Source organism: Vogesella margarita, assembly GCF_028548475.1.
GTDB lineage: Bacteria > Pseudomonadota > Gammaproteobacteria > Burkholderiales > Chromobacteriaceae > Vogesella > Vogesella margarita.
The window spans coordinates 55,714-113,384 of sequence record NZ_JAQQLE010000009.1; the positions used below are offsets into that span (position 1 = coordinate 55,714).

Below are 57,671 nucleotides of genomic sequence, written 5' to 3' on the forward strand. Positions count from 1 at the left end.
CGCGTAAATTTTTCAGGAAAGTACCTTTTTATAACCCAGATTAGAATATCCCAAGCAAGAAGTGAAGAAGAAACCCCCAAGCCCCATTGTAGTGATTCAATCATCAAAGGCTCAGGCACCGAGAAGTGTAAGAGCATGTAAGTTGTTACTGCAAGTGCAAGTGTGACTAACATGCTCACAACCTTGATCAGCATTTCTTGGTGGTTATATCGCAGGTCAAGCTGCTTGTACGATTCTTGAAAGCGCTCAGCGACTGAATGGTATTTTCCTCTAATCTGCTCCCACTGCTGGTCAATTTCCTGCTTGACTGCATGCAGGGTATGGCGTTGGTTTCTTACCAATAAAGTCATTAAGATTGCAAAGACCAAAACCCCAAGCCAGATCAAGACATTTTTGCCAGTCCAGTCATGACTGTTTTCCATCTGACCGCCAGCTAGAATCAGGGCAGCTGGCACGGCAAGCAACTGGTTCTGGATGTCAGAAAAGACCTTATTCAGCTTGATGGTGGCATCCAACTTCTCTTTCTCGATCAGCTCTTTGACTTTCTGGAACGAAAATTCAGAAACATAGAGCTGGTAACTGGCATGCACTTTCTCCATGAAGTCACGGAATTGTACCAACAGTTCAGCGAAGGGAACTCGGCCCCTGCCGGCAAACATCTCGAGTAATACTGTCTTGACGATGGTTTTCTTTTGTTCTTTGTGCGTTGTCGACTCGATAAAGTCAGATTGAAAGCCAACTATACCTGGAAGCTCGCGCAAGTCGCTTATCGTGTACTCTGGGGCAAGTTCAATCTTTTCTTTGTGAAGAAAAATTAGAGATTTGGCACTACCAACGCCCCCCTGATGGTCGGCAGCTTGACCAAGAAGCGAATACAACTTTGCTGCTGCTAGATAGTGCTGTACAGATTGAGCGAGCGCAGGTGCATCACCTTCACATAGACAATCGTCATCAGCCAAATAGAAACGGGAAGGTGGCAGGATTCGCCTACTTGGAGCTTCGATCAGTTCCTCTAGCGATCTAAAAAAATCCGCTGGCAGACTGAACTCCACGCTGTTTTGACGCGTGTTCGGCGCTACCAACAATCCTGCGGTATCGAGTGCAGATTCTACTTCTTCAAAGGCTAGCTCTGCCGGTACCTTTCCTGCGACTTGACGCCCATGCATCGCAATATGCTGCAGCTTTTTATGCAGCAAGATTGCGAGTTCGAGCGGATCAGTCGGCAGGGGCATTGTTATCTCTGGGTTTATGTTTGTGAATTAGATCAACCAAGTCCTGCGGGATGTCTCTGATGATCAGGAAGTTATGATCCTCATCGTAATCGACCCGATCTGCCAACAGGTCGGCAACATCGAAACTGACCTTGATGCTACCGACCTTACCGTTGATTCGCTTGAATCGGCTATAGGTAGTTTTGTGTGGCTTGAAGGTCTCACTTACCTCATAGCCCTGCTCGCGGACGTACTCGGCAAAAACGGCTGGCTGTTGGTCAAAAATGTGAGCAGAAAGTGCAGTCAGGTTGACTGGCTCACCCACCCGATCCTTCTCTTCGCAATACTCATAAGTACGGTTTCGTGCCGCGTAGCGCTGTTCTGGCGTCCAGCCCTGAGCCTCGCAAAAGTCATCTACAGCGGCCATCAGCTGGGTCGTATTATGCTTAGAGTCCGTGTACTCGGTACACCCTAACGCTGCACGGAAGTAGCGGGAAACATCCTCGCCGCCTTGACGCTTCTTGACAAAGGATAGGTAAGGCTGTGTGTTCGCCTGCCACTTGGCGAGGTCGACCCGAGCGGCTTCATGCAGGTGATCAATATCAAAGCTCAAGGTATCGCTTAGTTCTAGCGTTTGCTCATCAATCCCAGTGCCTGGTTTGAGCTTAAGCATTGCCACCAGAAGCCAGTCCTTCTCTTGGCTCGTATAGCGCAGAAAGAGAGCATACCCACCAGTCGCAAAAGGCTCTTCTCCCATCTTGGCAGCAATAAGCCTAGTTGTATTTTGACTGAAGGGGATGTGGTCATGGCCATTGAGAACGTGATTACGCAGCAATACCGGGAAGGGGTAAACCACTTCATCTGCATCAAACGTACCATAGCCATTCGTTGCCTTGCCATAGATGCGTAATATGTCTGCAGCAGTACGCTCAAGCCGTTCGTCAATGGCGAGAAGATCGGTACGCACCTCTACCGTAGCCGCCCCAGCGCCACTACTTCCTTTGGCCTTCTTAATCCGATGCAAGACAGCTTCTTGGATTTGCATAAATGATGGCTTCTCGTTGGTTTAGAACAGCCACTCAACGACTTCGTCATGTTGAAGCTGATCTACTGTGGGATTACTGCGGTGCTTTGCCCCTGAACTATGTAACAGAGCCGACCTCGGTTTTCTTGGCACTCATTACAGACTTAACCTTGCCGGCAGTTAGTTGGAGCTTCTCTATATCCGTAACTGGACGATACTTGTCATGTTAGCACAAAGGCATTACCAGCCGCGTTGGCAGAGGTTTTGCCATCAACAACGTACACCAAGCAGATTATTGGCCAGAGCGGTCACTCATGCTGTTGTGCTAGCATGGGTCGCTGAATTCAGATTAGATTGCACTATCTGTAAGTACGGAAAGATCGGTTTCTCTGAAGGTAAGAGAGAAATAATTGATCGTATATCAAGGAGATAACAAGGGTGGTCGATTTCAACAAACTCAGGTCGCAATCTCAGCGGGCTGCACCTGTAGACCCGCTGGAGATATTTCGGCGTATGCCCAAGCCTCAGGGCATCAATGACCTGTACACAAGTCAGGCTGAGGTGCTGGAAGCATGGTTCAAACGGAGAAATGAGCGGGACACTGTAGTTAAGTTGCATACCGGTGGAGGCAAGACACTGGTTGGCCTGCTAATGGCACAGTCGACGCTGAATGATCTTAACGAACCAGTGCTCTATCTCGCACCAACAACACAGTTAGTCAATCAGACGCTGGAAAAAGCACGGTCACTGGGAATCACCGCAGTGCCCTATGTGCCAGGGCAACCCCTGGCGGATGATTTCGTGAATGGCAAAGCCATTATGGTGGCGTCTTACAAGGCACTATTCAACGGCTTCAGCAAGTTCGGTGTTCGAGGAAGTCGGATGCCTGTCAAGGTTGGTGCTGTAATCCTTGATGACGCTCACGTGGCCTTCTCGGTTGTTCGTGAGTCGTTCACAATGGAAGTCTCATCGAAGAGCGATGAAGATAAGTATGCCGCACTCTGCACGCTGTTCCGAGCCGCGTTCAATGACATAGACCGTTTGGGCACCTTCGACGACATTGTCTCTGGGAACAGCAATGTTGTAGTCGAGGTGCCATATTGGGCATGGCACGAGCAGATCGATGCAGCTCGAGAGCTGCTGCGTGGCGCCGGAGAAGGCAGCTCATACGCTTGGCCTTTGCTGCGCGACAACCTGCACCTGTGCCATGCGCTCATCAGCAGTAAAACATTCACAGTGACTTCGGTGCTTCCGTTGGTCAACAGTTTCCCGACCTTTTCGGATGCACCTCGCCGCATCTATATGTCGGCAACGATCGCAGACGACAGTGAGATCGTACGCACATTCGATGCCGACCCTAGGCACGTCAACGAAGCCCTGACATCGCGATCGCTGGCCGGCATCAGTGAGCGCATGATCCTGATCCCGAACCTGATGAAGTTCGACTTCAACGCGACCGATGTCACGAAGGCCTTGCTCAAGCAGATCGCGGGCAACAACCTTGGCGCGGTCGTACTCGTGCCCTCAAACTTCGCTGCCCAAGCATGGGAGGACGCCGCGGAGTTCGCAGAAGGCTCGGACAAAGTCGAGGCTAAAGTCCAAGAACTTCAAGCACGCTCGACCAGTGGCCCGGTCGTTTTTGCAAACCGTTATGACGGCATTGACCTACCCGGAGATTCCTGCAGGCTTCTCGTCATGGAAGGTCTTCCGGCTGGAGCGTCTGACTATGAGCTGCTGCGTGCAGCCACCCTGTACGGTGGTGCGACCATCAGCCGCATGCTGGCGCAGCGGATTGAGCAGGGCATTGGCCGCGGCGCACGCGGTGCGGGTGATCACTGCGTCGTGTTGCTTTCAGGTTCGGATTTGGCCAGCTGGGTCGCCAAGGACGCTAACTTCAGGCTGCTCACCAGTGCAACCCGCGCTCAGTTAGACATGGGCTCGACAGTCAGCAAGGAGGTGAAGGACGTCAACGATCTGGCCAGCACGATCACAATGAGCATTAGCCGAGATACCGGCTGGGTGGAGTACCATGCAGACACCCTTGCAGAGAACGTGAAGCAGGAGACAGTCGATCCAAAGCGCTTTGACGTGGCTGCGGCCGAGCGTAAGGCTTTTAACAACTGGACTGATGGCTATTACGACAAAGCGATCGCAAGATTAGATGAAGTGGCGCATGCCAAGGATGCACCTGACAATCAGACACGTGGTTGGTTGTTCCAATTGGCTGGTCGCATCGCACACAACTGGGGCCAGAACGAGCGCAGCGACGAATTACAGCGCTCTGCATTTAGCACGAATCGTAACCTCTTGCGCCCACGCGTCATGCCTCCCTATCGTGCACTGCAGATGCCTAATATGCAAAGTGCCGCTATCGCGCACCAGCTGCGAGGATACCGCATGAGACGCGGTCTGCTACAACGCTTCGAACAGGTAGCATCGAAGCTCAATGCCAATGCCTCTGCTAATCAGTTCGAACAAGCTTTGGCAGACCTTGGGGAACTGATTGGCCTGTCGACTGAGCGCCATGACGATGGCGGTGAAGGGCCGGATGTACTTTGGCTGCTACCAACCAAGGTTGCGCTGATATTGGAGGCCAAGAGCCGCAAGCTGGATAAGAACCCATTGACTAAGGAGGAGCACGGCCAACTACTCGTCGCACAGCAGTGGTTCGACAAGAACTACGACGGGTATACCAGTCTACGCGTGGTCATTCATCCGACGAACAAGGCGACTCCCGCAGCTGCGGCCCATGAAAGCTATGCATTGACTCTGGATCGCCTGACAGCGTTAGTTGCCGATGCGCGCGTACTGTTGACGGAGCTCTGCGAGTCTCAGCTCACTGACATCGAGCTAGAAGGACAATGCCAGCAGCTCCTCGAGCACTCATCGATCAGAGCAGACAAACTAATGGAGTACCTAACATTCTTCGTTGAATAATCGTCATATTGCGCGCTTTAAATTCGCTCTGTTACGGTCACGCGAACTTATCTGGCCATTTTTCCGGCGACTCTTCATACAAATTGCTGGTGAGTTGTTTGGGCAGTGGTCTTGAATACAGATCTTCGCTACGAAAGTACACTCTGGCCAAATAAGCTCGAATGACTGTAATGGGCAAACAGGAGTCGTTCCCATTCAATTGGCAAAATAATCGCTTCGGCCGAAAACCCGTTTCAGCAAGCAAAATTAGCGAACTCCGATGAGCTCACCCCAACGGGTCGTCTGCGGGCGCTGGTGGTCGTTGACCGCCGTGCCGGTCGTACCTGACCAGGGCGCTGGTGCCCGCTGGCCAACATAGAGCAGACATACTGAGACGAGAAAGTGGGCTTCAGCAATCGACCCGAAGCAGTCATCCGGAATGTGTCCACTGAATTACCGTAGTTCGGCCAGAGCAGTCATTCATGCCATGAATAAAAAATGACTGCTTTCACAACATGAAGCAGCCATTTAAGTATCTAGTAGACCCGAAGCGACTCAGGAAAGCCTATCAGACCAAGAACTGTCTAATTGTGACTCTCTTCACTCATAGGCTAACCGAACTAATTACTGACACCACAGCCTTGCCCACATCGACAGTGGTCGCATTGCCACCCATGTCCGGCGTGCGTGGCCCTTCTGCCAATACCGTTTCGATCGCGCTCATCACCACAGCAGCAGCCTCCGGATAGCCCAGATGCTCAAGCATCATCGAACCGGCCCAGATCTGGCCGACTGGATTGGCGATGCCCTTGCCGGCAATATCCGGTGCGGAGCCGTGGACCGGCTCGAACAGCGACGGGAAGCGCCGCTCCGGATTCAGGTTCGCGGATGGAGCGATACCGATCGTGCCAGTGCAAGCTGGACCAAGATCGGACAGAATGTCACCGAACAGGTTGGACGCCACCACCACATCAAACCAGTCGGGGTGCTGCACAAAGTGGGCTGTCAGGATGTCGATGTGGTATTTATCTGTGCGGATGTCCGGATAGTTGGCTGCCATTGCGGTAAACCGCTCGTCCCAGTACGGCATTGAAATCGAGATGCCGTTCGACTTGGTGGCGGAGGTCACATGCTTCTTCGGCCGTTGCTGCGCCAGCTCAAAAGCGAACTTCATGATGCGGTCGGTACCCTGCCGTGTAAACACGCTCTCCTGCACCACGAACTCACGCTCGGTGCCGGTGAACATCTTGCCACCCAGACTGGAATACTCGCCTTCGGTGTTTTCGCGCACCACGTAGAAGTCGATGTCGCCGACCTGGCGGTTGGCCAACGGTGACGGGATACCCGGCATCAGTCGCACCGGGCGCAGGCTCACATACTGGTCGAATTCACGCCGGAACTTTACCAACAACCCCCACAGCGAGATGTGATCATGCACCAGAGCCGGCCAGCCGACGGCACCGAAGTAGATGGCGTCATGCGTGCCTATCTGCACCTTCCAATCCTCGGGCATCATCACGCCGTGTTTGAGATAGTAGTCGCAGCTCCAGTCGAACTCGTCCCATTGGAACGCGATGCCGAATTTGCTGGCCACAGCATCGAGCACGCGCAGCCCTTCTGGTATCACTTCTTTCCCAATGCCATCGCCAGGGATGACGGCAATTCTGTGAGATTTCATCATTGTCTCCAGGTAAACGCTGCAGAGCAGCGATTGGGGCTGGTCTTATCGATTGGCGTAAGTCTCCGCGCTTCTGACAGCATTTCGAAGCGTTCCGATTCCTTCAACATACACCTCGACGGTGTCCCCGTCTTGCAAGAACAGCGGTGGGGTGCGCTTCTTACCGACACCACCGGGCGAGCCGGTCAGGATGACGTCACCGGCGGACAACGCACTGAAGGTGCTGATGTATTCAATCAGCGCTGGTATTTTATGGATCATGCCGCTGGTCCTGGCATCCTGAACCTTGCAGCCATTCAGGTACGTTTCGATTGCCAAATCATGAGGGTCAGGCAGTTCATCGCTCGTTACCAACCAGGGGCCAAACGCGCCAGTTTTGGGCCAGTTCTTGCCCGCAGTAAACCAGCTATGCTGCCAGTCTCGTACACTGCCATCCATATAGCAGCTGTACCCGGCCACATAGGACATCGCCTCTTTCTGATTAATGTTTCTACCGGCTTTGCCAATGACAATTGCCAGCTCACCTTCGTAATCCAGTTCATTTGATTCTTCTGGCTTAAGTACGAAATCGCCATGACCTGTTTGTGAATCAGGAAATCGGACAAACAAAGTTGGCGCGGGGCTTGAAGCATCAAACTCCTGGCGTTTTTCTTGGTAATTCATTCCCACACCAAAAATCTTGTTTGGATTATCAATGACAGGAAGGAAACAAACTTCGTTAGATTGGTAGTCTGCGGGATAATCACAGAACACCTGCAGGGATGACACCGCCTCAGCTGCAAGGACAGCCTTGAGATCAGCATACTGATAAGCGAGGCGACAGCCTATGTCGACAATGCCTTTCTCGGTAACAAGCCCATAGCTTTTCCTTCTTTCAGCAAGAGAAATAAAATTTATCAGCTTCACTTCAAAACCTCCAAGTATATAATTTTGTTTATAATTATTCTTACAAAACTAAAATGACAGTCTTCACAAAATATGTGACCAGTTTTGATAAAAAACACAACAAAACCAACGTTGATTAATTTTAAATTTTAAAAATTGCCACAGATTCATGAAGACCGCTAGATATAACCTTTACCTTTTCTACTAAATCATCACTTGATCTAATTGCAAGGTGGTTTTCGCTAGCCATCTTGGCTATTTTTTCAACATTTAATGCAATGTCTTTACTAGCCGCCGCCTGCCCCTGTACTGAATATGCCATTAGCATGGCCCCACTACTAGTTTTTTCAACGGAGGCACCAGATGCAGAAAGTACGAGGATCATTGATTCTAAATATTTTCGACTAGCATTGAGTGATTTCTGCCCACTATCCAGAAAGCTTTCTACTTTTATTGATTGACGATTGAGGGTGGCGGTTACTTCATCAATGTGACCTGCTGACTTAGCAGATTCCTCCGCTAGTTTTCTTACTTCATCGGCAACTACAGCAAAACCACGACCAGCCTCACCGGCCCGTGCTGCTTCAATAGCAGCATTTAGTGCCAACAAGTTTGTTTGTTCGGCTATTGATTTAACCTGCTCAGTCATATCTGTAATGGAGCGTACACTTGCTACAAATTCATGAACTGAAGTGGAAATATCCTCAACTGCCTGCTCGGTATTTCTAACTTCGTCAACTATCAAGTTCATAGCCTGATTACCTTCCTGAACCTGAACAAGTCCTACTTGTGTCAACTTCTGTAATTCGTTAGCGTTTTGGCTAATAGATATAATTCCAGTAGATATTTTCTCCACAGCAACAGCAGTTGATGCAGCAGCTGTACTTTGTGTTTGCGAACGTAGCGCAATTTGTTTTGATGCACTAGCAATCTGAGAGGTCATAATAGCGGCCTCTTCTGCGTGGCATCGCACCCTCTTTACTGCTTTGGCAAGACAATCAGACATGTCGGCTAATGCCCGCAGTAAGTTACCTGTTTCATCGGAAGCACTTGTATTAACCTTAACTCTCAGGTCTCCGGCAGCAACCAGATTAGCAACATCAATGGCCTTCTTCAGAGGGCGTGTGATGCTCCTGGCAATTACCCAAGCAATAATAACTCCTAGTAACACAGCGCCAAAACCAAGGGACAGCATCCAAGTTCGACTCTCACGATATGTCTCATCGACATAACGAGCATGGTGATCGAGTTCATCTCTCTGCATTTTGAGAAATACCTGTATCTTCTCGAGATAGATCCTTGAAGCAGGAAGAAACTGGTCTTGAAATAGTTGCTCTGCAAGATCGCTCTGCCCTTCCTTCTTCGCATTGGTCATACGATCTCTAGCCTGCAGAAAGCGTTGCCTTTTGTCCCCAATTTCTGCAAATAAAGCTTTCTCACTAGGAGAAGACAACAAATCTTCTATCTGCTTTTGCAGATAATTATTCTGTTGGGTAGATTTTTTTTGATCTTCAGCGAAAAACTGAGCAAGATTTTCATCCTTGCTAACAGCTATCGCAGTACTTCGACGAACGCCAGCGTTAACATTTGTATACCAGTCACTTACTAGACGTTCTTTGACTATCGGTCGACGCATCATCTCTTGGGTGGCAAGAGCTACATCATGCAAACACCATATTCCCATGGCTGTGATTGTTACGAAGAGGCTAAGCACTGTGGCAAATCCTGCGCTCAGACGCTGACCCACGGTCATATTTAAATTAAAGATCATCCAGTATCTCTCAATATTGTTATGGCAATAATTATCTGGTTTGCTCTTAAATAAACTATGTGCAACAGAGAAAGCAAAATCAGCTCAATTGCTTGCTGCCACATTCGAAGTAGCACCGCTTCATGATATTGGTGTTTATGCAGTTCAATCTTTACATTGGAATAATTTTAGCACCACAATAACACACCACTCATTTCGAATAACAATGAAAATGCGGCGCGTGGGCAAATCACCCTCCACGCCGCACATTCATTACAGTACTAAAAATATCAACTACTTAATAAAACTCAACTCTTTGCAAATCCGATCAAGAATTGGTTTTTTCTTTTCATTGAACGAAGTTTTATTCTGCTGGATCAGATTATTTCCTTTAGTGTCAATTGAAATAATAAGCGGTCCAAACTCCTTAACACGGTTTATCCAGAGAGTCTCTGGCATACCAAGATCTTGCCATTCAGCGCCTTCAATTTCCTCAACTTGAGTCGCGGCAAGTACAGCACACCCGCCCGGAAAAATGGCGTGAACTGCAATGTGCTCCTGGCACCCTGCTGCCGTTTCCGGCCCCATGCCCCCCTTACCAACAATTAGTTTGACGCCGGTTTGTTTGATAAATTCACGCTCAAACTTTTCCATACGCATACTGGTCGTTGGGCCAATAGAGACCATTTCGAAGTTACCATCATCCTTTTTACGAACGATCGGGCCGGCGTGAAAAATAGCACCGCCTTCGAGATTGACTGGCAATTCACGCCCCTGTTCGATCAGGCGGCGATGCGCCACGTCACGGCAGGTCACTAGACGCCCGGTCAAATAAACAACGTCACCGACATTAAGGCTTGCAAGATCTTCGTCCTTGATGGGTGTAGTCAGAATTTTTTTCACAGTACCACTCCTTCGTGGGAAAGAATTTCGTAAGACATATCGGCATTAATACGGATCTTGCCGCGACGGTGTGCCCAGCAACCGGTATTTACGGCTACACCGATAGTGGAAGGGTGACGAGCAGATGACTCGATATTCACACCCATCACGCTGTTATTACCAGTTAGGCCCTGTGGCCCGATGCCAACCTCATTGAGGCCCTGCTCCAATAGCTCTTCCATCAAGGCAGCACGAGGGTTGGAGCTCTTGGAATCGACCGGACGCATGATCGCTAACTTGGATAGGCGAGCTGCGGTCTCTACCGAGGTAGAGACCCCGACACCAACCAAAAGTGGTGGGCATGCATTGACACCACGTTCAGTGATGACGTCCATGACAAACTCTGCAACTCCCTCGTAGCCTTGACCCGGCATCAGCACTTTGGCTGCCCCTGGCAAAGTGCAACCGCCACCTGCCATGTACACATCGATGGTGCAACTATCCTTCTCCGGAACAATGCGCCAGTCCAACCATGGGATATTGGTTCCAGTATTAGTACCAGTGTTCTTTTCATCGAAGGTTTCGACTGCGTTATGACGCAATGGTCCGATACGGGTGGCTTCAGCAGTCGCTTCCTTTAGGATTTCCTCCAGCTCGCCGAGGAGCGGAAAGTTTGCGCCGGCTTCGACGAAGTATTGAATAACGCCGGTGTCCTGACAGCTTGGGCGGTTCAATTTGTCCGCTGCTTCCTGATTGCCAGCCATTGAGTCATAAATTGACTTGGCCAAAGGGTTGGTTTCCATCGTACGCAGGTCGGCTAGTTTGGCCTTAACGTCTTTGGGCAAGCGCTTACCGATGTAGGCGGTGAACTTAGCCATTACGTCCGTCAGGGACTGGACTGCAAATTCTTTGTCCATTGGGTACTCCTTCACTAATACATTTGGTGGTGGGTTGGGGGTAGCCTGATCAACGGGCCGCAGCCTTGGCCGTTTCCAACACAGGCTTAGTTGAACGTGCCAGTACTAGAGTGAGAACAGCAGAGAGCACAAGCAAACCGGCGACGAAGTACAGGCCACCGGCGTAGCTGCCAGTTTGGTCCTTGACCCAGCCGATCATTGCCGGACCGGCAAAACCGCCGAGATTGCCAATAGAGTTGATGGTGGCAATGCCTGTTGCTGCAGCGGCACCGGACAGGAACATTGTCGGCATACTCCACAACGGTGGCTTGGCGCAGCTAATACCAACATTCACGATGGTCAGGGCGGCAATCAAACCAACGACGCTATTTGCGCCAGCGGCGATCACAAGACCGATCGAAGCAGCCAAGCAAGCCAGAATGACGTGCCAAGTACGCTCGCCAGTGCGGTCGGAATGACGCGACCACAACACCATGGCAATCACCGAGACGACCGGAGGGATGGCATTCAGGAAGCCAACAGTCATCGACGACACGCCCAACTGCTTAATGATCTGAGGAGCCCAGATACCGAGGGTGTACAGACCGGCCGAAGTACCGAAGTAAATCAGGGCCAATGCCAGTACTCGGGGATTGGCCAAGCCACTCAGAATTCCGTGCTTGGCATTGCCAGCTTTGCTGGCATTTTCCTCGGCCATCGCCTTGACCAGCCAGGCGCGCTCGTCGTCCTTCAACCACTTGGCCTGTTCAGGCTTATCGGTCATGTAGAAGAATACGACCACACCAAGGATCAGCGCCGGAATCGCCTCGAGAACGAACATCCACTGCCAGCCGTGCATACCCATGACCCCGTTCATCTCCAGCAATGCAGCAGAAATCGGAGAGCCAAGAGCGGTCGAGATCGGCGCGGCCGCCATGAAGAGAGCAGTGACACTGGCACGATGCCGGGCCGGGAACCAGTAGCTGAGATAGAGGATAATGCCAGGGAAGAAGCCAGCCTCCGCCGCACCAAGCAGGAAGCGCATGATGTAGAAGCTGGTCGCCCCTTCGACGAAAGCCATACAGCCCGAGATGATGCCCCATGTCACCATCACTCGTGCGATCCAAACCCGGGCTCCGAATTTATGTAGGACGATATTGGAGGGGACTTCAAACATGAAGTAGCCCCAGAAAAAAATGCCAGCGCCGAAACCTAGGACCGAGGCGCTGAAGCCAAGATCCTCTTTCATGGTCAATGCGGCGAAGCCGATGTTGACCCGGTCGAGGTAAGCGACGAAGTACAAAAGCATGATAAATGGCACGATGCGCCAGGTGATACGGCGCAAGGTCCGCTTTTCGATATCCATTTCCATGGAATGTCTCCTCTTTCTTTGTTAACTCTTCGTTGCGAATGGCAACGAACTCTCTACCGTCTTGTGCGGCTTGATTTGCAGTCGTCAATCCGATGTCTCGAATCGAGCGGCACTCAATCAGGTGTGGCTTGAAATGGAGAATAGAGCTTTTCTAAAGAAGATGAATCGATGTAAAGTTAAAATATCATTGCAAAAAACTTACCAATCAACATGAACTCAGAACTCGCCTTCTTCTGCCTCCTGGTCAAGCAGGGCAGTCTTATTGCCACTGCACGGGAATTGAACCTGACCCCACCGGCAGTATCCCGCCGCCTGGCTCAAATGGAGGAGCGACTGGGCGTGCGCCTGATGAACAGGACGACCCGCAGGATTAGCCTAACCAGCGAAGGTGAGGTCTACTTCCAAAATGCGATACGCATTCTCAGTGAAATAGATGAGATGGAGCGATTAGTATCTAGTAGCCGAGCCGACCCGAAGGGGCTGTTACGGGTCAATGCGCCGCTGGGCTTCGGACGCTCTTACATTGGCCCAGCCATTTCTGCGTTTACGAAGCAGTATTCGGATGTCGAGGTACAGTTGCTTCTTTCGGATCGGCCAGTCAGTCTGCCGGATGAGGCAATTGACGTGTCAATTCGCTTTGGCGACATCCCGGACTCACGCTTGATTGCCAAAAAGGTTGCTGGTAACCGGCGCTTGCTGGTTGCTTCTCCAAACTATCTGCGTGCAAACGGCCTACCAAGCTACCCCCACGATCTAACAAAGCATCAATGCATCGTGTTGAGACAAAACGAATCCGCTTATGGCAACTGGCGTTTGAGCCGGGGAAAACAGACAGAGACCATCAAAGTGAATGGCAAGTTAAGCACGAACGATGGGGAGGTTGCCCTCAACTGGGCGCTGGAAGGGCACGGCATATTGATGCGAGCAGAATGGGATGTAGCCAAGTACTTGAGAAGTGGCCGACTGATGCAGGTTCTAGCAGATTACGACACACCACCAGCCGATATCTATGCTGTCTACCCGGAAAGGCTCAATCTATCGGCCAAAGTTGCCTATTTTGTCGAACATCTGCGCAACTACCTGAGTCAACATGCTGATAGCCCAAACCCAGGTAACTCAAACTGGTAACTAGTCTGTCCTCTCTTGGGGGCAATGAGATAAGGCAGCTTTCTCACGAGCAGCTGTCAATTCAATGAAACATGGCCTATGGCTGCTTTGGCCGAACAGGAGACGAGCACAAAGTCCACTGCGAACGAGCGTGTACTGAATTTTGTGTAAACAGACATTTGGCAGGAAACTGCCACCTAGTCTGGAGACACAATGAGCTCGAAAAATCACAACGTACCTGACGCACTACTGGACAGCTTGCTGGCCGATTACCAGAAGCCCGAAGACCTCATCGGAGAGAACGGCCTACTCAAGCAGCTCACCAAGCTGCTGGTCGAGAAAGCGCTGGATGCCGAGATGGCGGCGCATCTCGGCCACCGCAAACACGAGCCAGTGCGCAATCCCGCCGGCAATACCCGTAACGGCAAGAGCCGCAAGACCCTCAAGGGCGAGTTCGGTGAATTACCCATCGAAGTACCACGCGACCGCCAAGGCACCTTCGAGCCACAACTCATCCCCAAGCACCAAACCCGCTGGGCCGGATTCGACGACAAAGTCATCTCGCTTTACGCCCGGGGCATGACGGTCCGGGAAATTCAGGCCCATCTGGAAGAGATGTACGGCGCCGAGGTCTCGCCCAGCCTGATCTCCTCCATCACCGATGCCGTCAGCGAAGAGGTCAAAGCTTGGCAGGCTCGTCCTCTCGATGCGGTCTATCCGATCATCTACCTCGACTGCATTCACGTGAAGGTGCGTGAGGGAGCCGTCCGCGTGAAAGCCGTCTATCTCGCCATCGGCGTTACCCTGGCTGGAGAGAAGGAGGTACTGGGGATGTGGCTGGCCCAGACGGAGGGCGCCAAGTTCTGGCTTCAGGTCGTGACCGAGCTGCGTAACCGGGGCGTACAGGACATCTTTATCGCCTGTGTCGATGGCCTGAAGGGCTTCCCGGAAGCGATCGAGGCCGTCTTCCCGCAAGCGGCCGTGCAGTTGTGCATCGTGCACATGGTGCGGCACAGCCTGAACTACGTGTCGTGGAAGCGGCGCCCGGAGGTGGCAGCCGACCTGAAGCGGATCTACCAATCCGCAACCCTCGACGAAGCAGAGCAGCGGCTCGGCGAGTTTGAGGCCAAGTGGGATGACGAGTATCTGCCGATTGGTCAGTCCTGGCGACGCAACTGGGCTCGGTTGACGCCATTTTTTGACTATCCGCCGGAGATCAGGAAAGTGATCTACACCACCAATGCCATCGAGTCGGTGAATATGAGCCTGCGAAAGCTGACGAAGAATCGGGGCTCGTTCCCGAGTGATGAGGCGTTGCTGAAACTGTTCTATCTGGCGCTGAGGAACATCAGTCAGAAGTGGACCATGCCGATTCGGGATTGGAAGGCAGCACTGACTCGCTTTACCATTCAGTTCGAGGAACGCATTCCACAGGCGTAACCCAAACCCCGTTTACACAAAAATTCGGACAGGCCCCTGCGAACTCCCTCTCTTGGCCGAAGTGCGACACAGCAAGTCATCCACCTTGCTGGCAGCATATCAACCGGAAGCGGTCACCACCAGCGCAGCATCCACGAAACGGAAAGAGTGCGCTAGCACAAGTGGTCAGCTGCGCCGGAATCCGCACGTCCAGCATGGTGACCTTTTTTCTTGCCGTATCGCCCAGTCTTTCCTGACGCCCTCACTTCCTAGTCGCAATGTGCCGCGACAGTACTCCCGATTGATGCGATCAATGGTGGGCATGAGCGCTGCACGGAGCGGATCTGGCAAGAGGGTGAACAGGTCATGCGCCTCCCACCCTGCTTCGCTGATGTCTATTCAGCACGATGCCATCTTTTTGTAGAGATACCTGCCCACTCATGCAGTCACCACAGACACGCACCATGAAGGTGGCCACGGGATCCTGCACCAGCGAGTAGTTCAGATCGAGGCTGGTTTCCAGATAATCATTGGCAGGGAAAGGGAAGCCAGCCGGCACGGTTGAGCGTAGACCGGGATCGTCAGTCTGGATGCGCGTGGTCGGTGAACACAATCAGCGTGGTCTGTCCTGAGTCGATGACTTGATAGCTCAATAGCTCATCTGCTTTAACCACATAGTTCCACTAGCTTGCCAGGGTCATTAACCAGCGAGTTACCTTCACCCTGTAGCTTGATGATACGTTCGTCACGGCGCAGTTCCCAATCGTCGACTGGATAGCCCTTCGCCCACGCACACCACAGCTGCTTGTCCTGATTGCTCATTTTCAGGTTGTAGCGCTGGTGCATATAGAGACTGATCCGAGCCGCATGGCCACGCACTTCTTCACGTGGTTGGAATCGTTTGAGTTTGAAGTCAGGAAGGCTTTGGCACTGCCCGTAAACCGGGGTTGGGTTTCGCGTCCAGGCGCCGTATGAGAGATTGCCACGGTCGCCATTGACTTCGCCAACTGCCGGCACCAGGTTGTTCAGGTCCCCCTCCATTTGCGCAAACAGCTTGTCGGTCGCCGTGCAGTTCTTTCGGCCGCCATTCTGCCAACACTGTCGTTGTGAGCCGAGGTGCGATGCCGGGACCACATGCTCCCATTCGATACGACCGGCGCGTGTTGCATTCTTGCGCGGGACATAACCACAGCTGTCCAGGTCGACTGTTTTGCCGCTATAGGCACAGCCACAGTAAAAGTCGACTTCCATGCCGGCAAAGACCCGGGGTAACACTTTCTTGGCTGCATTGAAGTCCCGGTGGCCAACATCCCCTTTACCGCTGACCAGTTCGACAGGCTCACTTTGCTGGATCTCTTGTGGGGAGGCCTGGCCAAGATTGGTCGTGATTTGTCCGATCACCTTGGCTGTTTTGGCGGCTAGCTCGTTGTTGTCGATGCACCCACTCAATGACAGGGAGAGCATAGCGATAGCGAGGATAGCGCGCATGGTAAATACCGTTTGAAACAAACTGCGCACCCTAGCTGTATTACACCGGACAGACAAGGTCTTTGCCGTATGGCTACCAAGAGGAAGCCTCGCCAAGTCGTGATGCCCGGTCTGCTCAGAGGGTAGTGGCGGACTTGCTTCTTAGCTCGCTCTGCAGAGAGTGGTACAGATCAGGATGATCTTGCTTGATGAATTGTGCGATCTCGAAGTCCATCTTGGTCAGTTGGGAGACATCAATTCCCTCGATGTAGACAAGGCGGAGCAGTTCTCCGGTCGGTCTGGGCATCACGTAACCGGACTCGTAGCGTGAGCCACTGGACTGGGTAACGCCAATGCCGGTCCAGAATTCCACTTGATTCATGCCAAGTGCCCAGCGAATGGCACGGGGCTCTAGTACGTCGAAATGGTCGGTTGTCACTCGTGGTACGCCTCCTCAATCAGAATATGGCACGGTCGCCCGGTTGTCGGCGTGGCAGTGCCTTTCGGCTTTGCATTGATGGGCGTCAGGCTCCTGCCAAGAGCCAATATCGCCAGCATTTTACGAAGGAACCCCATAAAGCAAGGGGCCTTCTAAAGGCCACTTCATCAATATCCCGTTTGATCAGCAGGCGCTTCGGCAGCGATCTCAAGGCAGTGACGTTGCACTAACGCAATCATCCGATCCGCAATTTCCCTAGCACCCTTCTCGCCTTGAGCATGACGAGCATCGTCACGGATGATGTTTGGAACATCACCCGTTACCGGCCAAGAGGTCTTTTTTTTGACCGTCTCGATCAAGATCAAATCAAAGATCTCATCTTCAATCGGTGCATAGTTGGTAGTACGCATTAACGCGATCGGGAGTAAGTCTTTATAGGGTGACTGCGCCTCCGAAATGGCATCGCGGATACGGCGCTGGGCTTCGAGCAGATACACAAAATGACCAGGGCAAACCTCGATTTCTGCACAAATCAGCAGTCGACGAACCTTTTGTTCTGCGTCCATGAATGAGCACTGCCGATTTTGCAGGACTCGCTTTTCGCAGGGGACGATAGGAAACTGGGAGAAATCCTTCTCGCGCTCAGGGTCCCAGAGTGGCTCAAGCCCAGCGTGCACCACATTGACGCACCACTCGGGCTTGTTCTCAGCCAAGATCTGTAGCGCTTCAAGGAAGGTATCTAGTTGCTCCGCTACCGCCGAAGGTCGTTTTGCCAGATCCTGAACAGACAACGGTGATGCCGAAGAAGACTTCCCGCTCGGAGCCCCTGTGCTCAGGTCAGGTAGACTGGGGACCTTTCCACCGAATCCACTTCCTGACCGGTGAGTATTCTCCTTTCGTTTCTCACGACAAATCGACATCCCCTGCAATACCGCAAAATTCCGCCCACCTCCACGGAATACGAATTTCTTACCAAACGGATGCGGGGGACTCGTACTGACACATTTTCGAGTACCTCCGCCATCAGGCTCTGAAGGCGGACGCTTTCTGCCAGGGTAAGCCCCCGGAGCACCTGGTTTGGCAGGCTTGCCTCCTGGCCCGACTTCTTCACAAAAGCTAATACTCTTGAAAGGAAATGGTCCGGAACAACCGACTATACGACTGACAAGAAATACCGGTCCTCCCTCAGTCTCCCAAGTTCTCCCCTGTAGAGAAAGATCCGTCCTCCCAAGGAAGGGAAAGAACGTACGGGGATGAACCAGAGCATCCTTCCCAAGACGATTGATCCGGGCGGCTCGAATGGCCTTGCCCACACGAGTGGCACCACATAAGGCAGGTCGCTTCCCACCCGTGAAAAGGATTCGTGCCAGAACGGGGACATCAGCGTAAGCAAAACCTTGCCGATAGACGAAGCGCGCCTGCTCCAACCCAAGATCGAAAGTGGGTCCTTCATGAATCATGTTGCAGATGATCTCCGACCAACCATGCTGGCCAAATGCTCCACCGAATATGATTCGTGCCATGAAGGAAGTGGTAAGGTAGTAATACCTCAACAACTCAATTTCAGAGACCAGAATAAGTGTCGGCTGCTTCCCCTTAACGACCTTGCCACTCAACGCTTTCAAACCCGCATCTAGGGGTGACAACCCAGCTAAAGACGCACTGTCTCTGCTCAGGAACCGTTCACTAACGGGGGAAAACTGATAGTCACGATCAAGGCTCAACAACGATACCTCGTCGATCGCCCCTTCGTCTCTTGTATCAAGCCGAACCGTTATTTTCTCAGTCTGACCAAGCAGGGTATTTTCCCATGTTGGCCCGGTAAACATTTGGCCCAAGCAGAGTGCAGGCAGATAGCCGACTGCAATTCCCGCCTTTATCTGATCTGCGAGGAAACGCTCCTTGCTCACAGGATCAAAAGGCGTAAAGAAACATTCAATCAGGGGGTTAGAAGTATCGCCAAAGTTTGGGTAGATGCCCCCAAGCCAATCTAGACAGTAGCTCTTTCCATGCTGTGCAATTTCTACAAACAACGGGAGGACATCGAGGTCTGCCATAGATCACCGAGTAGACAGGGAGTCGCAGAAAGCGCCCCAATTCGCAAAATGCGTTCTTAATTCGCAAATATCGTTCGAATTTACACCGCCACCGACCAGCGCCACGGCGGAAGCGGTATGGTGCGGCGAGCGATAGGGACGAACCCGCCAGCGGGACAGGGCAAAGCCCTGGCTGCCCAACGACTGCACCGCGGCGCTTTCCAGTGCTTCGTCCAGCGTCATCGGTGGCAGGATACCGGGCAGGCGTGCGGCCAACATCGATTTGCCGGTTCCCGGCGGCCCCTGCATCAGCAGACTGTGGCCGCCGGCAGCGGCCAGCTCCAGCGCCAGTTTGGCCGCCCCCTGGCCACGCACTTCGGACAGATCGGGATAGCCCTGTTCCACGGGCGCCGTCAGCATTGCCGACACCTCTGGCAAACACGCAATGCCGGCCAGATGGGCACACACCTCCGCCAGCGTATCGGCGGCAAAGATCCTGACACCGTGCACCAGTGCCGCCTCGGTGGCGCTGGCACGGGGCAGGATAAAGGCGCGGCCGCTGTCGCGCGCGGCATTGACCATCGCCAGCGCCCCCCGCACCGGGCGCAACTCGCCGCCCAGGCCCAGCTCGCCCGCCAGTTCATAGCCGGCCAGGGACTCTGCCGGCAATTGTCCGGCGGCCGCCAGCAAGGCGATCGCCAGTGGCAAATCGAATCGTCCGGACTCCTTCGGCAGATCGGCCGGTGCGAGATTGACGGTGATCCGTCGTGCCGGGAAATCGAAGCCGGACTGCAGCAGCGCGGCGCGCACCCGCTCACGGCTTTCCTTGACCTCGGTATCCGGCAGGCCGACCAGGGTGAAAGACGGCAAGCCGTTTGACAGGTGCACCTCGACACTGACTTGTGGCGCGCACAAGCCGGACAGCGCACGACTGAAGCAAACGGCCAGCGTCATGGGTTTAATGGGCTTCGCTGTCTGCCGCGGGAGCGTCGGCAGCAGGCGTGGCGGCGGCCTCCAGTGCCTGCAGACGCGCCTCCAGCTGCGTCAGCTGCTCGCGAGTGCGGGCCAGCACCTCCTGCTGCACGTCGAACTCCTCGCGCGTCACCAGATCCATGCGCGCAAAGGTGGCGCCCATCATCGCCTTGATGTTCTTCTCGATGTCCTTGGCCGGGCTGGCGGCAATGGTCTCGCTGATCTTGTTGCTGATTTCATCGAACAGTTTCTGGCTAAGCATGGCGACTCCTTGACTTTGTCATGACAGATTGAATCTGAGTTTAGCAAAAAGCGTACACCCCTGCTGAAACACGCGCGCACCATCCTGAGGCAGATACTGGCCGTATTGCCGTGCATGACCCGGGAATTGATGCACCAAAATCGAAAGAACCCGCCAGATAGTTGATAAACAAAGGGAAATATCTGGCTGGCACAGTTCATGCATTGGCCGAACTGTCTTTCTACACGCAACCTCGCATCAAGGAGTCAAACATGAAACTGGTCAGCGCAATTATCAAGCCGTTCAAGCTTGACGAAGTCCGGGAGGCGCTTTCTGCCATCGGTGTTCAGGGCATTACCGTGACCGAAGTCAAAGGCTTCGGTCGCCAGAAGGGTCATACCGAGCTGTATCGTGGCGCCGAGTATGTGGTCGACTTCCTGCCCAAGGTGAAACTGGAAATCGCCATCGCCAATGAGTTGCTGGACCAAGTGGTCGAGTCTATCGAGAGCGCTGCCCGCACCGGCAAGATCGGTGACGGCAAGATTTTCGTGATGGATCTGGAACAGGTCGTTCGTATCCGCACCGGCGAAACCGGCGCCGATGCCGTCTGAAGCTTGATGCAAGGGGAAACACAATGAAAAAACTGTCCATCGGCGCCTCGGCGCTCCTGTCGGCACTGTTCGCGGCCCCAAGCTTCGCCAACCTGCCGCAGCTGGTTGCCACCAGCACCATCAGCGGCGGCGACACCGCCTGGATGCTGACCTCCACCGCCCTGGTGCTGTTCATGACCATCCCCGGCCTGGCCCTGTTCTACGCCGGCATGGTGCGCAAGAAAAACGTGCTGTCCACCCTGATGCAGAGCTTCGCCATCTGCGCCATGATCACCGTGCTGTGGGCCGTGATCGGCTACAGCCTGGCCTTCATGCCCGGCAACCCGTACATCGGCGGTCTTGATCGCCTCTTCCTCGACGGCATGCTGTACCTGAAGGACGAAGCCAAGCTGACGGTACATCCGCTGGCAGCCTCCATCCCGGAAGGCGTGTTCATGATGTTCCAGATGACCTTTGCCATCATCACCCCGGCACTGATCGCCGGTGCCTTCGCCGAACGCATGAAGTTCTCGTCGATGATGGTGTTCATGGCACTGTGGTCGCTGCTCGTGTACGTACCGGTTGCACACTGGGTATGGGCGCCGGGCGGCTGGATGGCTGACCACGGCGTGCTCGACTTCGCCGGTGGCACCGTGGTGCACATCAACGCCGGTATTGCCGGCCTGGTGGCGGCACTGGTGCTGGGCAAGCGTATCGGTTACGGCCGCGAAGCGATGGCACCGCACAATCTGGTGCTGACCATGGTGGGCGCCTCGATGCTGTGGGTTGGCTGGTTCGGCTTCAACGCCGGCTCGGCCGTGGCAGCTGACGGCCGTGCCGCGATGGCCATGGTCGCCACCCAGGTTGCAACCGGCATGGCGGCGCTGGCATGGATGGCCGCCGAATGGATCGCCAAGGGCAAGCCGTCGGTGCTGGGCATCGTTTCCGGCGCCGTTGCCGGCCTGGTGGCCATCACCCCGGCCGCCGGCTTCGTCGATGCCAAGGGCGCACTGGCCATCGGCCTGATCTCCGGCCTGCTGTGCTACTGGACCGCCACCTCGCTGAAACACATGCTGAAGTATGACGATTCGCTGGACGCTTTCGGCGTACACGGTGTCGGCGGCCTGGTCGGCGCCATCCTCACCGGCGTGTTTGCGGTGAAGGAAATCGGCGGCGTGGAAGGCAGCGTGATGACCCAGACCGTGGGTGCCCTGGCAACCGCCGTCTACTGCGCCATCGTCACCTTCGCCCTGCTGAAGATCATCGAGGCGGTAATGGGCCTGCGTGTCAGCGAGGAAGAGGAACGCGAAGGCCTGGACGTGGCACTGCACGGCGAACGTATCGAGTAAGCTGGTCAAATGCCTGCGGCCAACGTTGGCCGCAATCCCACCGCCCGCTTGCCGGGCGGTTTTTTCTTGCCATCACCAATGTGGCGGGGATACGACTGAAAGAGTCGCGTCGGCAACCACCCTGCCCTGTGCCCACACACCAGGGCGGCTTGCTGCTAACCTTGCCGCTTGTGCGGCAAAGAAAAACCGCCCGATATCGGGCGGTTTTATTGCGAGCGCTGGCGGCGTGACTTACTTGACGATGCGCAGGTGCGAGCGCGACGGCTTGTCCTTGCCACCGGCCGGCGTGTCGGTCGCGACCGGCTCCGGCCCGGCATCCGGCTGCGGCCGCTCGCCGGTGACCGGCTCCAGCTCGAAGCCCATGCCTTCGCCGGTTTCGCGCGAGAAGATGGACAGCACATTGCCGATCGGCACCCAGATGTCACGGCTGACCCCGCCAAAACGCGCCGAGAACGACAGCCAGTCATTGTCGATCTGCAGGTTCTTGGTGGCGTTGTAGCCGATATTGAGCACGATCTCGTTGTCCTTCACGAACTCCAGCGGCACCGTGACACTGCCATCGACGTGCACCACCAGGTACGGCGTCTGCTCGTTATCGGTGCACCACTGGTGCAGTGCGCGGATCAGGTAGGGCTTGGTACTGGTCGACACGGCCATTCCTTACTTGCGCATGGCTTTTTCAGCCGGCGTCAGCGAATCGATGAAGGACTGGCGCTGGAACAGGCGTTCGGCGTACTTCAGGATCGGTGCCGCGCTCTTGCCCAGGTCGATACCGTAGTGCTCCAGGCGCCACATCAGCGGCGCGATCGCCACGTCGATCATCGAGAACTCTTCGCCGAGCATGAACTTCTGCTTGGCGAAAATCGGGGCGATGGTCACCAGGCCGTCGCGAATGCCGTCGCGGGCCTTGGTGGCTTCCTTGCCGCTGGCACCGTTTTCCAGCGCCTTGACGTGCACGAACAGTTCCTGCTCGAAGCGGAACAGGAACAGGCGAGCGCGGGCACGCATCACCGGATCAGCCGGCATCAGCTGCGGGTGCGGGAAGCGCTCGTCGATGTACTCGTTGATGATGTTGGACTCATGCAGGATCAGGTCGCGTTCGACCAGCACCGGCACTTCGTTGTACGGGTTCATCACGGCCAGGTCTTCCGGCTTGTTGTGGATATCCACGTCGATGATCTCGAAGTCCATGCCTTTCTCGAACAACACGATGCGGCAGCGCTGGCTGAAAGGGCAGGTAGTACCGGAGTAGAGGGTCATCATGGCGGATCGGATTCCTTTTAAAGCGGGCAAATTGATGAAATAACAGGCAATTTTAGCACTTTTGGCTTGACAATTACCAGAAAAGTTTAACAAGCCATTGAATACAAACAAAAAAGGCGATGCCGCAGCATCGCCTTTTTTCTGTCAAAACCCGCTTAGTGCACGTCTTTCCAGTATTCCTTCTTCAGGAAGTAGGCCAGTGGCAACAGCAACAGGGACAGGAACAGCAGCACCATGTAACCGATTTGCTGACGCTTGACCTGCATCGGCTCGGCCATGTACACCATGAAGTTGGTCAGGTCGGCCATGCGCTTGTCGAACTCGGCGGTATTGGCCTTGCCGTTTTCCAGCTTGGTCAGCGTACCGGCCTTGATCAGCTTCAGCTTGTGCTCTTCGTGGCCTTCCGCATTCTTCACGGTTTCCAGCACCTGCTCACCCTGCCAGTTCCACAGGATGTGCGGCATGCCCACCTTGTCGAATACCAGGTTGTTCCAGCCGGTCGGACGGGTCTCGTCGCGGTAGAAACCGCGCAGGTAGCCGTACAGGTAGTCGGCGCCACGCGAACGCGCGATCACCGACAGATCCGGCGGTACCGCACCGAACCATACCTTGGCATCCTTCTTGTCCATCGCCACGTTCATCTGCTCGCCGATCTTGTCCGTCGCCAGCATCAGGTTGCCCTTGATCTGGTCTTCGGTCAGGCCGATTTCGGTCAGACGGTTGTAGCGCATGGCGCTGGCCGAGTGGCAGGACAGGCAGTTGTTGACGAAAATCTGCGCACCGCGCTGCAGGCTTTCGGTGTCCTGGACGTTGATCGGCGCCTTTTCCAGCGCCGGACCTTCCGCGGACGCGAATGCGCCGGCAGCAGGAACAACGAGGGCGACAGCGGCGATCAGTTGACGAATAGTCTTGTTCATAGTGCCCCCTCTATCAGATGAATTTCGCAAACAGGGTTGCGGCCACCAGCGTCACAACGACCAGTACTGCGAAGCGTACCTGACGGGCAGGTGTGCTCATGGTGACGCGTGTCGGAACCGGAGTCGTACCCACATCATTCTTGGTGTAGAACGGCATACCAAGGAAGAAGGCGAAATACACCACAGAGAAAATCTGCGCCACAAGGGTACGGGTGTTGGTTGATGGCAGCGCACCCAACATCCCCAGACCGATAAAGCTGATGATGAACAATACCAGCATGGTCTTGAACTTGGAGCCACGATAGCGGATCGACTTCACCGGCGACTTGTCCAGCCACGGCAGGAAGGCAATCAGCACCACGGCAGCGCCCATCGCCAGCACGCCCCATACCTGGGTACCGGCAAACGACGGCACCGCACGCAGAATCGCGTAGAACGGGGTGAAGTACCATACCGGCGCGATGTGCGGCGGGGTCTTCAGCGGGTCGGCTTGGTCGAAGTTAGGATGTTCGAGGAAGAAACCACCCATTTCCGGCGCGAAGAACACGATCGCGGAGAACACGATCAGGAACACCGCCACACCCAGAACGTCTTTCACGGTGTAGTAAGGATGGAAAGGAATGCCGTCCAGCGGAATGCCCTTGTCGTCCTTCTGCTTCTTGATCTCGACGCCGTCCGGGTTGTTGGAACCGACTTCGTGCAGTGCGATCAAATGCGCTACCACCAGTGCCAGCAGGATCAGCGGTACGGCGATCACGTGCAGGGCGAAGAAGCGGTTCAGCGTTGCATCGCCGACCACGAAGTCACCACGGATGAACACCGACAAGTCCGGACCGATCACCGGGATCGAGGCAAACAGGTTGACGATCACCTGCGCGCCCCAGAACGACATCTGGCCCCATGGCAGTAGGTAGCCCATGAACGCCTCCGCCATCAGGCACAGGAAGATCAGGGTACCGAATACCCATACCAGCTCGCGCGGCTGCTTGTAGGAACCGTAGATCAGGCCACGGAACATATGCAGATAGACCACCACGAAGAACATGGAGGCACCGGTAGAGTGCATGTAACGGATGACCCAGCCACCGGCCACGTCGCGCATGATGTACTCGACCGAGGCGAACGCCACCGGGATGCCGGAGCCGTTCAGCGTACCGTCCGGCTTGTAGTTCATGGTCAGGAAAATGCCGGTAACGATCTGGATCACCAGCACCAGCATCGCCAGGCTGCCGAAGAAGTACCAGAAGTTGAAGTTTTTCGGCGCGTAGTATTCGGTAACGTGCTCTTTCAGCATCGACGACAGCGGGAAGCGGTCATCGATCCAGTTAAGCAGTTGTTGTCCTTTGCTCATCTTGTCTCCCCTCGCTTATTTGTCGTCGCCAATCAGCAGACGGGTATCGGACATGTACTTGTGCGGCGGAATTTCCAGGTTTTTTGGCGCCGGCACACCGTTGTAGACACGGGCGGCCAAGTCGAACTTGGAGCCGTGGCAAGGACAGTAGAAACCGCCGACCCATTTCGGACCCAGGTCGGCCGGAGCGATATCCGGACGGTGGGTTGGCGAACAGCCCAGGTGCGTACAGATACCGACGGCAACCAGAACCTCCGGCTTGATGGAGCGGGTCGCGTTCTGGCAGTAGGCCGGCTGCTGCGGGGCTTCCGATTTCGGATCCAGCAGATCGCCTTCGATGGTCGCCAGATTCTTCAGCTGCTCCGGTGTACGGGACAGTACCCACACCGGCTTGCCGCGCCATTCGACGTTGATCTTCTGACCCGGCTCCAGCTTGCTGATATCGACCTCGACCGGCGCACCAGCAGCCTTGGCACGCTCAGAAGGTGCAAAGCTCATCAAAAACGGCACAGCCACACCGGCTGCCGCCACACCACCAACCGCGCTGGTGGCCACCGTCAGAAAGCGACGGCGCCCCGTGTCAACGTGTTGTTCACTCATTACAGTCATCCTCAAACGTGGAAACCGAGCTCTAAACTTAAAACCTCGTAATTCTACCTGATTACCGGAAGGAACTTGAAGCGCAGAGACGACAAATCACCTGATTGACGTCATGGACATCGCATTAAACCGGGTTGTACAGGTCAATAAACTGCACATTTAGCGCATATTCCGCAGTCAGCCATTCGCCCAGAGCTTTTACACCATAACGCTCGGTCGCATGATGACCTGCCGCAAGAAATACGACACCGGTCTCTTCGGCAAGGTGCAGATTCTGCTCGGAAACCTCCCCGGTGATGAACACGTCCACCCCCATCGCGATCGCCTGCTCGAAATAGCTCTGTGCACCGCCGGTACACCACGCGATATGGCGGGCACGTCGCTGGCCATTACCCAGCAACAGCGGCGTGCGCCCGAGGCGGGTGGCCAGCTGAGCAGCGAAGTCCGCCGCGGTGCCCTGCCCCCAGTCGCCCTGCCACAGCAGGGGCTCGGCCGCTGTCGGCTGCGGATTGGCGATGCCGAGCTGTAGTGCCAGCTGCGCGTTATTGCCCAGCTCGGGATGGGCATCCAGCGGCAGGTGATAGGCCAGCAGGCTGATGCCGTGCTGCAGCAGGCTGGCGATGCGCTGGCGCTTGATACCGACAATCGGCGCCGCTTCGTTCTTCCAGAAGTAGCCATGGTGCACCACGATGGCATCGGCCTGTGCCGCGATCGCAGCATCGATCAGCGCCTGCGAGGCGGTGACGCCGGTCACGATCTTCCTGACCTCGCTGCGGCCCTCCACCTGCAAGCCGTTGGGGGCGTAATCCTTGAACCGGGCCGGCTCCAGCTTGGCGTCGAGTACCGCCAGCAATTCCGTCAATTGCATGATCATCTCCTTGAATTGCCGCCATTGTGCCAGAGCAGCGCCGGAAAACAATGCGGCCAACCTTGGCGCAAGGTTGGCCGCAATAAAAAACCCCGCACCGTAGTGCGGGGTTTTCAAGGCTTTCGCGTGAGCGAGGCTGCTTACATCATGCCGCCCATACCGCCCATACCACCCATGCCGCTCATGTCCGGCATCGCTGGCTTGTCTTCCGGCAGCTCGGCCACCATGCAGTCGGTCGTCAGCATCAGGCCGGCAACGGAAGCGGCATTCTGCAGTGCGGTACGGGTTACTTTGGCCGGATCCAGCACGCCCATTTCCAGCATGTCGCCGTATTCACCGGTCGCCGCGTTGTAACCGAAGTTGCCCTTGCCTTCCATGACCTTGTTCACGACCACGGATGGCTCGTCACCGGCGTTCTGCACGATCTGACGCAGCGGCGCTTCGATCGCTTTCAGTACGATCTTCACGCCAGCAGCCTGGTCGGCGTTGGCGGTTGCCAGATCGGCCAGAGTGGAGCGGGCACGCAGCAGGGCCACGCCACCGCCAGGCACCACGCCTTCTTCAACGGCAGCACGGGTAGCGTGCAGCGCATCTTCGACACGGGCCTTCTTCTCTTTCATTTCGACTTCGGTGGCAGCGCCAACCTTGATCACGGCAACACCGCCGGCCAGCTTGGCCACGCGCTCTTGCAGTTTTTCGCGGTCGTAGTCGGAAGTCGCGGCTTCGATCTGCTGGCGAACTTCGGCCACGCGCGCCTGGATGGCGGCAACGTCACCGGCACCGTCGATAATGGTGGAGTTTTCCTTGCCCACTTCAACGCGCTTGGCTTGGCCCAGCATCTCCAGGGTCACTTTTTCCAGGGTCAAGCCCACTTCTTCAGCGATCACGGTACCGCCGGTCAGGGTGGCGATGTCCTGCAGCATAGCCTTGCGACGGTCACCGAAGCCTGGCGCCTTCACGGCAACCACTTTCAGGATGCCGCGGATGGTGTTCACCACCAGGGTCGCCAGCGCTTCGCCTTCCACGTCCTCGGCGATGATCAGCAGCGGACGGCCGGACTTGGCCACCTGCTCCAGTACCGGCAGCAGGTCGCGGATGTTGGAGATTTTCTTGTCGAACAGCAGGATGAACGGATTGTCCAGTGCGGCAATCTGTTTTTCCTGGTTGTTGATGAAGTACGGGGACAGGTAGCCGCGATCGAACTGCATACCTTCCACCACGTCCAGCTCATTGTTCAGCGACTTGCCGTCTTCAACGGTGATCACGCCTTCCTTGCCGACTTTTTCCATGGCGGTAGCGATGATTTCACCGATATCGCTGTCGGAGTTGGCGGAGATGGAGCCAACCTGGGCGATTTCCTTGGTGGTTGCGCATGGTTTGGCGATCTTGGCGATCTCGCCGACCAGAGCCACAACGGCCTTGTCGATACCGCGCTTCAGGTCCATCGGGTTCATGCCGGCGGTCACGAACTTCATGCCTTCGTGCACGATGGCCTGGGCCAGTACGGTAGCGGTGGTGGTACCATCACCGGCCACGTCGGAAGTCTTGGAAGCGACTTCTTTCACCATCTGTGCGCCCATGTTCTCGAACTTGTCCTTCAGTTCGATTTCCTTGGCAACCGATACACCGTCCTTGGTGATGGTCGGTGCGCCGAAGGAGCGATCCAGTACCACGTTGCGGCCTTTCGGGCCCAGGGTCACTTTAACGGCATCAGCCAGCACATTGACACCCACTACCATCTTGGCGCGGGCGGAATCACCAAAGCGTACGTCTTTTGCAGCCATGTTCTTCAATCTCCAGAATTCTGTTCAATAAAACGGTAACGGGTCGGATTACTCGACGATACCCATTACGTCTTCTTCGCGCATTACCAGCAGCTCGTCGCCGTCAACTTTGACGGTCTGGCCGGAGTACTTGCCGAAAATAACCTTGTCGCCGACTTTCAGCTCCAGCGCGCGACGCTCGCCGTTTTCCAGAATCTTGCCGTTACCGACCGCAACAACCTGACCCATGTCCGGCTTTTCAGCAGCGGCGCCAGGCAGAACGATACCGGAAGCTGTCTTCTCTTCAGCCTCGAGGCGCTTGATAACAACACGATCGTGTAAAGGACGAATTGCCATTGATCTCTCCTAATAGCAGTGGCTGTTGAAAGATGGATACCTATCAAATCAGCAGATTGACCGAGCGATTAGCACTCGGCGCTTGCGAGTGCTAATGATAGGGACGTGACAAGGGGTTTTCAAGGGCAGCAACCATCACAAAAAATACTATCAATCAGCATCTTTCGATAGCAATCTCGCCCTTTCATTGCGCGGTAGCGGATGGTGCAACACCATCCAGCGGGGAGAACGAAAACGGACAATCATGCGGTACAGGCATAGATATATCAGGACAAACAGTGCAGCACAGCCAATCAGCACCAGTGAGTTGTTCCAGAACAGCATGGCCGGCACCACCGAAAGTGAAGACAAGGCCCACAGATAAGGAGAAGTCATACTGTTGCGTCTCGTCATGTGACGAGCCTCTTTCGAGCCGACCATCCAGCGTACCAAGCGCTTGTAGACCATCTGGTGCAGATGCAAAGCATCGGGAGCACCGACCGGACGTCCCTGTAAAAACTTCCGGCGATAGATCGAGAATAGCGTCTCAAAGACAGGATAAATGACCAGCAACAATGGAAACCACGGCGAAACCTGCGAGTGTCGAGCCACCAGCAACACCGACAGCTCTGCAATCAGGAAACCAATAAGGTAAGCACCACCATCACCGGCAAAAATGGCTCCCCGTGGGAAGTTCCACAGAAAAAAGCCCAACACTGCACCCGTCGCCGCAAAACACAGACCCATGAGCTGTGGATCATGGACTTTGAATGCCACATAGGCCAAAGCCATGAGGACGAATACCGACACCATGCCAGCCAAACCATTGTAACCATCGATTATGTTAATCGAATGAGCCACACCACCAACAGCAAACACTGTAAATAGCAAGGACAAGAGCCAGTGGCTAGCCAACAGCTGATCCACACCAGGCAAATCCAGTCGTGACAAGCAGGCATCCAGCAGCCAGAATCCGAGAGCGGCAGCCAGGAACGTGGCCAGCAAGCGTGCCAACGGGCCAACCCGCTTGGTCAGGTCTTCGGCTAACCCTGCGATAAAAGCCGGCTGGGCAACCGCTAGGAGCAGCAACCCCAGAGATGACTCTGTTAACAACACAAGAATCATCACCCCCACTATCAGGCCAAGCATTACAGGAATGCCCCCAATACGAGGAACAGGAATCGCATGAAATTTCTGCACACCATCAAGATCATCATCACAGGAAAAACGATCATGTAGATGGCGGAAGCGAACCAGCAGCACACCAATGACAAAAGAGCAGAAGAACGCCCCAACAAGAATAAAAAGCATGCCAAGCTCGATTAGCTAGAGGATTGGGAATTGAGTCTACTGCACTGGGCAACAACCGGCGAGAACAAGCAAACATCCACCAGTACAATCAAGAATGCAGAACTTTATGCAAAGATTATTCTGGGTATAGATTGAATGTTCTGTGCTATCCATTCACGTCTAGCTCTGATAAGCATATCTGTGCACTCAATGCTGCACAGCTTTATTGATCGAACGGACAACTTTCATGAAAGCAGTCATCTTGGCAGGCGGACTGGGAACGCGCATCAGCGAAGAAACTTCCGTCCGTCCCAAACCCATGGTTGAAATCGGCGGCAAACCCATCCTGTGGCACATCATGAAGATCTACTCCTACCACGGGATAAACGATTTTGTAATTTGTTGCGGCTACAAGGGTTATGTGATCAAGGAGTACTTTGCCAACTATTTCCTGCACATGTCAGATGTCACCTTCGACATGTCCAGCAACAGCATGGCAGTGCACCAACGCCATGCCGAACCATGGCGCGTCACCTTGGTCGATACAGGCGAAGACACCATGACCGGTGGACGCCTGAAGCGGGTACGCAAATATCTGGAAAACGAAGAAGCTTTCTGCTTCACCTATGGTGACGGCGTCGGCGATGTTGACATCACCGCCTTGGTACGTTTCCACCAACAGCAAAATACGCTAGCCACCCTTACCGCCACCTATCCTCCAGGCCGTTTCGGCGCCCTGGACATCCAGGCCGACAAAGTAACCACTTTCAAGGAAAAACCCAAGGGTGATGGCGGCATGATCAATGGCGGCTATTTTGTCCTGTCGCCCAAGGTGATCGACACCATCGACAACGACGCCACCATCTGGGAGCGCGAACCGCTGGAACAGCTGGCAAGCCAGCAACAATTGGCGGCCTTCCGTCACGAAGGCTTCTGGCAGCCCATGGATACCCTGCGCGACAAGAACTATCTGGAAGAGCTGTGGCAGAGCGGTCGGGCCCCCTGGAAGGTATGGGAATGAGGCCTGAATTCTGGCAGGGCAAGCGGGTCTTCCTGACCGGGCATACCGGCTTCAAGGGCAGCTGGCTGTCGCTGTGGCTGCAACAATTGGGCGCTCAGCTCACCGGCTACGCGCTGGAACCGGCCACCACACCAAGCCTGTTTGAAAGCGCCTACGTTGGTGCAGGCATGACCTCCATCATCGGCGACATCCGGGATCCGGCAAAACTCATGCAGGCAATGCAGCTGGCCCAACCAGACATCGTTATCCACATGGCCGCTCAGCCGCTGGTGCGCTACTCCTATGCCAACCCGGTCGTGACTTACTCCACCAATGTCATGGGCCTGGTCTACCTGCTGGAAGCCGTGCGGCAAACACCAAGCGTGCGCGCCGTTGTCAATGTCACCAGCGACAAATGCTATGAAAACCGTGAATGGCTATGGGGCTATCGCGAAAACGAAGCGATGGGTGGCTACGACCCATACAGCAACAGCAAGGGCTGTGCCGAACTGGTTACCAGTGCCTATCGCAATTCGTATTTCAATCCGGCCGACTACCAACGCCATGGTGTGGCACTGGCCAGTGCCCGTGCCGGCAATGTCATCGGTGGCGGCGACTGGGCAGAAGACAGGCTGATTCCCGATATCATGCGCTCCATCGAACAGGCTCAGCCTGTGCAGATTCGCAGCCCGCACGCCATCCGTCCGTGGCAACACGTGCTGGAACCATTGTTTGGCTATCTGCTACTAGCCGAGCGGCTGTTCAACGCCGGCTGTGAATTTGCCGAAGGCTGGAATTTTGGCCCCCGCCCTCAAGATGCACAGCCTGTCGCATGGATTGTGGATACCCTTACTCGCGTCTGGGGCGATGGTGCCAGCTATCAGATCGATCCTGCCGGTGCAGACCTGCACGAAGCCCATTATCTGCGACTGGATTGCAGCAAGGCGCAAACCCGCCTCAACTGGCAGCCACGCTGGTCGCTGCCCACCGCCCTTGAGCACATCTGCAGCTGGCATCGTGCCCACCTGGCAGGTGCCAATATGCAAGACATCACCATTCAACAAATCAAGGCCTTTGAGGCCCAACCCGCCAAGGGACAGAATTGATGGGCACACAAGACAAAGCTCAAAAACTTCGCCAGCAGATTGCCCTGCTGGTTGACGAATACGCCGCCATTGCCATGGCCCCCCGCCCGTTTGAAGCAGGCAAGACCGTCATTCCGCCGTCCGGCAAGGTGATTGACGGTGCCGAGCTAAAAAACATGGTGGAAGCCTCGCTGGACGGCTGGCTGACCACCGGTCGCTTCAACGACATGTTCGAAAAGCGCCTGGCCGCCTTCCTGGGCGTACGCCACCTGCTGACCACCAACTCGGGCTCCTCCGCCAACCTGCTGGCCTTCTCCGCCCTGACCTCTCCCAAACTGGGCGAGCGCGCTATCCGCAAGGGTGATGAAGTCATCGGTGTTGCCGCTGGTTTCCCAACCACGGTCAATCCCATCCTGCAATTCGGTGCCGTGCCGGTGTTCGTCGATGTCGACATCCCCACCTACAACATCAAGCCCGAGCTGATTGAAGCCGCCATCACCAGCAAGACCAAGGCCATCATGCTGGCCCACACGCTGGGCAATTCTTACAACCTCAAAGTCATCTGTGAGCTGTGCGACAAGTATGGTCTGTGGCTGATCGAAGACTGCTGCGACGCACTGGGCAGTACCTATGACGGCAAACTGGTCGGCACTTTTGGCGATATCGGCACCCTCAGCTTCTACCCTGCCCACCACATCACCATGGGTGAAGGCGGCGCGGTATTCACCAACAATACCGAACTGAAAAAAATCATCGAATCCTTCCGCGACTGGGGCCGTGACTGCTACTGCGCACCGGGCTGCGACAACACCTGCGGCAAGCGCTTTGGCTGGCAGTTGGGCAGCCTGCCAGCTGGCTATGACCACAAGTACACCTACAGTCATCTGGGCTACAACCTGAAAATCACCGACATGCAAGCCGCCTGTGCGCTGGCCCAGCTGGACAAGGTGGACAGCTTCATCGAGGCACGCAAGGACAACTTCCGTTACCTGAGCAATGCCCTGCAAAGCTGCAGTGAATTCCTGATCCTGCCGGAAGCCACCGAAAACAGTGATCCGTCCTGGTTTGGCTTCCCGATTACCATCCGCCCGGAAAGCGGCATCAGCCGTGTCGATGTCCTGCAATACCTCGACCAGCACCGTGTGGGCACTCGTCTGCTGTTTGCCGGCAACCTGACCCGTCAGCCCTATATGGATGGCCAGCAATATCGCGTAAGCGGAGAGCTGACCAATACCGATCTGGTGATGAACAACACCTTCTGGATCGGCGTGCACCCGGCACTGACGCAAGACATGCTGGATTATAGCGTTGAAAAGCTTGAAACCATCATTGGCGTGAATTTCTGAGAATCACATGAAAATCATTGAAGAACTACTTCCAGGCTGTTTGTTACTGGAACCACAGGTGTTTACGGACCATCGTGGAGAATTCGTGAAAACATTTCATGATGACTCCATGCACAGCCTGGGAGTGGACTTCAATCTGCATGAAGAGTTTTACTCCGTATCACACAAGAATGTATTACGCGGCATGCATTTTCAAAGGGCTCCTCATGCCCATGCAAAAATTGTCTACTGCCTCACAGGTTCTGTGCTAGATGTACTAGTGGATTTGCGGGAAGGTGCACATTTCGGGCGTGTGAAAAGTACTGTTCTTTCCGGAGAGAATAAAAGAGTTTTGTTTATTCCCGCTGGCATTGCACATGGGTTTCTGGCGCTGGAAGATCAATCCATGATGATGTACAAAACCGATCTACATCATGTTCCCAGTGCTGACAGCGGCATTCGCTGGGATAGCTTTGGCTTTGATTGGGGAATACAACAACCCATTCTTTCCGAACGAGACATGCAACACCCAACTCTTTCCGAATACAGGCAAAATCACGAATGAGAAAGATCATCCTGACTGGGGCCACAGGATACATAGGCCGCAAACTGCTATACCGGCTGTTAGAACGCGGCCACTCTGTTAGCGTGGTTGTTAGAGAAAAGAGCCCCCGACTTTCCAGCCTGCCTGCTGACACTGAGAAAATTTTTTATGATGGGACGTTTAATAGTCTGCTAGATGGTATGAAAGACAAGGAATCGGGCCTAGTCATTCATGTAGCTTCACTATTCCTGACACAGCACAAACCTGAAGACATCGGCAACCTCATTGATTCCAATATCAAGTTTCCATGCTACTTATTGGAAGCAATGCATACATGCGGGTTAACTGAAATTATCAATACGGGAACATCATGGCAACATTATGAAAACAGCGATTACAATCCCGTCAATTTATATGCCGCAAGTAAACAAGCCTTTGTAGATATGCTGAAGTTTTACCAAGAAGCACATCACTTCAAGGCACTCACCCTTGAACTATTTGATACATTTGGTCCCGACGACGAAAGAAAAAAACTGTTTCATTTTTTACAAGATGCTGCAGAAACAGGAAAAACATTGAAAATATCTCCGGGGCAGCAACTTCTTGATATTGTCTACATAGATGACGTTCTCAACGCCTATGAAATAGCCATCAAACAATCTGGAAAACTTACCGGGACATTTACAGTCGCAAGTGGACAACTGCATAACCTGCAAGAAATTGTCGCCATTTACAGCAAAATCAGTCAGAAGAAATTGAATATTGAATTTTCCGCACTCCCCTACCGTCTACGCGAAGTAATGAAACCTTGGGAGTGCCATAGAAATCTACCAAACTGGACATGTGAATTCAGCCTCGAAGAAGGAATAAAGAAAATATTATGCCAGGGAATGAAAAGTCATTAAATAAAACCAACAACTTCAATGACATTGTATGGGGTTATTGCGCCCAATTCCTTAATATCGGGAGCGGCTTGATTCTACTTCCACTCATGCTTCATTTCCTTGGGAGTAATGATTTAGGACTGTGGTATTCATTTCTGGCAATCACATCGCTAGTTCAACTACTGGAGTTTGGCCTCCAACCCACTATCACCCGTTACATTAGCTATATCTTTGCAGGGGCACAAAACATCAACGCTGGAGAAATGCCCACCGCAAGCGGGGAAATACTCAACACACCTCTGCTACACGATATGATTAGTGCTTGCAGAAGAACATATTTATTAATTTCCCTCCTTGCCTTTTTAATGTTGCTCAGTGTTGGCTCATATTATGTCCACCTCACAACCAAAGCTCAAAACAATACGGATCAAGCACTCCTCTCATGGATACTATACAGTATCGGTATTGTGATAAATTTTTACTTTACTTACCTAAACGGAATATTCCAGGGCGCAGGACATCAATCAATTGTCAACAAAACAATATCAATCAACAAAATAGCATTTTTGCTGACAAGCAGCATTTTGATAGTTTTTAATCTTTCACTAAATGCAATTATTATTGGAAATTTTATCTCCATAATTATCAGCCGTTCATATATAAGAGCAAAATTCAACTCGCACTTCAAATCAGAAAACACTACACAACAGTCGAACAAAGAACAGATTAATCATTTAATAAAACTTTTATGGCATAGCACATGGCGTTTAGGAGTAGTACAGCTTGGATCATTCATGATATTGCGTGCAAATCAGTTAATTGCATCCAGCACATTGGGATTGAGCGCCGCAGCCAGTTACGGAATTTCCTTACAAATACTATCTGTGCTCAGTACATTTTCCAGCTTGCCATTCACCTTAAAAATCCCACAAATTACAGCAATGCATGTAAAAAAAGACAAAGCAAGCACAATTAGAATATATAAGAATTCTCTATATTTTTGCTGGATCATCTTTTCAACTAGCGCCATTTTTCTCATTTTACTTGGAGGGCCTGCATTAGCCATCATAAAAAGCAGGACACATCTACTTGACACGTTATGGCTTACTATCCTTGCCATTACTTTACTGCTAGAACTCAATCACACAATTAGTGCAACATTTTTAACCACCCTAAATAAAGTACCTTTTGTAAACGCATCCCTTACTTCAGGTGGGTCCGTGGTTGTTTTGAGTGTACTGAGTACACATTATACAACACTTGGAATTGGCGGCTTAATTCTCTCCCAAGCAATCGTTCAGGCTCTGTATAACAATTGGAAATGGCCACTTACTGTAACTCGTTACTTGAGAACACTGTAAAATATTGCGATTCATAAATGAAAAACACAGATAGCCTGCAATCAAACAATGCACAAAAATTGCTAACTATTGCCATCCCTACTTACAAAAGAAAGCATCTTCTCGCAGAGACGCTTTCAAGCCTAAAAAAATGCAATTTGAATATCAATATTGAAATTATTATTGTAGACAACGATCACGATGGCAATAACGACATCTCTGAAATGATCATGGAAAATTTCAGTACTTTGAATCCTGTATATTACCGTAATAGTTGTAATCTTGGGATGGTAGGAAACTGGAATCAATGCATGCAATTAGCCAAGGGAAAATTCATTACAATTTTGCATGACGATGATCTTGTCAAAGAAAATTTCATTGACGAAGTGATACTGCAAATTAAAAAAAACATATCAAAGGGATATTTATTTGCATTTCGCACATCTGTGCTTGATCAAAGGATTGAACAATCCAATATTAAGTCATCTCCCGATAACTCAGAATATATTTCTCAAATATTCATACTGGACTTGTTTTTCAAAAACTTCTTTCATGGAACTCTGGGCATTATATTTGATCGTGAAAAAGCATTAGCAATTGGTGGTTTCAAAGACAATTGGTATCCCATATCAGATTATGAATTCTGGTGTCGTTGGGCATGTAAAATTGGTCCACTCACATTAATAAACAAGGACATAGCACTTTACAGAATTGCTGAAAATGAAAGCATGAAGGAAGTTACGAGGCAACTTTTTACTAGTCAATCTCTTGAACTCAGGAGAAAACTTGTTCTCGAGAAAAATGTACCAAACGTATTTGCAAAATTGATCAATCTAACAACCTGTGTCCAAACAATTCAGGTTGAAAACTATTGGTCAGACAAGTCATACATAGAAAAATTTCCTGGTAAAATTTTAGTAAAAGCATGCTTAACTCTATTTAACATCATCATCAAGATAATAAAGGCAATTCTGCACAAGGATTTGAACCATGAAAGTAAATAATACTCTTATCTTGGGCGGAACTGGTTTTATTGGCAGCGCGTTAACTAAAATACTTAAAAATGAAAATCACTATCTTCACCTAACGGTTCGAGATGGCAAATATTCTGACGAGCCAAATATAAAGCATCACAACATTAGCATTAAAGCAGTTGACGCGCTAGCAGATCTGATTGAAAACGAAGATATTTCAACTATTATCCATTGCGCATCAAATTTGATTCCATCAAGTCAATTTGTCGATTTTTACGCAGAAAACGAGAATTTGATTCTTCCAACAATTTCCTTGCTGGACAAAATAAAAAACAAGGAAATACTCTATGTATACTTTTCCTCTGGCGGTGTTATTTATGGAAACCATGCAAACATTCCCACCAATGAAACAGCACCTCTGAATCCTCTTTCCTATTACGGTTTATCCAAAAAAATCATTGAAGGCTACTTACATTTCTACAGCAGTAACTTTAAAATAAATCATTTGATTATACGTCCTTCCAACCCATATGGCAGCGATCAACACAAAGATGGCGTCCAGGGATTCATTGCCACAGTTTTACATAAAATAATAAATGGGATGCCAATTGAGATATGGGGAGATGGTTCAATCATTCGTGACTACATTACCATTGATGATCTTGCATGGGCAACCAAGGAATTAATCAACAAGCGAGTGCAAAATGAAACATTTAATATTGGTTCAGGCGATGGTCATTCCTTGCTTGATGTTATCAATGTCATCAGCAATATTACCAGCTTAACACCGAATCTGACATTTTCCAGCGCTAGAAATATTGATGTAAAAACAGTAATTCTTGACATCAAAAAATTGCAAGGTGAAATTAACTTCATCGCAACACCACTCGTGGATGGGATCCGTAATTTCTACCAGAAAATATCATGAACTTTAAATATAAACTTGCAATTGCGATTCCAACATACAATCGCGCCGATATCCTTTCTGAAAACATTGAAACAATGCTTCCGGAATTAATTGCCCATCAAATTCCCATTTACATATCCGACGATAGCAGTGACACAAAGACAGCCCAAGTACTAAAAAAAATTTCTTATCAAAATATTTTTTACACTTCAAACAAACCCAGCCATGGACATGATAAAAACTGTATTTCTACATTAAATCTACCAGATGCGGAATATATATGGTACCTTGGGGACTCCATATACATTACGCCTGGATTCATAGAGAAAATTCTAAGACAGATTGATGACCAAAAACCCGACATAATTTGTGTGAATGCACCACACAGGATATCCAATACCATGTCGCGCACTGTCTACGACAAAAAAAATTTTTTGATTGAAACAGCCTGGCACCTTACATTGACAGGTTCCAGTATTTACAGAAAATCGGCAATATCCTTTCATAATCTAGACATTAGAAAATGGAAGAACTTCCCACAAACTGGTATCACGTTGTCTATTGTCTTGAAACCAGACTCAAAAGTCATTTGGATTGGGGAAGAGTCCATTACTACAAACCCCAAGAAAAATAGCTATTGGTCAAAAAATGTCATCGATGTATTCGCACGGGACTGGTGCAATTTTGTTCAAAGCTTTGCAGAATACTTTACTAAAAACGAATTAGAGAAACTGGAACTTTCCCACTCGTTAAATACAAAAATATTGTCAACAAAAGCACTTATAATGTATCGTAGTCAAAACAATTACAACCATGAGCTCTACTCCATACATTACGCTTTCCTGAGACGTAGTTCCCAATGCAAAAAAATATTACTTTTCCTTATCTCGATCACACCACAGACAGTTTGCAAATTTATTTTTCAAATATATAAAACCATCAAAACCAATTTAAATCTATTGCAAATTAATCTGAAAAATTCAGACTCCAAGAGAAATAATGCTGAAATGTAAAACATGCTCTATTATCGTCAGTTATAATCCTGAAATTGATAATCTTGTTTCTTTGACCAATGCATTGGCTCGGCAAAGTGATTTCGTTATCATTATTGATAACAACTCCCATAATAAAGAGAGCATCGTAAGCATCACAGAAACCCAAGATCGCTGTCGCAGTATTTTACTAGACAAGAATACTGGCATAGCACATGCCCAGAATGTCGGTATCCAGTTTGCACTGGATCATGACTATGCCTATGTGGTGTTCTTCGACCAGGACAGCACCATTGACTCGGATTTCATCCGACAGCAAGTGACGGCCTTTGAACACATCCAGTCAGGGCAGCCCCAACTTGCTGCACTGGGCCCGGCCTTTGTGGATAAGAAACACGGTTTTCATTACAAGATTGTCAATATTGACCGTTATGGCCGGCGGACAAAGATTGATACGCAGCATATGAAGCAGCCTTTCGCGGCATCACTGATCATTTCTTCCGGCAGCCTTGTTTCGGCAGATGCCTTACGTGCCATCGGCCCGATGGATGAGCGCTTTTTCATTGATTATGTCGATACCGAATGGTGTCTGCGTGCGCATGCCAAAGGTTACGTCATTTATGTGAATCCGCAGGTGCAGATGCTGCACGCCATCGGTGATAACTCGCTGCAACTGCTGAAGTGGCGTGTACCGGTGCATAGTGCCTTCCGCCGCTATTACCGTATCCGCAATGCCTTTTTCCTGTTGAAGATGCGGCATGTTCCAACCTTGTTGGCAGTGCGGGAGATTACCTTCAATCTGGTGCATCAACTGGTATTGATTCTGTTTGGCCAAAACAAACTGGCTTATGTGCGTTCGCTGTGGCGTGGACTGAGGGATGGGCTGAATGGGAAATACTGATATGCCGCAGCTGATTGCTTCCATTGTTCTGTACAAGCATCAGTACGAGGACGTTAAGCCCACCATGGATGCCTTGCTTGGCTGTCAGAGCCTGAGCCGGCTGGTGCTGGTGGACAATGGTGGCTGTGCATGGGCCGAGCAGCTGCAAGAGCCCAAAGTGCATTACATCCGCTCGGACCGTAATGGTGGTTATGGTCATGGTCACAATCAGGCCATACGGGCCTTTGCCGGACAGGCGGATTATTTCCTGATTTGCAATCCGGACATCCAGTTTCATAGCTCGGATCTGGACCATTACCTGGCAGGGCTCAGTGGGCATGCAGCAGGCTTGTTCATGCCGCGCATTGTTTACCCGGATGGCACGCAGCAGGAGCTGTGCAAGCTGCTGCCTACTCCGGCCAATCTGTTTGCCCGCCGCTTTTTGCCACCGCTGGCAGAGAAGCTGGACCAACGCTATATGCTGCGCCATGCAGACTTTGACAAGGCCTTCTTTGCCCCGTCGCTATCCGGCTGCTTCATGCTGTTCCGCGCTGCGGCACTACTGGAGTTGAACGGTTTTGACAACAATTTCTTCATGTATATGGAGGATGTCGATCTGTCACGTCGCTGTGCCGTGCGCTTTGGCAATCTGTATCTGCCGGACATGAGCGTGACCCATCACTTTGCAAAAGCCTCGTACTCTGACAAGAAGCTGCTAAAGGCACATATCCGCTCAGCCGTGCTGTATTTCAACAAGTGGGGATGGGTGTTTGACAAGACTCGCCGCAAGCTGAACAAAGCTTGTCTGGCACAATTGCCTAGAAAAAAGGCCTGATCGGACAGGCAAGTCTGGATGCAGATAGTATTTCAGGTAGGCCGGCAGACTAAATTTCACTTACAACCACTCTCTATAAAGAGGTTAGGCAAGTATTGAATGCAATTTTTGCATCATAAAAAACCCCGCCTTGTTTGGCGGGGCTTTTTATGCGTTGGTTAGGACTACCACACCTGCAAATAACTCAGCATCCCCTCCGCCGCCTGACGGCCTTCAAACACCGCCCGCACAACCAGATCGGCGCCGCGCACCTGGTCGCCGCCGGCGAAGATCTTCGGGTTGCTGGTCTGGTGTTTGAACTGCTGCTTTTCCGGTGCCACGGTGCGGCCGCGCTTGTCGGTCTTGATGCCGGTGTGGCCGAACCAGTCTGCCGCTTCGGTCTGGAAACCGAAGGCGATCACGACGTGGTCGCACTCGATGATCTGTTCCGAGCCTTCCACCACCTCGGCGGCACGACGGCCTTTCTCGTCCGGTGCACCCAGTCGGGTTTCCGCCAGATGCAGACGTAGGCTGCCGTCGGCGCCTTCGCCGATGCCCAGCGGCTGACGGTTCCACAGGAACTCGACACCCTCTTCCTTGGCATTACCGACTTCGCGCTTGGAGCCCGGCATGTTGGCCTCGTCGCGGCGGTAGGCACAGATCACGCTCTTGGCGCCCTGGCGGATGGCGGTACGGTTGCAGTCCATCGCGGTGTCGCCACCACCCAGTACCACCACGCGCTTGCCCTGCATCGACTGGTGCGCCTCGCCTTCCGGCAGGGTGCCCATGCTGTGACGTACGTTGTTGATCAGGAACGGCAGCGCTTCCAGCACGCCAGGCAGGTATTCGCCGTCGAAACCGCCCTTCATGAACTTGTAGGCGCCCATGCCCATGAACACCGCGTCGTACTCTTCCAGCAGCTCGTCGATGGTGACCTGCACGCCGATCTCGGTGTTGAGACGGAAGGTAACCCCCATCTCTTCCATGATCAGGCGACGGGTCTTGATCACGCTCTTTTCCAGCTTGAACTCCGGGATGCCGAAGGTGATCAGGCCACCGATTTCCTCGTAGCGGTCGAACACCACCGGCTTGACGCCGTTACGCACCAGCACGTCGGCGCAGGCGAGGCCGGCCGGGCCGGCGCCGATGATGGCCACCTTCTTGTCGGTCCACACCACCTTGGACATGTCCGGACGCCAGCCGGCCTTGAACGCCTCGTCGGTGATGTACTTCTCCACGCTGCCGATGGTGACGGCGCCGAAGCCGCCCTGCTCCAGGGTGCAGGCGCCTTCGCACAGGCGGTCCTGCGGGCAAACTCGGCCGCAGATCTCCGGCAGGGAGTTGGTCTTGTGCGACATCTCTGCCGCCTCGAACAGCTTGCCCTCCTTCACCAACTTCAGCCAGTTGGGGATGTAGTTGTGCACCGGGCACTCCCACTCGCAGTACGGGTTGCCACAGGACAGGCAACGCCCGGCCTGGTCACCCGCGTCCACCGCGTGCAGCGGGGTGTAAATCTCTTTGAATTCGATCTTGCGCACCGCGGCCTCGACCTTGTCGCCGGGGTTGCGCGAGAGCTTCATGAACTGGAAAACGTCACCCATGATCATTCCTCCGTCCTTGCGGCCAACGTTGGCCGCAAGGCGTTTCTTTCTTGTTCGGGGGCGGACAGTCCGCCCGTCCCTTAGTCTTTCAGCAGGCTTTCGAGCTTGGCCGCCTTCGGTTTCACCAGCCAGAAGTAGTCGACGTAGTCGTCGAAGTTCTCCAGCATCGCGCGGCCGGTTTCGGAGCCGGTCAGCTCGACGTGCTTGGCGATCTTCTCCAGCAGGTAGGCGCGGTACATGCCCATCGCCTCGCCGTTGATCAGGTTGATATCGATCAGCTCGTTGTTGTAGCGGTAGGCAAACTTCTCGGCACGGTCGAATACGAAGGCGAAGCCACCGGTCATGCCGGCACCGAAGTTGTAGCCGGTCTCGCCCAGCACGATCACACTGCCGCCGGTCATGTACTCGCAGCAGTGGTCGCCTGCGCCCTCGATCACCGCCAGTGCACCGGAGTTGCGCACCCCGAAACGCTCGCCGGCGACGCCGGCCGCGAACAGCTGACCACCGGTGGCGCCGTACAGGCAGGTGTTACCGATGATGATGGACTCGTCCGGCTTGTAGGCGGCGTCCTTCGGCGGGTAGATCACCACGCGGCCGCCGGCCATGCCCTTGCCCACGTAGTCGTTGGCGTCGCCTTCCAGCTCCAGGTGCAGGCCCGGCGCGTTCCACACGCCGAAACTCTGGCCGGCCGAACCGCTGAACTTCACCTTCAGGCAGCCAAACGGCAGGCCGGCAGCACCGTGCACGCGGGCGATCTCGCCGGACAGGCGCGCCCCGATGGAGCGGTGGATGTTCTCGATGTCGTAACGCAGTTCCAGCATCTGCTTGTTGTGGATCGCCGGCAGCGCATCCTTCAGGATCTGTTCGGCCAGCTCGCCCTTGTCGAAGGACGGGTTGGAGTCGGTGACGCAGAAGCGCGGCACGTCATCCGGCACGGTGCCTTGCGACAGCAGCGGCGCCAGGTTCAGCTTGTGCTGGCGGTCGGTGACGCCGGCTTCCAGGTTGAGCAGCTCCATGCGGCCGATCAGCTCTTCCATGTTGCGCACGCCCAGCTTGGCCATCCACTCGCGGGTTTCCTGCGCGATGAACAGGAAGTAGTTCATCACCATTTCCGGCAGGCCGATGAAGTACTTCGAACGCAGCTTGATTTCCTGGGTGGCCACGCCGGTGGCGCAGTTGTTCAGGTGGCAGATGCGCAGGAACTTGCAGCCCAGCGCCACCATCGGACCGGTACCGAAGCCGAAGCTCTCGGCGCCCATGATGGCGGCCTTGATCACGTCGAGGCCGGTTTTCAGGCCGCCGTCGGTCTGCACGCGCACACGACCGCGCAGGCCATTGGCGCGCAGCACCTGCTGCGCCTCGGTCAGGCCCAGCTCCCACGGGCTGCCGGCGTACTTCACCGACGCCAGCGGGCTGGCACCGGTACCGCCGTCGTAACCGGAGATGGTAATCAGGTCGGCGTAGGCCTTGGCCACGCCGGCGGCGATAGTGCCGACACCCGGCTCGGCCACCAGCTTCACCGACACCAGCGCGGTCGGGTTCACCTGTTTCAGGTCGAAGATCAGCTGTGCCAGGTCTTCGATGGAGTAGATGTCGTGGTGCGGCGGCGGCGAGATCAGCGAGATGCCCGGCTTGGAGCAGCGCAGCTTGGCGATCAGCGGCGATACCTTGTCGCCCGGCAGCTGGCCACCCTCACCCGGCTTGGCGCCCTGTGCCACCTTGATCTGCAGCACTTCGGCGTTGACCAGATAGTGCGGGGTGACGCCGAAACGGCCGGACGCCACCTGCTTGATCTTGGACATCTTCTCGGTGCCGTAACGCGACGGGTCTTCGCCGCCTTCACCGGAGTTGGAGCGGCCGCCCAGACGGTTCATCGCGGTGGCCATCGCCTCGTGCGCTTCCGGCGACAGCGCGCCCAGCGACATGCCGGCGGAGTCGAAACGCTTGAGGATGCTTTCCACCGGTTCCACCTCGTCGATGGAGATCGGGGTGATGCCGTCGAAATTCAGCGTCATCAGGTCGCGGAACATTGCCACCGGACGGTTGTTGACCAGCTCGGCATACTGCTTGTAGGCGTCGTAGTCGGTATTCTGCACTGCCTTCTGCAGCGTCATTACCACGTCCGGGTTGTACGCGTGGTACTCCTCGCCGTGCACGTACTTCAGCAGGCCGCCCTGGGTCACCGGACGCATCGGGTTGAACGCGAGTTTCGACAGTTTCTTCTGGTCGTCCTCGAAGTCGTCGAAGCTGGCACCGGAGATACGCGACACGGTGCCCTTCAGGCACAGTGCCACCACGTCTTCGTGCAGGCCGATACCTTCAAACAGCTGCGCGCCGCGGTAGCTGGCGATGGTGGAGATGCCCATCTTGGACAGCACCTTCATCAGGCCCTTGTTGATGCCCTTGCGGTAGTGCTGCAGCGCCTCGTTCACGCGCAGGTTCACGTCACCGGTAGCCACCAGGTCGACAATGCTCTGATAGGCGAGGTACGGGTACACCGCGGTGGCGCCGTAGCCGATCAGCGCCGCCATCTGGTGCGGGTCGCGCACGGTGCCGGTTTCCAGCAGGATGTTGGACTTGCAGCGCAGGCCGGCGTCGATCAGAGCGTGGTGCACGGCGCCGGTGGCAAACAACGCGTGGATCGGCAGACGGTTGGCCGCAATGGTGCGGTCGGACAGCACCACGATCACGGTGCCTTCCTGTACCGCCTCGACCACGTGGGCGCACAGCTTGCGGATGGCGTCTTCCAGCGTGCTCTCGCTCGGGTCGTAGCACAGATCGAAGGTGGTGGCCTTCAGGTAGGATTCCGGACGGGTGGTGATGCGCAGGAATTTCTCGCGCGACAGCACCGGGCTGCGCACTTCCAGACGCTTCGCGTGCTCGGCGGTCTCCTCGAACATATTGCGCTCGGGGCCGAACACGGTGTTCAGCGACATCACGATCGCTTCGCGGATCGGGTCGATCGGCGGGTTGGTCACCTGCGCGAACTGCTGGCGCAGGTAGTCGAACGGCGAGCGTACGCGCTGCGACAGCACCGCCATCGGCGTGTCGTCACCCATGGAGCCGACGGCTTCCTGGCCGTCTTCGGCCAGCACGCGCAGGATCTGGTCACGCTCTTCGAAGCTGATGTTGAACAGCTTCTGGTAGGTCAGCAGCTGGTCTTTCGGCCACGCTTCCAGGCCGGCGTCGTCTTCGATCGACAGCTCCAGGCGCGAGCCGGCATCCTTGATCCACTGGCGGTACGGCTTGGCGGATTTCAGCTGCGCGTCGATGTCTTCCGGATACAGGATCTCGCCGGTCTGCAGGTCGGCGGCGAACAGCTGGCCCGGCTTCACGCGGCCCTTCTTCACCACGTCTTCCGGCTTGTAGTCCCACACGCCCACTTCCGAGGCGATGGTGAGGATATTGTCCTTGGTCAGTACCCAGCGTGCCGGGCGCAGGCCGTTGCGATCCAGCATGCAGCCGGCGTAGCGACCGTCGGTCAGCACGATGCCGGCCGGGCCGTCCCACGGCTCCATGTGCATGGAGTTGAATTCGTAGAACGCGCGCAGGTCCTTGTCGGTGGAGTCCACGTTCTGCCATGCCGGCGGCACCAGGAGGCGCAGCGCGCGGAACAGCGGAATGCCGCCCATCAGCAGGCCTTCCAGCATGTTGTCCAGCGACATGGAGTCGGAACCGTCGGTCTGCACGATGGGGCGGATGGCGTCCATGTCGATGTGCGGCGAGGACATGATGCGTTCGCGCGCACGCGCCCAGTGGCGGTTGCCCTGCACGGTGTTGATCTCGCCGTTGTGGGCGAGGAAGCGGAACGGCTGCGCCAGTTTCCACTGCGGCCAGGTGTTGGTGGAGAAGCGCTGGTGGAACACCGCCAGGCTGGATTCGAAACGCGGATCGGAGAGGTCCAGGTAGAACTTGTGCAGGTTGTCCGGCGTCACCAGGCCCTTGTACGACAGCGTGTGCGGCGACAGCGTCGGCAGGTAGAAGTACGGGTCGTCGGCCTTGTTGGCCTTCTCCGCCTGGCGGCGGCCCATGTACAGGCGGCGCTGGAACGACAGCTCGTCCATGCCGAACGGGCAGTTGACAAACACCTGGTAGAAGCTCGGCAGCGATGCCAGCGCCTGCTCGCCACAGGCGGCGAGGTCGATCGGCACCGCGCGGAAGCCGGCGACTTCCAGCCCCTGCTGCTCCAGATACTCCTTCAGCCGGTTGCGGCTGCGCTCGCCCTCTTGCGGGTGCGCAAACACGAGGCCGGCGGCGTACACTGCCTTGAGGGTGATGCCGGCTTCGGCGGCCACTTCGCGCAGGAAGCCGTCCGGCTTGCGGAACAGCAGGCCACAGCCGTCACCGGATTTGCCGTCGGCGGCGACCGCACCGCGGTGCGTCAGCTTGGCCAGCGAGGAAATGGCGGTATTCACCAGCCAGTGCGAGGGCTTGTCGTCCAGTTGTGCGATCAAGCCGAAGCCACAGCTGTCTTGTTCGAAGTCGGGGCTGTATAAGGTGCCCTCCAACCAACGCTGTCTGTCCATTCTAGGTCCCTGATTATAATGTGTAGCGAATGGATTGATTCTAAGGTCAAGATAGCTGACCTGCAACCGCTTTTTGTGCGACGCATTATCAACATAAAATCAACAAGTTAGCTTGATTTTATCCAAATAAAATACAACACGAACGCTGCAAAAGTTTATGTTTAAGAGACATCAACATTCAAAAACACGACCAGAATCAGGTGCGTCCGACACCCTACAAACTACTGTGTAATGTATACAAAACAGGATAGACAATAAGCATGCTCGATGGCCGTCCCGCCCCCAGTCGCAGCCTGTTCCGCCTGCTGGCCGAACAGGCGCTGGCACGCTCGGCCGGCGCACCGCTGGTGACCGGCAACCGCGTCGAACTGCTGTTCGACGCCGCGGCCAACTTTGCCGCCTGGCTGGACGCCATCGCCCAGGCCGAACACAGCATCCTGATCGAAATGTACCTGTTCGCCGACGACGACTTCGGTCGCCGGCTGCGCAGCGCGCTCCAGGACAAGGCGCTCCAAGGTGTCAGGGTGTACCTGCTCTACGACTGGCTGGGCTGCTGGCGCGAACACTACCGCGGCTTTTTCAAGCCGCTGCTGCAGGCCGGCGCCGAGGTGCGGGTGTGGCAGCCGCCGTCGTTTGCCAGGGGGCTGCGTCTGCTGGGCCGCGACCACCGCAAGCTGATCGTGGTCGACGGTCACACCGCCTTCATCGGCGGCCTGTGCGCCAGCTCGCGCTGGAACGACTGGCGCGATACCGGGCTGCGACTGCAGGGGCCGTTACTGGACGATGCGGTGGCAGCCTTTGCCGACAGCTGGCTGCACGCCGGCGACGGCGCGCTGCCGCACGTCGCCACCGACCACGGCAGCCACGGCGAAGTCGCCGCACGCCTGATCGCCACCACTCCGGCCACCGCCAACCTGATGCGTCTGGACCTGCTGATCGCCGGCTTTGCGCGGCGGCGGCTGTGGCTGACCGACGCCTACTTCATGGGCACCACCACCTACCTCACCGCCCTGCAGCAGGCGGCGCGCGACGGCGTCGACGTGCGCCTCTTGGTGCCGCGCGCCAGCGACATCGGCTGGATCGCCACCGTGTCGCGCACGCTGTATCGGCCGCTGCTCAGCGCCGGGGTGCGGGTGTTCGAGTGGGACGGCACCATGATTCACGCCAAGACCGCGGTCGCCGACAGCCGCTGGGCGCGTATCGGCTCCACCAATCTCAACCTCTCCAGCTGGCTGGCAAACCGCGAGCTGGATCTGGCGATCGAGGACGAGGCGCTGGCGCGACAGATGGAAACGCGCTTCCTGAACGATCTGGACCACGCCACCGAGATCGTGCTCAGCGGCCAGCACCTGCGTCCGGCGCTGAAACACGCACGCGGCGAGCGTCGCCGGCTGCCGGTGCGGCAGCAGGCGGTGATCGGGGCCGCCGCCGCCGCGCGCCAGGCGCTGCGCATCGGCGATGCCGTCGGCGCCGCCGTGCGCGGTACCCGCAGCGTGGAGCAGAGCGAGGCCGCCTCCTTCCTCAGCATCGCGCTGACCCTGCTCGGCCTCGCGCTGCTGCTGGTACTGTTTCCGTGGCTGGCGGCGCTGCCGCTGGCGCTGCTGCTCGGTTTTGCCGGTGTCTCGGTGCTGCTGCGCGCCGCCACGCTGTACCGTCGCCGCTGGCAAAAAAAACAACACCCCGCCGCACCAGCCAGGCCGGACAAACCGCCGCCGGATGACGATGTTAAGCCTTGATTTTGCGACCATCCGCCCCGCCCCGCCCGCCCTTGTCCGGCATGGAAAAGCCGTAAAATGGCCGTAATGAGCGGTGTGCAATACTGCTATGCAACATCTGCGCCGCCATTGCCGCTACAATGCGCGCTTTCTTGGGTTATTCGAAGGTGTTTTCCGTTGCGGCCAACCTTGCGGGGCCACCCGGACGACAACACCCTAAGCCGGCAGACGTGAAGGCAAAGCAAGGCTTTGCCCAGTGCGGACCGCGGTGCAAAGCGCCCCTTTGCTCCGGCCTTGCCCCCGATTTCCATCGGGACGGCAAGACGGAAAAACCACGCGCCTCAAGGCCAGCCATCCAGGGCGGCGGCATCACGTCGTACGTACAGAACTGTGCCCCAACGCGCACCGAGTGACACTTCCGGCCATGCCGCGAAGGCCGTAACAGGCGTTACAGGTGCCCGGGATCGTCCCTGCCCACGCGGGGAACCCAAGCCTTCGTCTGCAGCCGCCTTGCGCATCACGGCAGTGTCCGAGTTAACCGCAACAAGGACTCAGGTATGCGTTTTCACTTCCCGATCGTCATCATCGACGAAGATTTCCGCAGCGAGAACACCAGCGGCTCCGGCATCCGCGAGCTGGCCACCGCCATCCAGGCCGAAGGCATGGACGTCATCGGCTACACCAGCTACGGCGACCTGACTTCGTTCGCGCAGCAGCAAAGCCGCGCCGCCGGCTTCATCCTGTCGATCGACGACGAGGAATTCCAGACCGACGAGGATGCCACCTCGGCACTGGGCGGCCTGTACGGCTTCGTGGCCGAAATCCGCCGCCGCAACCCGGACATCCCGGTCTACCTGTACGGCGAGACGCGCACCGCGCGCCACATCCCCAACGACATCCTGCGCGAGCTGCACGGCTTCATCCACATGCACGAGGACACGCCGGAGTTCGTCGCGCGCCACATCATCCGCGAGGCCAAGAGCTACCTCGACACCCTGGCGCCGCCGTTCTTCCGCGCGCTGGTCAACTACGCGCAGGACGGCTCCTACTCCTGGCACTGCCCGGGGCACTCCGGCGGCGTCGCGTTCCTGAAGTCGCCGGTGGGCCAGATGTTCCACCAGTTCTTCGGCGAGAACATGCTGCGCGCCGACGTGTGCAACGCGGTGGAAGAACTCGGCCAGCTCTTGGACCACACCGGCCCGGTGGCCGCGTCGGAACGAAACGCGGCACGCATCTTCAGCTCCGACCACTGCTTCTTCGTGACCAACGGCACCTCGACCAGCAACAAGATCGTGTGGCACAGCACCGTCGCCGCCGGCGACATCGTGCTGGTGGACCGCAACTGCCACAAGTCCAACCTGCACGCGATCATGATGACCGGCGCCATTCCGGTGTTCCTGATGCCGACGCGCAACCACTACGGCATCATCGGCCCGATCCCGAAATCGGAGTTCTCGCTGGACGCGATCCGCGCCAAGATCAAGGCCAATCCGTTCGCCCGCGAGGCGCTGGCCAAGAACCCGAACGCCAAGCCGCGCATCCTGACCATCACCCAGTCCACCTACGACGGCATCATGTACAACGTCGAGGAGATCAAGGGCATGCTGGATGGCGAGGTCGACACCCTGCACTTTGATGAAGCGTGGCTGCCGCATGCCAGCTTCCACGACTTCTACGGCGACTTCCACGCCATCGGTGAAGGCCGTCCGCGCTGCAAGGAGTCGATGATCTTCTCGACACAATCCACGCACAAGTTGCTGGCCGGCATCTCGCAGGCATCGCAAATCCTGGTGCAGGACCCGCAAAACCGCCAGCTGGACACCCACAGCTTCAACGAAGCCTACCTGATGCACACCTCCACCAGCCCGCAGTACGCGATCATCGCCAGCTGCGACGTGGCGGCGGCGATGATGGAACAGCCGGGCGGCCAGGCGCTGGTGGAAGAATCGCTGGCCGAGGCGCTAGAATTCCGCCGCTCGATGCGCAAGGTGGACGAGGAGTACGGCGAGGACTGGTGGTTCCGCGTATGGGGCCCGGAGAAGCTGTCGGAAGACGGCATCTGCGACCCGCAGGACTGGGAGCTGAAAACCGGCGAGGCCTGGCACGGGTTTGCCGGCATCGAGGACGGCTTCAACCTGCTGGACCCGATCAAGGCCACCATCCTGACCCCGGGCCTGAACGTGGACGGCAGCTTCGAAGAGCTGGGCATCCCGGCGTCGATGGTGACCAAGTACCTGGCCGAACACGGCGTGGTGGTCGAGAAAACCGGCCTGTACAGCTTCTTCATCATGTTCACCATCGGCATTACCAAGGGCCGCTGGAACACGCTGCTGGCCGCGCTGCAACAGTTCAAGGACGACTTCGACAAGAACCAGCCGCTGTGGCGCTGCATGCCGGACTTCATCGCCAAGCATCCGGAGTACGAGCGCGTCGGCCTCAAGGACCTGTGCCTGAAGATCCACCGCGCCTACCACGAGCACAACGTGGCGCGCCTGACCACCGAGATCTACCTGTCGGAAATGGTGCCGGGCATGAAGCCGTCGGACGCGTTTGCCAAGATGGCGCACCGCGAGGTCGAGCGCGTGCCGGTCGACGAGCTGGAAGGCCGCATCACCGCGGTACTGCTGACCCCGTATCCGCCGGGCATCCCGCTCCTGATCCCGGGCGAGGTGTTCAACAAGACCATCGTCGACTACCTGCGCTTCACCGAGCAGTTCAACCGCAGCTTCCCCGGCTTCGAGACCGACGTGCACGGCTTGATCGCCGAGGTACGCGACGGCAAGAAGACCTACTTCGTGGATTGCGTGAAGGCCTGATCCCGCGCTCCGGAAAACGATGCGGCCAACCTTGCAAAAGGTTGGCCGCATTTTTCATGGCCGCGCGGCGGGCTCACTGGTAGTCGCGGAACGCACGGGCGAAGCTGCCGTCACGCCGCAGCGCCTGGTAGCTCTCGCGCAGCCGCGCCAGCGTCGCCGGCGGCGTGCCAAGACTGGCAGCCAGGTACAGCTCCATGGTCAGCGGCAAGGGCAGCAACTGGCGGAACTGGCGACAGTCCAGCAGTTCGCGCTGGCAATACGCCTGCAGGCTGCCCGCGGAAAGCGGCACCGCGTCGATCCAGCCCAGCTGCAGCCGGCGCAGATTGGTTTCCGTATTGTCGGCGACATCCAGCCCGGCGTGGCGCCTGGCGCTGACCTCGGCAAAACCCTGCTCGCGCAGCCACTGCCCGCGCACGTCCTGGTTGCTGATGCCGATGCGCAGGCGACCCGCCTCCGCCAGCGTGCCGACACGCAGCTCGGACCGGCTCGCCAGCGCATACAGCGCCACCCGCTCCGAACCGAGCCACCCCAGCCAGTGGAACTGCGCCTCGCGCGCCGGCGTGCGCGCCAGCGAATAGATCAGCACGTTGGGCTGGTGGCTGGCCAGCGCCATGCTGCGCGCCCACGGATAGACATGAAGCTGGAACGGCAGCCCGGCATGGCGCAGCAACTGCTCGACAAAACGCGGCGCCGGCCCCTGCAGGCGCTGGCCGACGATGAAATTGAACGGCGGCGCGTCTTCGGTCACCACCTTGAGCATGGCCTGTGCCACCGCCGGCAGCGACAGCAGGCAGCAACCGGCCAGCAACAGTGCCTTCGCAAGCCGCATAAACCCTCCGGAGCGGAAAAAACCCGCATCTTGCTGCGTTGTAGCCCACCCCGGCAAGCGAAACAAGCCTGCCCGCGGCAGCACCGGCTCCGTAGTGCTACGGAAAGCCGGGCGCCGACGGCAGTGCCATAATGCCGGCATGACATCCCCGCGCCCCTATCTGCTGCCTGCCAGCTGGCTGCTGCTAAGCCTGCTCGCCGGCGGCGTGCTGCTGCTGGCCGGCGTCAGCCAGCAACGCAGCCAGTTCCAGCAAAACAGCAGCATCGCCCACCGCCTGCTCAGCCAGAAGATGGTGCAGCACGAGGCGGTGCTGGCCACCCTCGCGCTACAGCAACGACCGCCGCCAGCGGCCGAGCTGCTGGCCGGCCTGCGCCCGGCGATGCCGCAGCTACTGGCGCTGGGTCTGCTGCGAGACGGTCGCTGGCTGGGCAGCGGCAGCACACCGCCGCCACTGGCCGCCACCCTGCTGCGGGCAAGGCAACGGCAGCGCATCCAGACCCAGTCCGCCGACGCCGCGCAATACTGGCTGGTGGCCCCCTCCGGCTGGAGCCTGCTGCTCGACAGCCGCCGCCTGCTGGCGCCCGGCGAATGGCCGGCCGGCCTGCAGCGGGTAGCGCTGCAACTGCCCGGCGGTACCAGCACGCTGCTGAACCAGCCGATGCCGGCCTGGGGCTGGCCGATGGCGCTCGACAAGCCGCTGCCGACCAGCGCGCAGCCGTTCACCTTTCACAGCCGGCAACGCTACGGCATCGCGCAGTGGCCGTGGCTGAGCTGGCTGGCCACGAGCACGGTGCTGGCGCTGCTCCTGGCCTGGCTGCACAGCCGCCGGCTGGCGCGGCAACAGGCGCAGCGCGAGCGGGAACAGGCAAGGTTGGCCGCAGTCAGCCGCCTCAGCACCCTGGGCGAGATGGCCGCCGGCATGGCGCACGAGCTGAACCAGCCGCTGACCGCCATCCTCGCCAACCTGCGCGCCTGCCAGCGGCTGCTGGACGACGACGACGAGCGCGACACCGTGCGCCAGGCGCTGGCCAGCAGCGCGGCGCAGGCCAAGCGTGCCGGCGACATCATCGCCCGCCTGCGCGCGCTGGTGACGCAGCAGGCGCCACGGCCACTGGCCGGCATCGACAGCGCCGCGCTGCTGGCTTCGGTGCAGGATCTGCGCCAGACCGAACTGGCGGCACAGGGCATCCGCCTGCACTGTCTTGATGCCAGCCTCGGACAGCGACCACTGGCCGATGGCGTGGCGCTGGAGCAGATCGTGCACAACCTGCTGCAGAACGCGGTCGACGCGCTGGCCGGCCAGCCCGGCAGCATCGACATCCGCGCCGACATCGACGCCGGCCGCTACCGGCTGCAGGTCCGCGACAGCGGCCCCGGCATCGCCGAGCCCGACCTGCCGCAACTGTTCCAGCCCTTCTTCAGCACCAAGCCCGGCGGCATGGGGTTGGGTCTGAGCCTGTGCGAGACGCTGGCGCACAGCCTGCACGGCCGGCTCACCGCGGCCAACCTGCCCGCCGGCGGCGCCTGCTTCACGCTGAGCCTGCCGCTGGCCGACAAGGAAACACCATGAACCAGCAACACTCCCCGCTGATCTACCTGGTCGACGACGACGACGCGGTGCGCGACGCACTGGCGCTGCTGCTGAAAAGCGTCGGCCTGCGCGCCGAGGGTTTCGCCAGCCCGCAGCAGTTCCTCGCGCAGCACGACCGCCACGGCATCGGCTGCGTGGTGCTGGACATCCGCATGCCCGGCATCAGTGGGCTGGACGTGCTCGACACCCTCTCCGCCGGCAGCGACCTGCCGGTGATCATGCTCACCGGCCACGGCAACGTCGACCTGTGCCGGCGCGCGTTCAAGAGCGGTGCGGTGGAATTCCTGCAGAAGCCGGTGGACGACGACCTGTTCCTCGACGCCGTGCAAAAGGCGGTGCGCCAGCACATCGGCAGCCGCGAACGGCAGGCGGCCACCTTGGCCGCAAGGGAGAAACTGGCGCGGCTGTCCGGGCGCGAGCTGGAAGTGCTGCAGCGCATCGCCGACGGCCTGAGCAACAAGGAGATCGCGCGCGAGCTGGCGCTGTCGCCGCGCACGGTGGAAACCTATCGCGCCAACGTGTTCGCCAAGCTGGAGGTCGACACCCTGGCGCAGCTGATCCGCCACTACCTGGCGCTGCTGCCGGATGGCGCCTGACGCCCCTCCGTAGCACTACGGAGGCGGCGGCGTAATCGACCGAATGTTGCCATCGCCGGTGTTTGCCTAAGATGAAGCCATCCCTCGCCCCACAATGAACAGGAGCTTCACCATGATCCGCACCACCTGCACCGCCCTGCTGCTCGCCACCGCCACCCTGGCCCAGGCCGCCCCCGTGACCGAACGCAATATCTCGCTGGCAGATGCCCACAAGCTGGCCGCCGACGCCGTGGCGCAGTGCCAGGCCAAGGGCTGGAACGTGGCGGTGAGCGTGGTCGACCGCGCCGGCAACCTGAAAGCCTTCGCCCGTGCCGACAACGCCGGTACCCACACCATCGAGGCCAGCCGCGCCAAGGCGTTCACCTCCGCCTCCGCCAAGGCGCCGACCCAGACGATGATGGAAAACGCGCAGAAGAATCCGGGCGCGGCCAACCTGACCGACATCCCGGGCTTCCTGCTGCTGGGCGGCGGCGTGCCGCTGAAGGTCGGTAACGAGGTGATCGGTGCCATCGGCATCGGCGGCGCGCCGGGCGGCCATCTGGACGAGCAGTGCGCGCTGGCCGCCATCGACGCCAACGCGGCGATGTTCAAGTAAACCCAGCCCGCGTTTCGCAGCATGAAAAAAGCCACGCGCAAGCGTGGCTTTTGTTTTCCCAGGCTGAGTTGCGCCCAAGGTTGGCCGCAAGCGCAAACGACAAGGCCACGCCCGATGGGCGTGGCCTTGTGCTTTTCAGGGCAAGCGCCGGCTCAGTCCGCCAGTGCCTGCGCGAGATCGGCGAGGATGTCGCCGATGTCTTCCACGCCGATGGACAGCCGCAGCTGGCCGTCGCGGATGCCCAGCGCCGCCTTCTGCTCCGGCGGCATGCCGCCGTGCGACATGGTGTAGCTGTGGTTGACCAGCGACTCCACCCCGCCCAGCGATTCGGCCAGCAGGAACAGCTGCAGCTTGCCGGCGATACGGCTGGCGGCGGCGCGGCTGTTGTCCTTCAGGTAGACGGTGACGATGCCGCCGAAGCGGCGCATCTGCCGTTTCGCCAGCTCATGGCCCGGGTGGTCGGGCAGGCCGGGGAAGAACACCTTCTCGATCGCCGGATGACCCTGCAGGAAGGCGGCGACCTTCTCGGCGTTGTCGCAGTGGCGCTCCATGCGCAGCGCCAGCGTCTTGATGCCGCGCAGGGTCAGGAAACAGTCCTGCGGCCCCGGTACCGCGCCGGCGGCGTTCTGGATGAACTTGATCGCCTTGAACAGCGCCTCGTCGTTGACTGCCACCAGCCCCAGCAGCACGTCGGAGTGGCCGCCCAGGTACTTGGTGGCCGAGTGCATCACGATGTCGGCGCCCTGGTTCAGCGGGTTCTGCAGGTAGGGCGTGGCGAAGGTGTTGTCCACCGCCACGGTCACGCCGCGGGCGTGGGCGATGGCCGACAGCGCGGCGATGTCCACCATGTTCAGCAGCGGGTTGGTCGGCGTTTCCAGCCACAGCAGGCGGGTGTTGTCGCCGATCAGTGCCTCAAGGTTGGCCGCATCGGTCAGGTCGGCAAAGGTGACGGTGATGCCCTGCGCCGCCATCACCTTGGTCAGGATGCGATAGGCGCCGCCGTACAGGTCGGCCACCGCGATCACCTCGTCGCCGGGCTTGAGCGTGGCGCGCAGCACCGCGTCGATCGCGGCCATGCCGCTGGCAAACGCCATGCCGTGGGCGGCGTCTTCCAGCGCCGCGAAGTTGGCCTCCAGTACCGCGCGCGTGGGCGTGCCAGTGCGGGCGTAGGCGAACTCCAGCGACTCGCCCACCGCGTCGTGGGCAAAGGCGGAAGTCTGGTAGATAGGCGGCATTACCGCGCGCTGGTGGTCGTGGTAATCGAATCCGGCGTGGATCGCCTTGGTGGCAAATTTCATCAGCAACTCCGTAATCTTCCGGCTTGCGGCCAACGTTGGCCGCAAGCGCAAATCGGTAAGCCGGACGCCGCACAGCGGCGTTCCGCCAACATCAGCGCTGGTAGGCGCGGTGCAGCTTGCGTTCCACCCGCTTCTGCACCTGCTCGAAAGCGGCGCTCAGCACCCAGTAGATGGCGGCCGCCATCAGGTACAGCGGCAAGGGCTGGAAGGTCTGGGCAATCACGTCCTTGGTCGCCATCATCAGCTCGGACACGGTAATCACCGACACCAGCGAGGTGTCCTTGATCAGCGAGATCAGGCTGTTGGCCAGGCTCGGCACCGCCAGTCGCACCGCCTGCGGCGCGATGACGAAGCGCACCGCCTGCCACCAGCCCAGCCCCAGCGACAACGCCGCGTCCCACTGTCCGCGCTCGACCCCGGCCATCGCGCCGCGCAGGCTTTCCGACAGGTAGGCCGCCACGTTCAGCGTCAGCGCCAGAATGCCGGCGGTCACCGGCTCGAATTCGATACCGACACTGGGCAGGCCGTAGTAGATGACAAAAATCTGCACCAGCAGCGGCGTGCCGCGCATCATGCTGACGTACAGCGCCGCCAGCTGCGACAGCAGCGGCACCTTTGCAATGCGCACCAGCGCCACCGCGAAGCCCAGCGCCAGCCCCAGCACCATCGACGACACCGCGAACAGCAAGGTATAGCCGACACCGGTCATCAGCACCGGGACGGCAGTCTTTGCCAAC

At 56.2% G+C, this 57,671-nt stretch carries 48 protein-coding genes and 1 pseudogene (2 of these 49 only partly in view); 21 read left to right on the forward strand and 28 right to left on the reverse strand.

The annotated features are described in order from the left end of the window. A protein-coding gene (locus PQU96_RS10775; RefSeq protein ID WP_272772327.1) for a hypothetical protein crosses the window boundary here: on the reverse strand, positions 1–1,232 show its 5' portion. The gene continues 4 nt to the left of window position 1, outside the view; only the first 1,232 of its 1,236 coding nucleotides appear in the window; it begins with the start codon at positions 1,230–1,232; its stop codon lies off the left edge, out of view. Continuing rightward, positions 1,216–2,256: a nucleoid-associated protein gene (locus tag PQU96_RS10780; protein WP_272772328.1), complete on the reverse strand. Its 1,041-nt coding sequence runs from the start codon at positions 2,254–2,256 to the stop codon at positions 1,216–1,218. Before PQU96_RS10780 ends, PQU96_RS10775 begins: the two co-directional genes overlap by 17 nt. 417 nt (positions 2,257–2,673) lie before the next feature. Between PQU96_RS10780 and PQU96_RS10785 the strand changes: the two genes are divergently transcribed. After that, positions 2,674–5,172, forward strand: a complete 2,499-nt coding sequence (locus PQU96_RS10785) for a DEAD/DEAH box helicase (RefSeq protein WP_272772330.1) — start codon at positions 2,674–2,676, stop codon at positions 5,170–5,172. Positions 5,173–5,755: 583 nt separating this feature from the next. On the opposite strand, the gene PQU96_RS10790 is transcribed toward PQU96_RS10785, so the two are convergent. The 6 genes from PQU96_RS10790 to PQU96_RS10815 all read right to left on the reverse strand — a co-directional run bounded on the left by PQU96_RS10790 (position 5,756) and on the right by PQU96_RS10815 (position 12,614). Continuing rightward, the gene (locus tag PQU96_RS10790; RefSeq protein ID WP_189375372.1) at positions 5,756–6,832 is read right to left on the reverse strand and encodes a tartrate dehydrogenase; all 1,077 of its coding nucleotides are present in this window, start codon (positions 6,830–6,832) and stop codon (positions 5,756–5,758) included. A 42-nt stretch (positions 6,833–6,874) separates the two neighbouring features. Then, a complete protein-coding gene (locus PQU96_RS10795; RefSeq protein WP_189375371.1) occupies positions 6,875–7,735 on the reverse strand; it encodes a fumarylacetoacetate hydrolase family protein in 861 nt (286 codons plus the stop codon). 121 nt (positions 7,736–7,856) lie between these two features. Continuing rightward, complete coding sequence (locus tag PQU96_RS10800) at positions 7,857–9,485, reverse strand: methyl-accepting chemotaxis protein (RefSeq protein WP_272772332.1); 1,629 nt, start codon at positions 9,483–9,485, stop codon at positions 7,857–7,859. A 273-nt stretch (positions 9,486–9,758) separates the two neighbouring features. Further along, positions 9,759–10,367 (reverse strand): L(+)-tartrate dehydratase subunit beta, encoded by a 609-nt coding sequence (ttdB, locus tag PQU96_RS10805; protein ID WP_272772334.1) that lies wholly within the window; start codon positions 10,365–10,367, stop codon positions 9,759–9,761. Then, positions 10,364–11,263, reverse strand: a complete 900-nt coding sequence (gene ttdA, locus PQU96_RS10810) for a L(+)-tartrate dehydratase subunit alpha (protein WP_189375366.1) — start codon at positions 11,261–11,263, stop codon at positions 10,364–10,366. Before ttdA ends, ttdB begins: the two co-directional genes overlap by 4 nt. A gap of 49 nt (positions 11,264–11,312) precedes the next feature. Beyond that, the gene (locus tag PQU96_RS10815; RefSeq protein WP_272772335.1) at positions 11,313–12,614 is read right to left on the reverse strand and encodes an MFS transporter; all 1,302 of its coding nucleotides are present in this window, start codon (positions 12,612–12,614) and stop codon (positions 11,313–11,315) included. A 210-nt stretch (positions 12,615–12,824) separates the two neighbouring features. Between PQU96_RS10815 and PQU96_RS10820 the strand changes: the two genes are divergently transcribed. Then, complete coding sequence (locus tag PQU96_RS10820) at positions 12,825–13,742, forward strand: LysR family transcriptional regulator (protein WP_229800409.1); 918 nt, start codon at positions 12,825–12,827, stop codon at positions 13,740–13,742. A 192-nt stretch (positions 13,743–13,934) separates the two neighbouring features. Then, positions 13,935–15,161, forward strand: coding sequence for an IS256 family transposase (locus PQU96_RS10825; protein ID WP_272772336.1), 1,227 nt, complete (start codon positions 13,935–13,937; stop codon positions 15,159–15,161). A gap of 165 nt (positions 15,162–15,326) precedes the next feature. Here the strand turns inward: PQU96_RS10825 and PQU96_RS15970 are convergent, their stop codons facing one another. From PQU96_RS15970 to PQU96_RS10850, 6 genes and pseudogenes are all read right to left on the reverse strand, one after another. Then, on the reverse strand, positions 15,327–15,464 hold the full coding sequence (locus PQU96_RS15970) for a DUF4113 domain-containing protein (protein ID WP_373316290.1): 138 nt from the start codon (positions 15,462–15,464) through the stop codon (positions 15,327–15,329). Positions 15,465–15,806: 342 nt separating this feature from the next. Beyond that, positions 15,807–16,628, reverse strand: coding sequence for an endonuclease (locus tag PQU96_RS10830; RefSeq protein WP_272772337.1), 822 nt, complete (start codon positions 16,626–16,628; stop codon positions 15,807–15,809). A 115-nt stretch (positions 16,629–16,743) separates the two neighbouring features. Then, positions 16,744–17,046: a helix-turn-helix domain-containing protein gene (locus tag PQU96_RS10835; protein ID WP_373316292.1), complete on the reverse strand. Its 303-nt coding sequence runs from the start codon at positions 17,044–17,046 to the stop codon at positions 16,744–16,746. A gap of 167 nt (positions 17,047–17,213) precedes the next feature. Further along, positions 17,214–19,103, reverse strand: coding sequence for a hypothetical protein (locus PQU96_RS10840; RefSeq protein ID WP_272772338.1), 1,890 nt, complete (start codon positions 19,101–19,103; stop codon positions 17,214–17,216). Positions 19,104–19,187: 84 nt separating this feature from the next. Further along, positions 19,188–20,036: pseudogene (locus PQU96_RS10845) on the reverse strand (magnesium chelatase domain-containing protein); the annotation flags it as partial. 4 nt (positions 20,037–20,040) lie between these two features. After that, complete coding sequence (locus PQU96_RS10850; RefSeq protein ID WP_272772340.1) at positions 20,041–20,316, reverse strand: accessory factor UbiK family protein; 276 nt, start codon at positions 20,314–20,316, stop codon at positions 20,041–20,043. A gap of 251 nt (positions 20,317–20,567) precedes the next feature. Between PQU96_RS10850 and glnK the strand changes: the two genes are divergently transcribed. Then, the gene (glnK, locus tag PQU96_RS10855) at positions 20,568–20,906 is read left to right on the forward strand and encodes a P-II family nitrogen regulator (protein WP_272772342.1); all 339 of its coding nucleotides are present in this window, start codon (positions 20,568–20,570) and stop codon (positions 20,904–20,906) included. Between the two features lie 23 nt (positions 20,907–20,929). Further along, positions 20,930–22,234: an ammonium transporter gene (locus PQU96_RS10860; protein WP_272772343.1), complete on the forward strand. Its 1,305-nt coding sequence runs from the start codon at positions 20,930–20,932 to the stop codon at positions 22,232–22,234. Between the two features lie 231 nt (positions 22,235–22,465). On the opposite strand, the gene PQU96_RS10865 is transcribed toward PQU96_RS10860, so the two are convergent. From PQU96_RS10865 to PQU96_RS10905, 9 genes are all read right to left on the reverse strand, one after another. Further along, on the reverse strand, positions 22,466–22,885 hold the full coding sequence (locus PQU96_RS10865) for a ClpXP protease specificity-enhancing factor (protein WP_272772344.1): 420 nt from the start codon (positions 22,883–22,885) through the stop codon (positions 22,466–22,468). 9 nt (positions 22,886–22,894) lie between these two features. Continuing rightward, positions 22,895–23,497, reverse strand: coding sequence for a glutathione S-transferase N-terminal domain-containing protein (locus tag PQU96_RS10870; protein ID WP_189372996.1), 603 nt, complete (start codon positions 23,495–23,497; stop codon positions 22,895–22,897). 155 nt (positions 23,498–23,652) lie between these two features. After that, entirely contained in the window at positions 23,653–24,414 is a 762-nt protein-coding gene (locus tag PQU96_RS10875; protein ID WP_272772345.1) for a cytochrome c1, read from the reverse strand. A 13-nt stretch (positions 24,415–24,427) separates the two neighbouring features. Beyond that, positions 24,428–25,765, reverse strand: a complete 1,338-nt coding sequence (locus PQU96_RS10880) for a cytochrome b (RefSeq protein WP_272772346.1) — start codon at positions 25,763–25,765, stop codon at positions 24,428–24,430. Positions 25,766–25,780: 15 nt separating this feature from the next. After that, positions 25,781–26,365, reverse strand: coding sequence for a ubiquinol-cytochrome c reductase iron-sulfur subunit (petA, locus tag PQU96_RS10885; RefSeq protein ID WP_272772347.1), 585 nt, complete (start codon positions 26,363–26,365; stop codon positions 25,781–25,783). 124 nt (positions 26,366–26,489) lie between these two features. Continuing rightward, positions 26,490–27,233, reverse strand: a complete 744-nt coding sequence (locus tag PQU96_RS10890) for a Nif3-like dinuclear metal center hexameric protein (RefSeq protein ID WP_272772349.1) — start codon at positions 27,231–27,233, stop codon at positions 26,490–26,492. A 140-nt stretch (positions 27,234–27,373) separates the two neighbouring features. Then, positions 27,374–29,017, reverse strand: coding sequence for a chaperonin GroEL (gene groL / locus PQU96_RS10895; protein WP_272772351.1), 1,644 nt, complete (start codon positions 29,015–29,017; stop codon positions 27,374–27,376). Positions 29,018–29,065: 48 nt separating this feature from the next. Then, on the reverse strand, positions 29,066–29,353 hold the full coding sequence (groES, locus tag PQU96_RS10900; protein ID WP_047966754.1) for a co-chaperone GroES: 288 nt from the start codon (positions 29,351–29,353) through the stop codon (positions 29,066–29,068). A gap of 150 nt (positions 29,354–29,503) precedes the next feature. After that, complete coding sequence (locus PQU96_RS10905) at positions 29,504–30,643, reverse strand: MraY family glycosyltransferase (RefSeq protein ID WP_272772352.1); 1,140 nt, start codon at positions 30,641–30,643, stop codon at positions 29,504–29,506. Between the two features lie 226 nt (positions 30,644–30,869). On the opposite strand from PQU96_RS10905, the gene rfbF reads away from it, so the two are divergent. Genes rfbF through PQU96_RS10960 form a run of 11 tightly spaced genes read left to right on the forward strand, consistent with a single transcriptional unit; the run spans position 30,870 to position 41,388 of the window. Further along, positions 30,870–31,643, forward strand: coding sequence for a glucose-1-phosphate cytidylyltransferase (gene rfbF, locus PQU96_RS10910; RefSeq protein WP_272772353.1), 774 nt, complete (start codon positions 30,870–30,872; stop codon positions 31,641–31,643). Then, positions 31,640–32,728 (forward strand): CDP-glucose 4,6-dehydratase, encoded by a 1,089-nt coding sequence (rfbG, locus tag PQU96_RS10915; protein WP_272772354.1) that lies wholly within the window; start codon positions 31,640–31,642, stop codon positions 32,726–32,728. Before rfbF ends, rfbG begins: the two co-directional genes overlap by 4 nt. After that, positions 32,728–34,053 carry a lipopolysaccharide biosynthesis protein RfbH gene (gene rfbH, locus PQU96_RS10920; RefSeq protein ID WP_272772355.1) on the forward strand — a complete coding sequence of 442 codons (1,326 nt, stop codon included), beginning with the start codon at positions 32,728–32,730 and terminating at the stop codon, positions 34,051–34,053. Before rfbG ends, rfbH begins: the two co-directional genes overlap by 1 nt. Positions 34,054–34,060: 7 nt before the next feature. Then, positions 34,061–34,597, forward strand: coding sequence for a dTDP-4-dehydrorhamnose 3,5-epimerase (rfbC, locus tag PQU96_RS10925; RefSeq protein ID WP_272772356.1), 537 nt, complete (start codon positions 34,061–34,063; stop codon positions 34,595–34,597). Then, on the forward strand, positions 34,594–35,481 hold the full coding sequence (locus tag PQU96_RS10930) for an NAD-dependent epimerase/dehydratase family protein (RefSeq protein ID WP_272772357.1): 888 nt from the start codon (positions 34,594–34,596) through the stop codon (positions 35,479–35,481). Before rfbC ends, PQU96_RS10930 begins: the two co-directional genes overlap by 4 nt. Continuing rightward, positions 35,457–36,821: an O-unit flippase-like protein gene (gene wzx / locus PQU96_RS10935; protein ID WP_272772358.1), complete on the forward strand. Its 1,365-nt coding sequence runs from the start codon at positions 35,457–35,459 to the stop codon at positions 36,819–36,821. The genes PQU96_RS10930 and wzx overlap by 25 nt, the downstream gene beginning before the upstream one ends. A gap of 17 nt (positions 36,822–36,838) precedes the next feature. Next, positions 36,839–37,804 (forward strand): glycosyltransferase family 2 protein, encoded by a 966-nt coding sequence (locus PQU96_RS10940; protein ID WP_272772359.1) that lies wholly within the window; start codon positions 36,839–36,841, stop codon positions 37,802–37,804. After that, positions 37,791–38,702: an NAD-dependent epimerase/dehydratase family protein gene (locus PQU96_RS10945; protein ID WP_272772360.1), complete on the forward strand. Its 912-nt coding sequence runs from the start codon at positions 37,791–37,793 to the stop codon at positions 38,700–38,702. The genes PQU96_RS10940 and PQU96_RS10945 overlap by 14 nt, the downstream gene beginning before the upstream one ends. Further along, positions 38,699–39,694 carry a glycosyltransferase family 2 protein gene (locus PQU96_RS10950; RefSeq protein WP_272772361.1) on the forward strand — a complete coding sequence of 332 codons (996 nt, stop codon included), beginning with the start codon at positions 38,699–38,701 and terminating at the stop codon, positions 39,692–39,694. Before PQU96_RS10945 ends, PQU96_RS10950 begins: the two co-directional genes overlap by 4 nt. Then, the gene (locus PQU96_RS10955; RefSeq protein WP_272772362.1) at positions 39,681–40,574 is read left to right on the forward strand and encodes a glycosyltransferase family 2 protein; all 894 of its coding nucleotides are present in this window, start codon (positions 39,681–39,683) and stop codon (positions 40,572–40,574) included. Before PQU96_RS10950 ends, PQU96_RS10955 begins: the two co-directional genes overlap by 14 nt. Position 40,575: 1 nt before the next feature. Then, the gene (locus PQU96_RS10960; protein ID WP_272772363.1) at positions 40,576–41,388 is read left to right on the forward strand and encodes a glycosyltransferase; all 813 of its coding nucleotides are present in this window, start codon (positions 40,576–40,578) and stop codon (positions 41,386–41,388) included. Between the two features lie 164 nt (positions 41,389–41,552). Here the strand turns inward: PQU96_RS10960 and PQU96_RS10965 are convergent, their stop codons facing one another. Both PQU96_RS10965 and gltB read right to left on the reverse strand, forming a co-directional pair. Then, positions 41,553–42,968, reverse strand: a complete 1,416-nt coding sequence (locus PQU96_RS10965; protein ID WP_272772364.1) for a glutamate synthase small subunit GltD family protein — start codon at positions 42,966–42,968, stop codon at positions 41,553–41,555. Positions 42,969–43,048: 80 nt separating this feature from the next. Continuing rightward, positions 43,049–47,494, reverse strand: coding sequence for a glutamate synthase large subunit (gene gltB / locus PQU96_RS10970; protein ID WP_272772365.1), 4,446 nt, complete (start codon positions 47,492–47,494; stop codon positions 43,049–43,051). A 260-nt stretch (positions 47,495–47,754) separates the two neighbouring features. Between gltB and PQU96_RS10975 the strand changes: the two genes are divergently transcribed. Then, complete coding sequence (locus tag PQU96_RS10975) at positions 47,755–49,230, forward strand: phospholipase D-like domain-containing protein (protein WP_272772366.1); 1,476 nt, start codon at positions 47,755–47,757, stop codon at positions 49,228–49,230. A 536-nt stretch (positions 49,231–49,766) separates the two neighbouring features. Next, positions 49,767–52,025 carry an arginine/lysine/ornithine decarboxylase gene (locus PQU96_RS10980; RefSeq protein WP_272772367.1) on the forward strand — a complete coding sequence of 753 codons (2,259 nt, stop codon included), beginning with the start codon at positions 49,767–49,769 and terminating at the stop codon, positions 52,023–52,025. A 73-nt stretch (positions 52,026–52,098) separates the two neighbouring features. On the opposite strand, the gene PQU96_RS10985 is transcribed toward PQU96_RS10980, so the two are convergent. Further along, positions 52,099–52,854: a substrate-binding periplasmic protein gene (locus PQU96_RS10985; RefSeq protein ID WP_272772368.1), complete on the reverse strand. Its 756-nt coding sequence runs from the start codon at positions 52,852–52,854 to the stop codon at positions 52,099–52,101. 139 nt (positions 52,855–52,993) lie between these two features. Between PQU96_RS10985 and PQU96_RS10990 the strand changes: the two genes are divergently transcribed. From PQU96_RS10990 to PQU96_RS11000, 3 genes are all read left to right on the forward strand, one after another. Continuing rightward, positions 52,994–54,424: a sensor histidine kinase gene (locus tag PQU96_RS10990; RefSeq protein WP_272772370.1), complete on the forward strand. Its 1,431-nt coding sequence runs from the start codon at positions 52,994–52,996 to the stop codon at positions 54,422–54,424. Beyond that, positions 54,421–55,041 carry a response regulator transcription factor gene (locus PQU96_RS10995; protein ID WP_272772371.1) on the forward strand — a complete coding sequence of 207 codons (621 nt, stop codon included), beginning with the start codon at positions 54,421–54,423 and terminating at the stop codon, positions 55,039–55,041. Before PQU96_RS10990 ends, PQU96_RS10995 begins: the two co-directional genes overlap by 4 nt. A gap of 112 nt (positions 55,042–55,153) precedes the next feature. Further along, the gene (locus tag PQU96_RS11000) at positions 55,154–55,636 is read left to right on the forward strand and encodes a GlcG/HbpS family heme-binding protein (protein WP_272772372.1); all 483 of its coding nucleotides are present in this window, start codon (positions 55,154–55,156) and stop codon (positions 55,634–55,636) included. A gap of 152 nt (positions 55,637–55,788) precedes the next feature. On the opposite strand, the gene PQU96_RS11005 is transcribed toward PQU96_RS11000, so the two are convergent. Both PQU96_RS11005 and PQU96_RS11010 read right to left on the reverse strand, forming a co-directional pair. Continuing rightward, positions 55,789–56,934, reverse strand: coding sequence for a trans-sulfuration enzyme family protein (locus PQU96_RS11005; RefSeq protein ID WP_272772373.1), 1,146 nt, complete (start codon positions 56,932–56,934; stop codon positions 55,789–55,791). Between the two features lie 91 nt (positions 56,935–57,025). Beyond that, positions 57,026–57,671, reverse strand: partial view of an amino acid ABC transporter permease gene (locus PQU96_RS11010; RefSeq protein WP_476345559.1) — the 3' portion only. It continues 14 nt past the right edge of the window; the window shows 646 of its 660 coding nt (coding positions 15–660); its start codon lies off the right edge, out of view — the gene reads right to left on this strand; the stop codon is at positions 57,026–57,028.

Coding starts and splice junctions, on each gene's coding strand:
- PQU96_RS10780 (WP_272772328.1), bottom strand. CDS start 2,256: ATGCAAATCCAAGAAGCTGTCTTGCATCGGATTAAGAAGGCCAAAGGA.
- PQU96_RS10790 (WP_189375372.1), bottom strand. CDS start 6,832: ATGATGAAATCTCACAGAATTGCCGTCATCCCTGGCGATGGCATTGGG.
- PQU96_RS10800 (WP_272772332.1), bottom strand. CDS start 9,485: ATGATCTTTAATTTAAATATGACCGTGGGTCAGCGTCTGAGCGCAGGA.
- ttdA (WP_189375366.1), bottom strand. CDS start 11,263: ATGGACAAAGAATTTGCAGTCCAGTCCCTGACGGACGTAATGGCTAAG.
- PQU96_RS10815 (WP_272772335.1), bottom strand. CDS start 12,614: ATGGAAATGGATATCGAAAAGCGGACCTTGCGCCGTATCACCTGGCGC.
- PQU96_RS10820 (WP_229800409.1), top strand. CDS start 12,825: ATGAACTCAGAACTCGCCTTCTTCTGCCTCCTGGTCAAGCAGGGCAGT.
- PQU96_RS10825 (WP_272772336.1), top strand. CDS start 13,935: ATGAGCTCGAAAAATCACAACGTACCTGACGCACTACTGGACAGCTTG.
- PQU96_RS15970 (WP_373316290.1), bottom strand. CDS start 15,464: ATGCCCACCATTGATCGCATCAATCGGGAGTACTGTCGCGGCACATTG.
- PQU96_RS10830 (WP_272772337.1), bottom strand. CDS start 16,628: ATGCGCGCTATCCTCGCTATCGCTATGCTCTCCCTGTCATTGAGTGGG.
- PQU96_RS10840 (WP_272772338.1), bottom strand. CDS start 19,103: ATGGCAGACCTCGATGTCCTCCCGTTGTTTGTAGAAATTGCACAGCAT.
- PQU96_RS10850 (WP_272772340.1), bottom strand. CDS start 20,316: ATGCTTAGCCAGAAACTGTTCGATGAAATCAGCAACAAGATCAGCGAG.
- glnK (WP_272772342.1), top strand. CDS start 20,568: ATGAAACTGGTCAGCGCAATTATCAAGCCGTTCAAGCTTGACGAAGTC.
- PQU96_RS10860 (WP_272772343.1), top strand. CDS start 20,930: ATGAAAAAACTGTCCATCGGCGCCTCGGCGCTCCTGTCGGCACTGTTC.
- PQU96_RS10870 (WP_189372996.1), bottom strand. CDS start 23,497: ATGATGACCCTCTACTCCGGTACTACCTGCCCTTTCAGCCAGCGCTGC.
- PQU96_RS10875 (WP_272772345.1), bottom strand. CDS start 24,414: ATGAACAAGACTATTCGTCAACTGATCGCCGCTGTCGCCCTCGTTGTT.
- PQU96_RS10880 (WP_272772346.1), bottom strand. CDS start 25,765: ATGAGCAAAGGACAACAACTGCTTAACTGGATCGATGACCGCTTCCCG.
- petA (WP_272772347.1), bottom strand. CDS start 26,365: ATGAGTGAACAACACGTTGACACGGGGCGCCGTCGCTTTCTGACGGTG.
- PQU96_RS10890 (WP_272772349.1), bottom strand. CDS start 27,233: ATGCAATTGACGGAATTGCTGGCGGTACTCGACGCCAAGCTGGAGCCG.
- groL (WP_272772351.1), bottom strand. CDS start 29,017: ATGGCTGCAAAAGACGTACGCTTTGGTGATTCCGCCCGCGCCAAGATG.
- groES (WP_047966754.1), bottom strand. CDS start 29,353: ATGGCAATTCGTCCTTTACACGATCGTGTTGTTATCAAGCGCCTCGAG.
- PQU96_RS10905 (WP_272772352.1), bottom strand. CDS start 30,643: ATGCTTTTTATTCTTGTTGGGGCGTTCTTCTGCTCTTTTGTCATTGGT.
- rfbF (WP_272772353.1), top strand. CDS start 30,870: ATGAAAGCAGTCATCTTGGCAGGCGGACTGGGAACGCGCATCAGCGAA.
- rfbG (WP_272772354.1), top strand. CDS start 31,640: ATGAGGCCTGAATTCTGGCAGGGCAAGCGGGTCTTCCTGACCGGGCAT.
- rfbH (WP_272772355.1), top strand. CDS start 32,728: ATGGGCACACAAGACAAAGCTCAAAAACTTCGCCAGCAGATTGCCCTG.
- rfbC (WP_272772356.1), top strand. CDS start 34,061: ATGAAAATCATTGAAGAACTACTTCCAGGCTGTTTGTTACTGGAACCA.
- PQU96_RS10930 (WP_272772357.1), top strand. CDS start 34,594: ATGAGAAAGATCATCCTGACTGGGGCCACAGGATACATAGGCCGCAAA.
- wzx (WP_272772358.1), top strand. CDS start 35,457: ATGCCAGGGAATGAAAAGTCATTAAATAAAACCAACAACTTCAATGAC.
- PQU96_RS10940 (WP_272772359.1), top strand. CDS start 36,839: ATGAAAAACACAGATAGCCTGCAATCAAACAATGCACAAAAATTGCTA.
- PQU96_RS10945 (WP_272772360.1), top strand. CDS start 37,791: ATGAAAGTAAATAATACTCTTATCTTGGGCGGAACTGGTTTTATTGGC.
- PQU96_RS10950 (WP_272772361.1), top strand. CDS start 38,699: ATGAACTTTAAATATAAACTTGCAATTGCGATTCCAACATACAATCGC.
- PQU96_RS10955 (WP_272772362.1), top strand. CDS start 39,681: ATGCTGAAATGTAAAACATGCTCTATTATCGTCAGTTATAATCCTGAA.
- PQU96_RS10960 (WP_272772363.1), top strand. CDS start 40,576: ATGCCGCAGCTGATTGCTTCCATTGTTCTGTACAAGCATCAGTACGAG.
- PQU96_RS10965 (WP_272772364.1), bottom strand. CDS start 42,968: ATGGGTGACGTTTTCCAGTTCATGAAGCTCTCGCGCAACCCCGGCGAC.
- gltB (WP_272772365.1), bottom strand. CDS start 47,494: ATGGACAGACAGCGTTGGTTGGAGGGCACCTTATACAGCCCCGACTTC.
- PQU96_RS10975 (WP_272772366.1), top strand. CDS start 47,755: ATGCTCGATGGCCGTCCCGCCCCCAGTCGCAGCCTGTTCCGCCTGCTG.
- PQU96_RS10980 (WP_272772367.1), top strand. CDS start 49,767: ATGCGTTTTCACTTCCCGATCGTCATCATCGACGAAGATTTCCGCAGC.
- PQU96_RS10985 (WP_272772368.1), bottom strand. CDS start 52,854: ATGCGGCTTGCGAAGGCACTGTTGCTGGCCGGTTGCTGCCTGCTGTCG.
- PQU96_RS10990 (WP_272772370.1), top strand. CDS start 52,994: ATGACATCCCCGCGCCCCTATCTGCTGCCTGCCAGCTGGCTGCTGCTA.
- PQU96_RS10995 (WP_272772371.1), top strand. CDS start 54,421: ATGAACCAGCAACACTCCCCGCTGATCTACCTGGTCGACGACGACGAC.
- PQU96_RS11000 (WP_272772372.1), top strand. CDS start 55,154: ATGATCCGCACCACCTGCACCGCCCTGCTGCTCGCCACCGCCACCCTG.
- PQU96_RS11005 (WP_272772373.1), bottom strand. CDS start 56,934: ATGAAATTTGCCACCAAGGCGATCCACGCCGGATTCGATTACCACGAC.